The 57671-nt window shown below is 63.2% G+C and carries 45 protein-coding genes (1 of these 45 only partly in view); 15 read left to right on the top strand and 30 right to left on the bottom strand.

The window, feature by feature from the left end:
* On the bottom strand, positions 1 to 633 hold the 5' portion of the coding sequence (locus SBP01_RS00515) for a substrate-binding domain-containing protein (RefSeq protein WP_320537110.1). The gene continues 627 nt to the left of window position 1, outside the view; only the first 633 of its 1260 coding nucleotides appear in the window; its start codon is at positions 631 to 633; the stop codon falls past the left edge of the window.
* A gap of 120 nt (positions 634 to 753) precedes the next feature.
* Between SBP01_RS00515 and SBP01_RS00510 the strand changes: the two genes are divergently transcribed.
* The 4 genes from SBP01_RS00510 to SBP01_RS00495 all read left to right on the top strand — a co-directional run bounded on the left by SBP01_RS00510 (position 754) and on the right by SBP01_RS00495 (position 6024).
* Entirely contained in the window at positions 754 to 2262 is a 1509-nt protein-coding gene (locus SBP01_RS00510) for a sugar ABC transporter ATP-binding protein (RefSeq protein ID WP_320537109.1), read from the top strand.
* A complete protein-coding gene (locus SBP01_RS00505) occupies positions 2259 to 3218 on the top strand; it encodes an ABC transporter permease subunit (RefSeq protein WP_320537108.1) in 960 nt (319 codons plus the stop codon). Before SBP01_RS00510 ends, SBP01_RS00505 begins: the two co-directional genes overlap by 4 nt.
* The gene (locus tag SBP01_RS00500) at positions 3215 to 4237 is read left to right on the top strand and encodes an ABC transporter permease (RefSeq protein ID WP_320537107.1); all 1023 of its coding nucleotides are present in this window, start codon (positions 3215 to 3217) and stop codon (positions 4235 to 4237) included. Before SBP01_RS00505 ends, SBP01_RS00500 begins: the two co-directional genes overlap by 4 nt.
* A gap of 458 nt (positions 4238 to 4695) precedes the next feature.
* Complete coding sequence (locus SBP01_RS00495; protein WP_320537106.1) at positions 4696 to 6024, top strand: NADH:flavin oxidoreductase; 1329 nt, start codon at positions 4696 to 4698, stop codon at positions 6022 to 6024.
* A 207-nt stretch (positions 6025 to 6231) separates the two neighbouring features.
* Here SBP01_RS00495 and SBP01_RS00490 read toward each other — a convergent pair whose 3' ends face one another.
* The 3 genes from SBP01_RS00490 to SBP01_RS00480 all read right to left on the bottom strand — a co-directional run bounded on the left by SBP01_RS00490 (position 6232) and on the right by SBP01_RS00480 (position 8692).
* A complete protein-coding gene (locus SBP01_RS00490) occupies positions 6232 to 6657 on the bottom strand; it encodes a hotdog fold thioesterase (RefSeq protein ID WP_320537105.1) in 426 nt (141 codons plus the stop codon).
* Complete coding sequence (locus tag SBP01_RS00485; RefSeq protein WP_320537104.1) at positions 6654 to 7874, bottom strand: acetyl-CoA C-acyltransferase; 1221 nt, start codon at positions 7872 to 7874, stop codon at positions 6654 to 6656. The genes SBP01_RS00490 and SBP01_RS00485 overlap by 4 nt, the downstream gene beginning before the upstream one ends.
* A gap of 287 nt (positions 7875 to 8161) precedes the next feature.
* On the bottom strand, positions 8162 to 8692 hold the full coding sequence (locus tag SBP01_RS00480; RefSeq protein WP_320537103.1) for a TetR/AcrR family transcriptional regulator: 531 nt from the start codon (positions 8690 to 8692) through the stop codon (positions 8162 to 8164).
* 491 nt (positions 8693 to 9183) lie between these two features.
* Between SBP01_RS00480 and SBP01_RS00475 the strand changes: the two genes are divergently transcribed.
* On the top strand, positions 9184 to 10161 hold the full coding sequence (locus tag SBP01_RS00475) for a helix-turn-helix domain-containing protein (protein ID WP_320537102.1): 978 nt from the start codon (positions 9184 to 9186) through the stop codon (positions 10159 to 10161).
* A 58-nt stretch (positions 10162 to 10219) separates the two neighbouring features.
* Here SBP01_RS00475 and SBP01_RS00470 read toward each other — a convergent pair whose 3' ends face one another.
* Both SBP01_RS00470 and SBP01_RS00465 read right to left on the bottom strand, forming a co-directional pair.
* A complete protein-coding gene (locus SBP01_RS00470; RefSeq protein ID WP_320537101.1) occupies positions 10220 to 11407 on the bottom strand; it encodes an MBL fold metallo-hydrolase in 1188 nt (395 codons plus the stop codon).
* Between the two features lie 140 nt (positions 11408 to 11547).
* Positions 11548 to 13161: an FAD-binding oxidoreductase gene (locus SBP01_RS00465; protein ID WP_320537100.1), complete on the bottom strand. Its 1614-nt coding sequence runs from the start codon at positions 13159 to 13161 to the stop codon at positions 11548 to 11550.
* A gap of 196 nt (positions 13162 to 13357) precedes the next feature.
* Between SBP01_RS00465 and SBP01_RS00460 the strand changes: the two genes are divergently transcribed.
* Together SBP01_RS00460 and SBP01_RS00455 are read left to right on the top strand one after the other, a co-directional pair.
* Entirely contained in the window at positions 13358 to 14152 is a 795-nt protein-coding gene (locus SBP01_RS00460) for an SDR family NAD(P)-dependent oxidoreductase (protein WP_320537099.1), read from the top strand.
* 549 nt (positions 14153 to 14701) lie between these two features.
* Complete coding sequence (locus SBP01_RS00455; protein WP_320537098.1) at positions 14702 to 16873, top strand: glycogen debranching N-terminal domain-containing protein; 2172 nt, start codon at positions 14702 to 14704, stop codon at positions 16871 to 16873.
* A 57-nt stretch (positions 16874 to 16930) separates the two neighbouring features.
* Here SBP01_RS00455 and SBP01_RS00450 read toward each other — a convergent pair whose 3' ends face one another.
* Positions 16931 to 18529 (bottom strand): helix-turn-helix domain-containing protein, encoded by a 1599-nt coding sequence (locus SBP01_RS00450; RefSeq protein WP_320537097.1) that lies wholly within the window; start codon positions 18527 to 18529, stop codon positions 16931 to 16933.
* A 157-nt stretch (positions 18530 to 18686) separates the two neighbouring features.
* On the opposite strand from SBP01_RS00450, the gene SBP01_RS00445 reads away from it, so the two are divergent.
* The 3 genes from SBP01_RS00445 to SBP01_RS00435 all read left to right on the top strand — a co-directional run bounded on the left by SBP01_RS00445 (position 18687) and on the right by SBP01_RS00435 (position 24339).
* Positions 18687 to 20741 carry a hydantoinase/oxoprolinase family protein gene (locus tag SBP01_RS00445; RefSeq protein ID WP_320537096.1) on the top strand — a complete coding sequence of 685 codons (2055 nt, stop codon included), beginning with the start codon at positions 18687 to 18689 and terminating at the stop codon, positions 20739 to 20741.
* A 2-nt stretch (positions 20742 to 20743) separates the two neighbouring features.
* Entirely contained in the window at positions 20744 to 22750 is a 2007-nt protein-coding gene (locus tag SBP01_RS00440) for a hydantoinase B/oxoprolinase family protein (protein ID WP_320537095.1), read from the top strand.
* A gap of 317 nt (positions 22751 to 23067) precedes the next feature.
* Positions 23068 to 24339 (top strand): permease, encoded by a 1272-nt coding sequence (locus tag SBP01_RS00435; RefSeq protein ID WP_320537094.1) that lies wholly within the window; start codon positions 23068 to 23070, stop codon positions 24337 to 24339.
* Positions 24340 to 24472: 133 nt separating this feature from the next.
* Here the strand turns inward: SBP01_RS00435 and SBP01_RS00430 are convergent, their stop codons facing one another.
* From SBP01_RS00430 to SBP01_RS00395, 8 genes are all read right to left on the bottom strand, one after another.
* Complete coding sequence (locus tag SBP01_RS00430; protein WP_414004250.1) at positions 24473 to 25582, bottom strand: amidohydrolase; 1110 nt, start codon at positions 25580 to 25582, stop codon at positions 24473 to 24475.
* 2057 nt (positions 25583 to 27639) lie between these two features.
* Positions 27640 to 27858, bottom strand: coding sequence for a hypothetical protein (locus SBP01_RS00425; RefSeq protein WP_320537092.1), 219 nt, complete (start codon positions 27856 to 27858; stop codon positions 27640 to 27642).
* A complete protein-coding gene (locus SBP01_RS00420) occupies positions 27858 to 29066 on the bottom strand; it encodes an acetyl-CoA C-acyltransferase (protein WP_320537091.1) in 1209 nt (402 codons plus the stop codon). The genes SBP01_RS00425 and SBP01_RS00420 overlap by 1 nt, the downstream gene beginning before the upstream one ends.
* 85 nt (positions 29067 to 29151) lie before the next feature.
* Positions 29152 to 30150 (bottom strand): 3-hydroxyacyl-CoA dehydrogenase family protein, encoded by a 999-nt coding sequence (locus SBP01_RS00415; RefSeq protein ID WP_320537090.1) that lies wholly within the window; start codon positions 30148 to 30150, stop codon positions 29152 to 29154.
* Between the two features lie 123 nt (positions 30151 to 30273).
* Positions 30274 to 31785, bottom strand: a complete 1512-nt coding sequence (locus tag SBP01_RS00410) for an aldehyde dehydrogenase family protein (protein ID WP_320537089.1) — start codon at positions 31783 to 31785, stop codon at positions 30274 to 30276.
* On the bottom strand, positions 31782 to 32984 hold the full coding sequence (locus SBP01_RS00405; protein ID WP_320537088.1) for an acyl-CoA dehydrogenase family protein: 1203 nt from the start codon (positions 32982 to 32984) through the stop codon (positions 31782 to 31784). Before SBP01_RS00405 ends, SBP01_RS00410 begins: the two co-directional genes overlap by 4 nt.
* Complete coding sequence (locus SBP01_RS00400; RefSeq protein ID WP_320537087.1) at positions 32981 to 34228, bottom strand: CoA transferase; 1248 nt, start codon at positions 34226 to 34228, stop codon at positions 32981 to 32983. The genes SBP01_RS00405 and SBP01_RS00400 overlap by 4 nt, the downstream gene beginning before the upstream one ends.
* Before the next feature lie 31 nt (positions 34229 to 34259).
* Positions 34260 to 35618 (bottom strand): aminotransferase class III-fold pyridoxal phosphate-dependent enzyme, encoded by a 1359-nt coding sequence (locus SBP01_RS00395; protein ID WP_320537086.1) that lies wholly within the window; start codon positions 35616 to 35618, stop codon positions 34260 to 34262.
* Positions 35619 to 35744: 126 nt separating this feature from the next.
* On the opposite strand from SBP01_RS00395, the gene SBP01_RS00390 reads away from it, so the two are divergent.
* The 5 genes from SBP01_RS00390 (at position 35745) to SBP01_RS00370 (ending at position 42845) form a co-directional block, all read left to right on the top strand.
* On the top strand, positions 35745 to 37184 hold the full coding sequence (locus SBP01_RS00390; protein WP_320537085.1) for a PucR family transcriptional regulator: 1440 nt from the start codon (positions 35745 to 35747) through the stop codon (positions 37182 to 37184).
* A 373-nt stretch (positions 37185 to 37557) separates the two neighbouring features.
* Complete coding sequence (locus tag SBP01_RS00385; protein ID WP_320537084.1) at positions 37558 to 38709, top strand: alcohol dehydrogenase catalytic domain-containing protein; 1152 nt, start codon at positions 37558 to 37560, stop codon at positions 38707 to 38709.
* A 34-nt stretch (positions 38710 to 38743) separates the two neighbouring features.
* Positions 38744 to 40231, top strand: coding sequence for an NAD(P)/FAD-dependent oxidoreductase (locus tag SBP01_RS00380; RefSeq protein WP_320537083.1), 1488 nt, complete (start codon positions 38744 to 38746; stop codon positions 40229 to 40231).
* Entirely contained in the window at positions 40228 to 41181 is a 954-nt protein-coding gene (locus tag SBP01_RS00375) for an alpha/beta hydrolase (RefSeq protein ID WP_320537082.1), read from the top strand. The genes SBP01_RS00380 and SBP01_RS00375 overlap by 4 nt, the downstream gene beginning before the upstream one ends.
* A 152-nt stretch (positions 41182 to 41333) precedes the next feature.
* Complete coding sequence (locus SBP01_RS00370; RefSeq protein WP_320537081.1) at positions 41334 to 42845, top strand: NAD-dependent succinate-semialdehyde dehydrogenase; 1512 nt, start codon at positions 41334 to 41336, stop codon at positions 42843 to 42845.
* A gap of 178 nt (positions 42846 to 43023) precedes the next feature.
* Here the strand turns inward: SBP01_RS00370 and SBP01_RS00365 are convergent, their stop codons facing one another.
* The 15 genes from SBP01_RS00365 to SBP01_RS00295 all read right to left on the bottom strand — a co-directional run bounded on the left by SBP01_RS00365 (position 43024) and on the right by SBP01_RS00295 (position 57605).
* Positions 43024 to 43641 carry an SDR family oxidoreductase gene (locus SBP01_RS00365; protein ID WP_320537080.1) on the bottom strand — a complete coding sequence of 206 codons (618 nt, stop codon included), beginning with the start codon at positions 43639 to 43641 and terminating at the stop codon, positions 43024 to 43026.
* 91 nt (positions 43642 to 43732) lie between these two features.
* Complete coding sequence (locus tag SBP01_RS00360; protein WP_320537079.1) at positions 43733 to 44389, bottom strand: PaaI family thioesterase; 657 nt, start codon at positions 44387 to 44389, stop codon at positions 43733 to 43735.
* A complete protein-coding gene (locus tag SBP01_RS00355) occupies positions 44382 to 45557 on the bottom strand; it encodes a lipid-transfer protein (protein WP_320537078.1) in 1176 nt (391 codons plus the stop codon). The genes SBP01_RS00360 and SBP01_RS00355 overlap by 8 nt, the downstream gene beginning before the upstream one ends.
* Positions 45554 to 46003, bottom strand: a complete 450-nt coding sequence (locus SBP01_RS00350; protein ID WP_320537077.1) for a MaoC/PaaZ C-terminal domain-containing protein — start codon at positions 46001 to 46003, stop codon at positions 45554 to 45556. The genes SBP01_RS00355 and SBP01_RS00350 overlap by 4 nt, the downstream gene beginning before the upstream one ends.
* Positions 46000 to 46461, bottom strand: coding sequence for a Zn-ribbon domain-containing OB-fold protein (locus SBP01_RS00345; RefSeq protein ID WP_320537076.1), 462 nt, complete (start codon positions 46459 to 46461; stop codon positions 46000 to 46002). The genes SBP01_RS00350 and SBP01_RS00345 overlap by 4 nt, the downstream gene beginning before the upstream one ends.
* Positions 46461 to 46979, bottom strand: coding sequence for a MaoC family dehydratase N-terminal domain-containing protein (locus SBP01_RS00340; RefSeq protein WP_320537075.1), 519 nt, complete (start codon positions 46977 to 46979; stop codon positions 46461 to 46463). The genes SBP01_RS00345 and SBP01_RS00340 overlap by 1 nt, the downstream gene beginning before the upstream one ends.
* Positions 46976 to 48691, bottom strand: coding sequence for an AMP-binding protein (locus SBP01_RS00335; RefSeq protein ID WP_320537074.1), 1716 nt, complete (start codon positions 48689 to 48691; stop codon positions 46976 to 46978). The genes SBP01_RS00340 and SBP01_RS00335 overlap by 4 nt, the downstream gene beginning before the upstream one ends.
* A gap of 2 nt (positions 48692 to 48693) precedes the next feature.
* Positions 48694 to 50199, bottom strand: coding sequence for an MFS transporter (locus tag SBP01_RS00330; RefSeq protein WP_320537073.1), 1506 nt, complete (start codon positions 50197 to 50199; stop codon positions 48694 to 48696).
* On the bottom strand, positions 50196 to 51332 hold the full coding sequence (locus SBP01_RS00325) for an acyl-CoA dehydrogenase family protein (RefSeq protein ID WP_320537072.1): 1137 nt from the start codon (positions 51330 to 51332) through the stop codon (positions 50196 to 50198). The genes SBP01_RS00330 and SBP01_RS00325 overlap by 4 nt, the downstream gene beginning before the upstream one ends.
* Positions 51329 to 52510, bottom strand: a complete 1182-nt coding sequence (locus SBP01_RS00320) for an acyl-CoA dehydrogenase family protein (RefSeq protein WP_320537071.1) — start codon at positions 52508 to 52510, stop codon at positions 51329 to 51331. The genes SBP01_RS00325 and SBP01_RS00320 overlap by 4 nt, the downstream gene beginning before the upstream one ends.
* Before the next feature lie 174 nt (positions 52511 to 52684).
* Positions 52685 to 53626, bottom strand: coding sequence for a cytochrome b/b6 domain-containing protein (locus SBP01_RS00315; RefSeq protein ID WP_320537070.1), 942 nt, complete (start codon positions 53624 to 53626; stop codon positions 52685 to 52687).
* Positions 53627 to 53637: 11 nt separating this feature from the next.
* Positions 53638 to 54624: an electron transfer flavoprotein subunit alpha/FixB family protein gene (locus SBP01_RS00310; RefSeq protein ID WP_320537069.1), complete on the bottom strand. Its 987-nt coding sequence runs from the start codon at positions 54622 to 54624 to the stop codon at positions 53638 to 53640.
* A 14-nt stretch (positions 54625 to 54638) separates the two neighbouring features.
* Positions 54639 to 55409, bottom strand: a complete 771-nt coding sequence (locus tag SBP01_RS00305; protein WP_320537068.1) for an electron transfer flavoprotein subunit beta/FixA family protein — start codon at positions 55407 to 55409, stop codon at positions 54639 to 54641.
* Positions 55410 to 55433: 24 nt separating this feature from the next.
* Positions 55434 to 56327: a MaoC/PaaZ C-terminal domain-containing protein gene (locus SBP01_RS00300; protein WP_320537067.1), complete on the bottom strand. Its 894-nt coding sequence runs from the start codon at positions 56325 to 56327 to the stop codon at positions 55434 to 55436.
* Positions 56328 to 56819: 492 nt separating this feature from the next.
* Positions 56820 to 57605: an SDR family oxidoreductase gene (locus SBP01_RS00295; RefSeq protein ID WP_320537066.1), complete on the bottom strand. Its 786-nt coding sequence runs from the start codon at positions 57603 to 57605 to the stop codon at positions 56820 to 56822.
* Positions 57606 to 57671: the final 66 nt, after the last annotated feature.

The following is a 57671-nucleotide window of genomic DNA, read 5'->3' as shown; positions in this document are numbered from 1 at the left end:
CAAGGGGGTGTTCCGGGTGACACTCACGGCATACTCGGAATCGATGGGCACCTGGGCGGCTACCAGCGGGATGCCGGCGTCGTGAGCGGCTTTGGCTAGGTCCACGGACGGTTCCGGGGCGATGGCGGTGTAGATGATCACGTCAGGTTTGAGGGAGAGTGCCTCGTTGAACTGCTGGAGCTGCAGGGGAACGTTCGACGGGTCATCCGGGGCGAACTCGCCAACGATCCGGACGCCCTCGGCCTTCAGGCTCTTGCGGATGGACTCCGACATGGAGGCAATGAAGGGGCTGGCCGGGGGCATGCCCACGATCGCGGCCGTGAACCCGTCAGTCTTCTTGGACTTGAAGTCGCTCCAAGCCGATTTGCGGATTTCGTAGGGGTAGAGGTCGTAACCCGCCGAAACTTCCTTGGACAGCCCCGCCAGGAGACCGCTGGGATCCTTGGCCGTACCTGTGGGCACCGACCCGCAACTTCCTGCTGCAGCAGAGGTGCCTGGCACTGCAGAAGTTCGGGAGGAGGAATCCGAAGCAGCGGGTGTCGGGGCTGAACAGCCCGTGAGGACAAGGGCGCCAGCCCCCAGGATGGCGGCTCCCGAGGTGGCTAAACGGGGAAAGGTATAGGTGTTCTTCATGGTCTATCTCCTTTGATAGTGCACGATTCGTATCGTATGGAACACAGTAGTCACATGCTGTACGATTCGTCTAGTTTCGAATGAGATCCACGCCACATTTATTAGCCAAGGAGATCCGCCGTGAACAACCACCCATCCGGCCTGGTGCTCGCCGGGGTGAGCAAGCGCTTCGGTGCCACACACGCCATCATCGACGGGGACCTGCATCTGCGGCCGGGCGAGATCCACACGCTTCTGGGCGAGAACGGCTCGGGAAAGAGCACACTTGTCAAAATCATGGGAGGCATCCACCGGCCCGACGCCGGCACCGTCACACTGGACGGGGTCCCCATCGCCAGCCGATCGCCGCGGGCGGCCATGGATTTAGGGGTTGTCACGGTGTTCCAGGAGGTCCTCACCGCCGGAAGCCAATCGGTCCTCGAGAACGTTTGGCTCGGGTCCCACGGAACCTTCCGTCGCGCCCTGCCCCGCGCCGAACAGCGGTCTATCGCCCGCGATGTACTCACCCGGATCGCCGGCGAGATTCCGCTTGATCTTCCCGCCGGCCAACTCTCCCTCTCCGAGCGGCAGTCCCTGTGCATCGCCCGCGCGCTGGTGCGCAACCCCAAGGTGCTGATCCTCGACGAGTCAACGGCCTCCCTGGACGTCAGCTCCCGCGACCGGCTCTTCATTGAAATGCGCCGGCTCGCGGCCGAAGGGACCGCCATCCTGTTCATCTCGCACCGCATGGACGAGGTTGCGGAAATCTCGGACCGGGTCACCGTCCTGCGCTCGGGGCGCACCGTCTCCACTGTGGAGCGTTCCGGACTGTCCATCGACCGGCTGATAGCGGACATGACAGGAAACTCCGGCCACGATGCGACCCGACGGCAACCACACGAGCCCGGGAAGGGGGTCCTTCAGGGTTCGGCCATCGCGCTGGCCCCGGAATCCTCACCAATCGACTTCGAACTGCGCGCGGGGGAGATTGTGGGCCTGGCAGGACTCGAGGGCCACGGACAGGACCAGTTCATCAAGCGCCTGGCCGGCGTCACGGCAGGACCCGGCCGCGTCGAGCGGCTCCTGGCCGAGGGACCTGCGCGCCTCAGGGAGCGCAACGGCGATGCTCTGGGTGTCGCCTACCTGCCGCGCGAACGCCGCGGAGAGTCGCTCTTCGAATCCATGTCCATCTTGGAGAACTTCGCGCTGCCCACCCTGGGAATGCACCGTCGTGGCGGGCTGCTGAGTACCGGCAGCATCGCTAAGAGGTTCGAGGCCTTCGCCCACCTGCTCTCGCTGCGCTTCGGTACCGCGGACGATGCCATCTCCACTCTCTCCGGCGGCAACCAGCAAAAGGTGCTCCTGGCCCGCTGGCTTGCCACCGACCCCCAGATCCTGTTGCTCAACGACCCCACCCGAGGGGTGGACATTGGAACCAAGCGGGAGATCTACGCGATCCTGCATCGGCTCAGCTCCACCGGCATGAGCATCGTGGTCCTCTCCAGCGAGGTCGACGAACTCGTGGACCTCGCCGACCGGGTCCTGGTCTTCCGCGACCAAACAGTCTTTGCCGAAATCCCCCATCCGGGGCTATCCACCGAGTCGATCGTCGCCGCATACTTCGGTCAGAAATCAGAGGTGCACTCATGAACCGTGTCCTAACCCTCTTCCAGCGCTGGCCCTTCGCCTTTGCCTTGCTGCTCACCTTGGTGCTGCTGGTGCTGAACCTTGCCATTTCCCCGTCCTTCCTTTCCCCCGAGCGCCTGCCCGGCACCCTGGCCACGCTGGCGCCGTTCGTCCTTGTGGGGTTTGCCTCCACGCCCTCTCTCCTGGCTGGCGGCATCGACATCTCTGTCGGCCCCCTGGCAACGTTCATCAATTGCTTCTTCGTCGCCGTGCTGATTCCCGCAGGCCTGGGAAACTGGCAACTGGCCGCTCCCATCATCCTGGCCGTTGCCGCTGGGGTCGGCGCGTTGAACGGCATCCTGGTCGCCGTGGTGCGATTGCACCCGGTGGTCGCCACCACCGGGATGCTGTTCCTTCTCGTGGGCCTGTCGCTGACCATTTCCCAGAACCCGGTGGCGGCGCCGAACAACTGGACCGAGGTCTTTGCCGGGGGCATCGGTTTCGTCCCGGGGGCCCTCATCACGATCGGTGTCGCCGGGGTCATCTGGTTCGCCCTGCGCCGCACCGCCTTCGTCAGCAATCTCCTGGCCACAGGTGAAAGCGACGTCTCCGCCTACGGTTCAGGGGTGAACATCAAGGTGGTCCGCGTCCTGGCCTATACCCTCGGCGGCCTGTTCGCCGGGATCGCCGGCATTGCGTTGACGGCCATCGTGCAGTCATCGCAGTCCTCCCTGGCCACCACCTACGCCCTGCTGGGATTGGCGGCCGCGGTTCTAGGCGGAACCAGCCTGGCCGGTGGGCGCGGCGGCCTGCTGGGCGCCCTCTTCGGAGCACTGTCCATCTACTTGCTGCAGCAATTGCTCACCGCCTCGGGCGTGGCACCCAGCCTCATCCAATTTGCCTACGGGGCAGTACTCGTCGTGGGCGTCGTACTGGGCGCGACGCTGCTGGCCCCCAGCTTGAAAAGGAGCGCATCATGACCAGCGACACTCTCTCCCCCGCCCCGGCGCCCACGATCCGGGCCAGACGGCCGTGGACCCGGTTCAAGGCCTGGGTCTTCGAGGCACCGGTCCTGCAGGTCCTGGTTGTCCTCGTCCTGGCGGCTTGGCTGGTCATCAGCATCCCAGCCATTGCCAACCCCCGGTCCGTCACCTCCATCCTGGTCATCACCTCGCTGCTGGCTCTCGCGTCCATGGGGCAGACGCTCGTGGTGATTCTTGGCGGGCTGGACCTGGCCGCACCCGGCTACATCCTCTTCGGCGCCTTCATGGCGGCGAACGTCGCCGGCAAGCTCGCTGTCCCGGCGGTGGTCGCCGTGCTGATCACGGTCCTCGTATGTGGTGGCATCGGTGCCCTGATCGGCTGGATCTGCCACCGCTTCGCGGTCCAGCCCCTGGTCGTCACGCTGGGCACCGGAGCGGCACTGACCGGCGCGACGCTGTTCCTGGCCGACGGGGATTATTCCTCCGCGCCGCCGGCCGCTTTGCGTTCCCTGGCCAGCCTGCGTGGAACCACCTTCGGCATGCCGTTCCCGCCGATCATCCTGATCGTGCTGTTGTGTGGGGTGGGCCTGTGGATCTTCCTCAACCGCACCGCCGCCGGACGCCGCTTCCACGCAACGGGAGTCAACTTCCGGGCCGCACGGCTCACCAGGATCCGCACCTCCGTGGTGTGGACGCTGGTCTTCGCCGCGTCTGGTGCCCTCGCCGGGATCGCGGGCATCTTCATTGCCGCCTACGGCTCAGGGTGGTCGCAAACAATCGGTGAGCCGTACCTGTTCTCGGGCCTGGCCGCCGTTCTGGTCGGCGGCACCATCTTCGGCTCGATCCGCGGCAGCTACACCCGCACGCTGCTCGGCGCGCTCATCCTGACCCTTTTGTCCACAATCATCGTGAGCAACGGACTCTCTGAAGCGCAGAGCCGCATCATCTTCGGGATTATCATCCTTGCCGTCGTCTCGCTCTACGGCCGCGAACGCCACGTCCGCGACAGGTTCTGAGTTCTGGGTCCCGCTCGCAGGTAATGGACCGGATGCCCCGGCCCATGGGGGCATCCGGTCTGCGCTACCGCGGGCTACGCATGGGTAAGGCCGGTTGGCCAGGTGTTCACACGGCGATCGGCCATGTCCCCGACTTACACCGCTGCCCCGTGACGGGGAACCCACACCGAAGCTCATCAAGTCCTTTCCGACGGCGAGCGTCCCGAGCACGCCGCAGCGATTCCCTCTCTGCTGAACAACGAGCTCCAAATGGCGCTCATGACATCGGGCCCCATCGTGACGGCTGCCGTACAGCAACCTGTCAATCGATGGCTAAGGCGATACGACTGCGATCGCAACCTCGACTCTCGGGCCATCCATATGAATTGAGTCACCAATACGATACGATACGAAACGACTCGAATTACATTGTGGATGACTTGCTTCATCTTGTTTCCACCCAAATGCCAAGGAGAAAAATGTCCACCGAGACCGCCCCCGTCTCCGTCACCGAGGTCCTTTCCAGCTCCTGGAAGATCGATGGCCTGACGATCAAGAACCGCTTTGTGCTCAGCCCGATGGCCGTGCTGCAGCCCACCAAGGAAGGCAGCCCCAGCGAGCAGACAATTGCCTTTCTCACCACGCGGGCCAAGGGCGGGGCTGGGCTGCTGATCATCGGCGGCACCGTGGCCACCGAAAGCGGCTACGCGGAGGCACCTTTCCAGCCCCTGATGCGCTTCGACCACGATAGGTTCATTCCAGGCCTTCGAAAGATGGTGGATGCGGTACACGCATGCACCGTGCCGATCTTCGCGCAGATCTTCCCCGCCTTCGGTGCCATGGGCGTTCCAGGAAAGGGACGGAGCACCCGCGCCGCGAGCCCGAAGCCGGTGCGTATGGCGGCACCGCGACTTCCCCACGGAATGTACATTCCCGGGGGCCGCACCAACCCGACTCCGGAAGAAATCACCAAGGCGGAGATCCTTGAGGTCCAGCAGGAGACGGTCGCCGCAGTGGTGCGCGCCAAGGCGGCGGGCTTTGACGGCATCGAGATCGGTGCCCACATGCGCTACCTCTACTCCTCATTCCTCTCCCCGCGCACCAACTGGCGCACGGATGAGTACGGTGGCAGCCCGGAAAACCGAGCCCGCTTCCTGACCGACACCATCAGGGCCATCCGCGCCGAGGTCGGAATGGATTATCCCGTCGGCGTGCGCATGAGCGTGAACGAGCACCTGCCCGACGGCCAGGGCCCGGAAGGCTTTGCCGAGGTCATGGCCTTCGTCGCCAAGGAGGGGCTGGGATACATTGCCCTGACCGACGCCAACTACGAGTCGATGGATGACAACCTGCCCTCCTCCTCGGGTCAGATGCTGGCACACAGCGAGCCACAGATTTTCCGCAAGCACCTGCCGGATGTTCCGTTCCTGCTCAGCAACACCTATGATCCGCAGCAGGCGGCCCAGGCCATCACCGACGGCTACGCCGACGGCATCATGCTGGCTCGCCAGATGCTGGCGGATCCGGAGTTTCCCAACAAGGTGCTCAAGGGCAGGCAGGAGGAAGTCGTCTGGTGCGACCACGACAATTCGTGCCTGCGCCGGCTGATTCTCAACGTACCGGTACGCTGCCACCTGAACCCTGCCATGGGCCGTGAGGCCGCCTTGGCGGGCGTCGAGGAACCGCTGTCAGCAAAACTGAAGCGTCCGGTCGAAGCGATGCTCATCGCCGCGGCCGGCTCCCCCTCGCTGATGGGCATCGCCGACAAGCTGGCCAGTGCCAAGGCTGCGAAGGACGCCAAGAAGTAGCGCCGCGGCTACCGGGAAAGGGAACCTCCCCTTCCCTGAGCCAAAGCCTCCATCCATATCCACGCTGTGCCCGGGTTCCGCACGGAACCCGGGCACAGTTCCGTCCCCGACGGCTCCTCAGGCCAGAACCACGGGAATGTGGCAACCGGAAACAGGAATGGCGCCCGTGGACGCAAAGGTCCATGGGCGCCATGCCAGAGGCAAGAACTACATGGGTGGCTCGGACCCCGGACGCAAGGCGCGGCCAGTCCCGCGGTAGATGGCCACGGTCCGCTCCCCTGCGCGCACCATGACGTCAACGATCATGCGGCGGCCCTCATGGAAGGACACCTCGGCCGAAGCCACCAGCTCGTCGCCGATTTGCGCGGGAGAGACATAGGAGATGGCGGCCTCGGCGGTGGCGATTCCCGCACCGAAGGTGTTGGCCGCCATCGCGAACGCCGTATCGGCCAGGGCGAAGACGAGTCCGCCGTGCGCAATTCCGTGGCCGTTTGCCATCTCCGGGGCGATGGACATGACGGCCGTGGAGCGGCCCGCGCTGGCGCTCAGCACGCGGATGCCGAGGCCTTCCAGGGCCTTATCCGCGGCGAGCATCGACCGCGCCGGGTCAGCGATGAGCGTTTGCTGGTTCACGAGAGCCGCTCCACAACCATGGCCATGCCCTGGCCGCCGCCGACGCAGAGCGTGGCCAGACCCAGCGTCCCGTCGGTGGTCTGCAGCCCATTGACGAGCGTGCCGACGAGGCGGGCGCCGGTCGCTCCGAAGGGGTGACCCAGGGCGATCGCCCCGCCAAACGGGTTCACCCGCTCCGGATCGGCGCCCAGCCTTCGCACCACGGGAACCACTTGGGCCGCAAAGGCCTCATTGAGCTCAATGATGTCGATGTTCCCGATGGACAGCCCGAGGCGCTCGAGCAGCCGACGGCACGATTCCACCGGACCTAGCCCCATGATTTCCGGCGACAGGGCGCTGGCAGCGCTGCCCAGGATACGGGCCAGGGGCGTCAGCCCCAGTTCGCCGGCACGACGGGCACTCATGACGACCAGCGCGGAGGCGCCGTCGTTGAGCGGGCTGGCGTTACCGGCGGTGACGGTCCCGGATTCGTGAAACACGGATTTCAGGCCGGCCAGCGTCTCCAGCGTGGTGCCGGGCCGGGGGCCGTCATCAGTACCCACCACGGCTCCGCCATCCAGGGTCACGGGAACAATCTCGCGCGCGAAATAGCCCGATTCAATTGCCCTGAGCGCACGGAGCTGGGACTCCAGGGCCCATTCGTCCTGGTCCTGGCGCGTGGTTCCGGTTTGCCGTGCCACGAACTCGGCGGTCTTGCCCATGGAAATGTAGATATCGGGCAGCTGGCCCCGATCCCGCGGATCCTCCCATTGCCGGTTTGCTTCAAAAATGTCATCGGCTCGCCGTGCCGCTTCCGAAAAGCCAGGGTAGGCGGATTCGACCACTGGAGGTGTCGAGCTGGTGGATTCGACCCCGGCGACCAAGAAGGCGTCGCCGTCGCCGGCCTTGACGGCCTGGGCCGCCATGGCCGTGGCCTGAAGCGAGGAGGCGCAGAAGCGGTTTACGGTCACTGCCGGCACCGCGTCCATTCCGGCGAGCACCATCGCCCGGCGGCCGATATTGTCGCCCTGCGCGCCTTGCGGCATCGCGCACCCCAGGTAGGCGTCGGCAAATCCGATGGCGTCGATTGGCCCCAGCTCCGAAAGCGCTCCGCGGATGGCCGCCACGGCAAGATCCTCGGGACGCATGCCCGTCAGCGAGCCCTTGCGGGCCCGCCCGATGGGGGTTCGGCGATACGAGACTATGACCGCGTCATTCGGCGCGAGGGCAGTGGTCACGATGAGTCGTCCTTTCAGGGTGGGCCACCGGTTGCATTCACCCGTGGCGAGGGAAGGGGGCGCGGGAACAGACCTACCGGGCACCTCAGCGCCCGGGGTGAAACCAACGCTACCCACAATATATACGGACCGTATCGTATTGCACAAGGGTCCTCCGCACCTCCTACGACGGCCCAGGACGCCAAAAGGGCCGCCCGCGGCCGCCCTCTACGGGACGGATCGGCGGGCGACCCACGCGCTTCCAGATGCGCAGTCCGCCATCCCGGCAGTGCGTTCAAGCCGAACGGCTACTGGGTGACCAGGCCATCGAGAGCCGTTTGCAGGATCGATTCCGTCGACTGCCGGTCGAGCGGACCCGACTGGAAAAGCAGCCGAAAATACACGGGCGCGTACAGCAGTTCGGTGACGACCTGCGCGTCGAGATCCTTGCGCATGGCCCCCTCGGCAATGGCCCGCTCCACCAAGGAGATCACGGCAACTGACCGCGGAGTCCAGAAGAGCTTCTTGAACTCGACCATCGCCGCCTCGTCCTGCTGACACTCGCCGATCAGCTGGGCCACCAAACGACCCTCCTGGCTTGCATAGACTTCGGCCAGGGACGCCAAGTGCTCCCGAAGCGCGTCGATCGCCGGGATGTCCTCACGCACGGGGGTGCGGGCAACGTGGTTGTCCAGGAAGGTGTCGATAACCACCGCGACCTTGCTTGACCACCACCTGTAGATCGTGGTCTTGCTGACACCTGCCTCGCGGGCTATGCGTTCGATCGAGAGCTTCTGCACCGTAAATCCGCCGGCGCCGGAGTGATCGAGCAACTTCATAGTCGCTTCGAGAACCGCTCGTCGACTTTCTTCGCTTCTAATTGCCATAGGCCAACCATACGGCCAAAACCAATCCAATACGGAACGTTCACGATCGCACGCATTTTCGCGCCGCAGGACTCGGGACGAAACAAATGGACGAAGGGAACGGGCAAGGCGTGCGCAGGCGCCACCATTGAATATCGCTGTGATACAGCTTACACTCGGTACGAAACGAATCGAATCATATAAGGAGGTGCCGTGGGGGCATCTTTCCACACAAAAGACGTGGCACCCCAGCAGCCATGGCTGTCGGGGTTCATGGATCCGGAACCAAGTTCCCCATGCAAGCCGGGCCGTGGAACGCATCTGGCACCTGCGGCGATACACCTGCGCTGCCATTCGCTGGAAGGCTCCCTGCTCCCCCGCATCGGCACCACGTCGTCGCTTCGTAGCCCCATGCCCATGCTCGGGAAGCCGGCCCGTCATCGGGCTCCCACCGGAAAGCGCCCATGAGCTCCGTCCTCGACACCCGATCGGTACCGCCCGCCGAACGACGGGAATACTGGGCGACGGGAATCGCCGAACGGTTCTTTCCGATGTATGTCGAGTCGGTCTCCTCCCCATCCTTCGAGGCCCGCTTGGCCGGTGGCCAGATGGGACCCGTCGGCGTCCAGTCCATCCAAGGCCTGGCCCACCGGGTGGCGCGCACCCAACGACTGGTCTCGGCCTTCGATCCCGAATCCATCCTGCTGTACCTGATGACCAAGGGAATGATCAATATCGAGCAGGACGATCGGAAGTGCACGCTTCGACCAGGCGACATCGCCTGCCAGGACACGTCTAGGCCTTCCGTCTTCGAGGGCGCGGAACCATTCGAGGTGCTCATCTTCAGCATTCCCAAATGGTTCATAGGGACGCAGGCCGAGGAGATCTCGCAGCGTTCTGCATCACCCATGGACTCGGGACCGGGCCGGCTCGCCGGGCAGGCTATTCCCTTCCTGGCGCAACTCGCCCGAACAACCATCACCAGCGGCAACGGGCTGAGTGAGATCGACGGCGAGGCCGCCGCCAAGATGCTCCTTCCCCTGCTGCAGGGCATGTACGGCGCCCGGGAGATCCCAGCGCCGCGATCCCGCGCCGAAAGCCTGCTTCAGCAGATGCAGCGATACGTGATGGAGAATCTGCACAACCCGGTGCTGGGGCCCGAAGCCATCGCCCAGGCCCACTATGTGTCCACCCGCTACGTGCACAAGCTGTTTGCCTCCTCCGGCGGCGGGGTTTCGGCGTGGATCCGCCAACGCCGTTTCGAAGGGGCAGTGGAGGAGCTGCGACGCTCCCCCGAAACAACCATCGCTGCGGTCGCGGCGAGGTGGGGGTACCGCCACCCGGCGAGCTTCAGCCGGGCGTTTCGGGAAGTCCACGGCTGCGCTCCGCGGGAAGCCCGGCACCTGCCGGTCTTCGCGGGCCCCCTGGCCCGGGCTTCGTAACTCGGGCTCTGCAACGGGCAGGGCCGAGCCCGCAAGCGCGGACTCCGGCCGGCGACCCCTACTTGCCGATGTCGATGACGTCCAGGTCGCGCCCGACGACCAGCCGGCCCTTGAATCCCTCGGCACATGCGGCCCACACCGACTCGGGCTGGATCACCGGTACCAGGTGGGAAAGGACCAGGGTCTTGACGTTGGCCTGGGCCGCAATGGTCCCGACTTCCGACTTCAGCGTATGCGCCTGGATGAGGTGCTGGTACAAACCCTCTTGGGCTTCGCTGCGCGGTAGCGGGAACAGCTGCCCCGCCCAGTCCTCGTCGATCACCTCGTGCACCAGCACGTCCGCATTTTTTGCCAGGCGCACCAGGTTCGGGCACTTGGCCGTGTCGCCGGAGAACACCACTGATCCATCATCGGTGTCGAAGCGGTACGCCAGGGCGGGGAACACGGGTGCATGGTTCACCAGTGTGGCCGAAACCTTGACCCGTTCGTCCTCGTAGAAGGTGAACGGTTTCATTTCAGGTGCCGGATCGCCGTTGGGATCAGCCACGTACCTTTGAGGGACCGGGACGTCCTTGGCCTCCCACAACTGCGACGGCACCGGTTTGCGGTTGTCGAAGATCCTGTCGTTGAGATCTGTGGCGAACATCTGAACCATGAGCTCTCCCATCTCCCGGGTGCCGGGCGTCGGGTTCCCGGGGCTGACCGGGGAAGGTGCGGGGCCGGAGCCGAAGAGCGGGGGAAGCGCCCCGCGGTTTCCCGGTCCCCAGACCGGGATCTTGTTGACGCTTTGCAGTCCGTTGTAGATCCCGTTCACCAACACGTTGTTCAAGTCCACGACGTGGTCCGAGTGCAGGTGGGTCAGGAAAATCCCCGCCAAGACGTCCAGCGGCCCGTCCTGGGGAGCCTTGTTCTCCGGGCCGAGATTGGCCTTGCGCAGCTGTGTCAGCACGCCGTGCCCGGCGTCAATGAGGTAGTAGCGGTCACCGACGACCAGCGCGGAGGCGATGCCCGCACTGTCGTTTCCGGGAAAATGGGTGGGACCGCCCGCGGTGCCCAGCAGCACCAGCTTGGTCTTGGAGCCGCGGGCGGCAGGGGGCCCGAAATTGCGCCGGGGTTTGGTCGCGGCGCTGGCTTCGCCGGGGGCACCGGCACCCAGCGCAAGGCCCGCGGCACCGAGCCCGAGGCCGGCCATCAGGCGACGGCGGCCTATTCCGGAACGCATTTCTGCTGGCAGGTCAACACACATGGAAAGTCTCCTTGGTTGGTGGTAGAGGCATGCACAGCCTCCGCGGCAGCGGCACGGGCCCCTGGCCCGGACGGCCGGACCCATCCGAGAAGGCCAGCGCCCTGGGGGACGCGGGGGCCTTGCCGGATGCAGGGGTGCTGTTAGGCCTGGGGGAAGCCGGCCTCCCGCAGGCGGGTGCCCCAGATCCCCGACTTGCCCGGGGCGATGATCCCGTTCGGGTCGAGGGTGTCCTTGATGGTCTCGTTGAAGCGGCGCAGCGCGTGGTTGTTGAAGCCGAACTGCTCGGCCGCGAGGTCCATGAAGGACAGGTGCGCCCGGTATTCGCCGTAGCCGCGTTTGCCCGCCTCGGCGACCATCCGTTTGGCCAGGGCGTACGCCGTGGCGACCTGCTCCGGGTTCTTTGTGTTGAAGGCGATCACGTTGATGAAGGTGGTCGAGCGTGCATTGATTGGGAGCATGCCGCCGAGGAAGTCCAGGCCGACCTCGGCGCACATCTCCTTCATCAGCTTCTGCGCGGCGATCGCGTGCTGGGCGGTGAGCGGGATGACCGGCGAGAAGTCGACGTGGCCGCCTTCCTCGCCGCCGGACCAGCCGGCCATCTTGTAGAGGTCCTGGCTTGGCACCCCAATCTGCACGCGCTCGTGCGGGTTGGGCAGTGTCTCCCACGCTTCGGCCCCGTGCTTTTGGCCTACAAGGTCCACGCTGGGGATCTGCAGGAAGCGGGCCTCGAGCTTGGCGAAGTTGTGATCCACCACAGCCTCATCGCCGTAGAGGGCGAAGCGCATCATCCAGCGACCCAGGCCCATTTCATGCGCAATCTTGTCGATGATTTCCTCGGGCATGGGGCCCTCGCCGGTGTACCACTCTGCACGGGTGGTCAGCATCGAGGCCATGCACAAAGTGTTCGACAGCTGCGGGCGCATGTCGATGGTGCCGTCCAGCATGAGCTCTCGCAGCGCATCGACCACTGCGGGCATCTGGTCTTCGTCCCAGACGCGCAGCCACAGCGGCATGTACACCTCGGGCTTGGGCATCAGCCAGTAGCCCATTTTGGTGACGATGCCGTAGTTGGACTGCATGAACATCTCGGTGGAGGTGGGGCCGAGGCCGCGCTTGTACAGCGGCCAGGTGGGGTTGTTGTCCATTGCGCCCGAGCCGGTCCGCATGAGGTCACCGTTCGGGAGCACCACCTCGAATCCGCAGTGCGAGGCCTGGTCGATCGAGTACGGCATGTAGGTCAGCCCGTGTTCAAGCGTATTCGAGACCACGCCGCCCCAGCCGATGTCGACGATCGAGGCGACAAGGTTGTGCCCGCCGGTCTTGATGGCAGCGTGCAGGTCGTACCAGCTCACGCCCGGCTCCACAATCGCGTAACCGAGCTCCTCGTTGATCTCCAGGACGCGGTTCATATTCCGGAACGAGAGCATCACGGAGCCGCGCACCTGGGGCGCAGCTCCCCCGTAGCCGTTGTTCTTGCCGCGGCTGATAGGCCACAACGGAATGCGGTATTCGTTGGCGATCCGAACAACCGCCTGAACGTCTTCGGTACTCGTCGGGCTGACTACAGCGGACGGGAGATTCGACGCGGAGCCTTGAACCTGGAAGGGATCCTGGAAGTCCTGCAGGGATTCGTCGTCGCTCGCGACCTTGTCCTCGCCAATGGCAGCGGCGAACGCCACGAGGGCTTTTTCGAGGTCCAACTCAGTGACGCCGGGCGGAAGGGGGCGAAGCGTCGTCTCGGGGGTGATAGTCATCTTCAACATCTCCTTTGATGCGGGTGTGTCGTGTAACACGTTCTGTTCATCCTGCGCCTTCCGGTGCGGCAGCGGCGAGATTACCGCCCGATGGTGCAGTCCGTGCACAGAAGCGTGCACGAACTGCACCATCGGGCCCCCGCGCAGCCCCGCCCGCTTCCTGCCGTGATTGCATGGGCCCACTACATAATTCGAGATGAACGGAGAAGGAACCATGGCTGGTGGTCGGCTGGAAGGAAAAATCGTCCTGTTGACAGGCATCGGGGGCGGAATGGGCCGGGTGACTGCCATGCTGTTCGCACGCGAGGGCGCCACAGTTGTCGGTTGCGACCTCGATGTCGACGGGGCCGCGGAGACCGTCCGCCTGGTGGAGGCCGACGGAGGCGCGATCGATTCAAGCGCCCCGGTAGACCTGGGCAACCGGGATCACATCGATCGCTGGGTGGGAGACGCGGTAGAGCGCCACGGGCGCATCGATGTGCTCTACAACAACGCCAGCATGCCGAAATTCGCCCCGTTCGCGCAGATGAGCGGCGAGGATTACCGGTTTACCGTCCAGAACGAACTGGACCTGGTATGGCACGCGTGCCAAAGCGCCTGGCCGCACTTGGCCGCCTCTGGCGGTGCGATCGTGAACATTGGTTCGGGCGCCGGGATCCTGGGCGCCCGCGCCCTGCCGCAGGCCGCACATGCTGCCGCGAAAGGCGCCGTTATCGCACTGACGCGGCAGCTCGCCGCCGAGGGCGTCGACGTCGGCGTTCGGGTCAATTGTGTGAGCCCCGGGGTCATGGCAACCCCACCGGTACTCGCGATGTTCGCGGAATTCGGCGAGAACGCGCCAGTCGCTCCGATCATCGAACGCACGATTGATGGTAAGCCCGGAGACCCGCTGGCCGTCGCGTATGCAGGTCTGTACCTCGCGTCCGATGAGGCGAGCTGGGTCACGGGATCCCACGTGGTTGTAGACGGAGGAGCCAGCGCCATAATGTAGTTCGGGTAGGCCTTACTTCTGACAGCTTGGCGAAGAGCCAGGCACATCCGAACCCCGAGAGATTTTTCTCGGCATCGGAAGCAGGATCGTCGACCAAGACGCCGACGCTTCGCGCCCTGACCATGAGTCCCTTCTGGGGTTAGCACTCAGACTGAAGTACACCTCAAACTGACGTAACGGGGCCACCATGGAGGTCTGCACTGCTTCCCCGGCCATTTTTATATAGGTTGCACACAACACGCGATCAAAAGTCGACTTCCTTACGGCCAGCGGAGGACACATGCCTGATTCGTTGGATGATAGGGATTTGCGGCGTCAGCGAGAGCCGCTTCCTGCCTGCCGGGTAGAAGACTAAGCACCCGGTTGATGGTCACTTCAACTGCCGACCGGAGAAAGGGGTGGTGTCCGACGGGGCGGAGCTCACTCCACGGCCGGAACTGTGGCGTCGGGGAGAAAGCGAGAGTAGCGTCGGTTGCATCATTTGGCGGCGACCGGAGTGACTTGAGGGGCCAAGGCGCGCTGGTGCCAGTGTGTCTTGAAGGGGCGGGGATGGCGGGGTGGAATGCTGACACTGCGGCCGGGCCGTTAGGTTCCGGGGCGGTGACTTTGGTGGAAGGATCTTCTTTCTGTATTTCGTTGCCGAACGGGGACATCCGTCCGGAACATCCGCACGGTCTCTTCGTCTTGGATAGCAGGGTCCTGTCGGGCTGGTGCCTGACCATTAACGGCCAGCCGCTGGAGGCCCTCGCCGCGGAAACGAAGGAGCCCTATCGGGCGCTCTTTGCCGGCCGTGCCCCCCGCCTGGACGGGTACGCCGACAGCCCGCTGATCGTTGAGCGTCTGCGCGAAGTTGGTTCGGGCCTCCGTGAGCAGATCACGGTCCGCAATTACTCCTTGGAACCGGCCGAATGCGTGATCTCGGTGCGCATTGAGGCGGACTTCGCGGACCTTTTCGAGGTCAAAGAGGCACGGATACAACGACTTTGGGAGCAAACCCGCCAAGTAGCGGACGACGCACTAAGTATCCGGGCGCTCTGGCAGAAGGTACGGAAGGGCGTCGTGATCCAGGCCCCACGAGCCGAGATCACGTCCGAAGCGCTAACGTACCGTGCATCGGTCGCGCCGCACGGGCAGTGGAGCACCATCCTCACCGTCGTTCCCGGCACGGGCGAGGCCGGTGCCGCGGTGGCCTTCGTCCATGCGGATGGAGAAGGAGTGTCCCCGCAGGATCGGCGCCGGGAGGAGTGGGTGGCTAGAATCCCGCTGCTGCAGATGGGCAACCGATCGATCGAACGGACTTTGCGGCGCAGCTACGATGACCTGGGCGCCCTGCGGATTGAAGACCGGGAGCATCCGGACCGGGTGGTGGTGGCAGCCGGAGCGCCCTGGTTCATGACCCTTTTCGGCCGGGATTCGCTGTGGGCCTCGGAAATGGCTCTACCCGTGGATCCGTCCCTGGCGCTGGGCACGCTTCAGACCCTGGCGGACCGCCAGGGTGCCGTCGTGGATCCGATGACGGAGGAGGAGCCGGGCAAGATCCTGCATGAGGTACGGCTCGATGTCTCCAGCGGACTAGCGCTGGGCGGCAAGTCCGCCTACTACGGCAGCGTCGATGCCACGCCGCTATTCGTGATGGTGCTCGGATCGGTCAGCCGTTGGGGTTTTGCCGCGGAGACTATCGCTGCGCTGCTGCCGCACGCGGACCGTGCGCTGGCGTGGATCCGGGACTATGGCGACAAGGACGGCGACGGATTCGTCGAGTATGAGCGGCTCAACAGCCAAGGCCTGATCAACCAGGGTTGGAAGGACTCATGGGACGGGATTAATTTCGCCGACGGCAGGATGGCCGAGCCGCCAATCGCGCTCTGCGAGGTGCAGGCCTACGTGTATGTCGCGTATCAGTCGCGTGCCTCGATGGCGTACGACGCCGGCGACACGGCCCTGGGAGATGAGCTCGCCGGCCGGGCGGTGCAATTGAAGAAGCGGTTTAACGAGCAGTTCTGGATTCCCGAGCGCGGGTATTACGCCATCGCCCTGGACCGCGACAAGCAGCCGGTCGACGCGTGCGCGTCCAACATGGGCCACTGCCTCTGGCTGGGCCTCATCGATGAAGACAAGGCGCCCTTGGTAGTCGAACGGCTGATGTCCCCGGAAATGTTCAGCGGCTGGGGCGTGCGGACCCTGGCGACGGACATGGGCGCCTACAACCCGGCCAGCTACCACAACGGATCGGTCTGGCCGCATGACAATGCAATCATCGCCGCCGGGCTGCTGCGCTATGGGTTCGTGGAGCAGGCCCAGCGGATCGCCACGGCGCTGCTCGAGGCGGCCGAATACTCCGGCGGCCGCCTGCCCGAGCTCTTCTGCGGCTTCGGCCGGGACCAGTTCACGGCGCCCGTGCCCTATCCAACGGCGTGCTCACCGCAGGCCTGGGCGGCGACCACCCCGATCCTGCTGGTGACAAGCCTGATGCGCTACGACACCCACGTCTCCCGTGGCGGTTTTTGGATGGATCCGGTCCTCCCGGAATCCTACGGCGACCTCCACATCACCAACGCGCCCCTGGCCGGCGGCCGGATCACCATCGACATCGCCAATGCCGTCCCCACCGTCCAGGGGCTGCCCGAAGGGATGACATTCCACAGAGGGCACCGCCCTTGGTTTACAGAACTGGTAGAGCAGGCCGCCCGGCACCCGGAAAGCGATGTGCCGCCTCGCTGACTGGCTGGAGGCTCTGCTTAGTCCGCTTCCACGGCAGCCGCGCGCAGGTTGCGTGTTCTACGGATTGCCCGGCTCGTTCCAGGTCTGGCTCAAAGCAACTACGTCGTCGTGAAAGGCAAGGTAAAGGTTGGCAATTATCCGTGGACTCGATAGTGACCCGCCGACCAGAGTTTCAACTTTCTTCAACCGGTATCGGACGGTGTTCGGGTGAACGAACAACACACCAGCGACCTTCGCTACGTCCAGATCGTTCACCAGGTAGCAGATGACCGTCTGCTTCAGTTCGCTGTCGGCATGAAGTGCTTCAACAAATAGATTTAGCTTGTCCTTATCTTGTGGTGACTGCCGACGGGCCAGGAGCCATGTGGCTGGATCCACGTCGTCCAGCCGGACGATCCCCTTGTAGATCCCGGAGCCGGTCCTTGTCGCCGCTTGGATTTGTCTGCGGGCGATGCCTGCCGCTGCCTCTGCTTCCCGGAATGCCTCGGGGGTCCTGGCAAGGTCAGAATACGGCTCAGAAAGGCCGACGAATACTGAACTGTCCGTCAACTCCAGCCAGGCGTCCAAGGCTGATGAGTTCGAAACCACAGCATGAAAGCCCGGGGGGCTCTCGGGAGTTCGCCCATTCTCCGCGAGCAATAGTCCCAGACCACTGGCTTCGGCGCGTCGCAATAGTTGTTCCGAAAAGGAAGGGTCCATTGGCTCTTGGGCGAGATTCGCGGCGACCACGGCCCGGAGGGGCTCGTAGGGTGTAAAGCGGAACGCACGCATACGCTCCCAGTGCCTGAATTCGCGGGCCACGGGCACGCCGTCCTGCAGCAGGGTCAGCAATTGCGTGTTTTCGTGCCGTTGTCTCGAATCTGAGAACTGAGCGATTCCATTCACTGCCGCAAGGAGTCGCTGCGTCGTTTCCAGCAGTAGGTCTCCGAGATCCTTCAGTACGCGGTGATTCCTACTGGCCACTGCAATGACAAAGCCATCCCCTCGAAGTACCAGTGGCCGGGCCATGACTCCCCACTGTCCTATCACCAGAATCTCAGAACTGTTATTGCCTTTACGCAGCTCTTTCCAGATCAAGTGGGTCGGCCCGTCCCCGGAGGATTCGACGATTCGTCCGGAATCTTCGTATAGCACCGCTGTACCCCGGCATGCCATCGCGAGCCTGACAATGAGGGCGTGGACGGGGTTCTCAGCAGAGATGCTTTGCAGCAGATCATTGCTGAGCCAGAGCGCCCGCTTTTGAAGGTAGGCGTCAGGAGAGGCCTGGGACTGGTTAATAAAGTTCTCGATCCGGTGGAAGGGAACGTCGTGTGCCACCGTGTACAGAGGGAACCCGGCCTGTTTGCAAGCCGCGACCAGCATCGCAGGGACCTGGTCAAAGTAGACCCCAATCCCGAAAAACAGGGCCGCTACGCGGGCCTTCCGCAGATCTTCGACGAGTCTCACGGCCAGCAGTTCATCCCGTTCCGCGTTCACAAACCTCAGCCCGGTAGTGAGCAGCACAGTGTTCGGCTCCAACCAGCCCGCCGGATTATGGATGTCACTTGTGTGCGCTCCCGTGATGACAGCGTCCGGGCTACCCGGGACCAGAGGAGCCAAACCCAACGGAGCCTCTGACACCACGTCATGAAGTCTGACGACAGACTTATCGGGCATCCCGACTCCTAACTTCGACGTAACGGAGCGCCGGACTGAAGGGTGATTGTAATTTTCACAATGATTTCCGTCTCTTAATTTTAGTTTCGCCAGTGACAGAGATTCACGTCACAGCGGATGGTTGTTGCTACCCAATCAGCTTCCTGGAGGAACATAGATGTCTAATCTCAGAGTCGCCGTCGACGTCGGGGGAACATTTACCGACGTCTGCATTTTCGATGAAGAAACACAGCGCATGCGTGTCACCAAGGTCCCATCGACACCAGCTGACCCCATGCTGGCGATATTGAACGGAGTGGAACGCGCCGAGATTAATCTGGCTGACGTGTCGCTGTTCTCACACGGCACCACGGTAGCAACAAACGCCCTGATTACCCGCAACTTTCCCCCCGCAGCCATGGTCACGACCAAGGGATTCAGGGACGTCATCGAGATCCGGGACGGCACCAAAGACGACCTGTGGGACGCATACAACGATGTGACCGGCCCTTACATCCGCCGCCGCGACAGGTTCGAGGTGACCGAACGTATTGATTACGCCGGAAACATCGTTGCTCCCCTGGACGAAGAAGAAGCCCGCCGTCTCGCCGCGGTCCTGCGTAAGCGCGGTGTCACAACCATTGCCGTCTGCTTCATCAACTCCTACGCCAACGCCGAGCACGAAATCCGGATGCGGAAAATCCTGGAAGAGGAACTTCCGGAAGCCACGGTTTCCACCTCGGCCGAGATCCTGCCCGAAATCTTCGAGCACGACCGCTTCAACACCGCCGTTTCCAACGCCGTGCTGGGACCACTGGTGTCCGGCTACGTCAGCCGCCTCGCCGACGAGCTCAAAACCGGCGGTTACGACGGCGACCTGCTGCTCCTGCACTCCGGCGGCGGTTCGATGACCCCCCGCATGGTCAAGCGCTACCCCGTGCGCCTCGCAGCGTCCGGCATCGCCGCCGGCGCGATCGCAGCCAAGCACATTGCCCAGCAGTGTGGCTTCGACAACGCCGTGAGCCTGGACATGGGCGGCACGTCTACCGACATTGCTCTGGTCTCCGACGGTGAACTCCGCATCACCAAGGAATGGCAGGTTGAATACGGCCACCCCATCGTTTTCCCCAGCATCGAGGTTCTCACCATCGGCGCCGGCGGCGGCTCGATTGCGCACATTGACATTGCCGGTTCCCTGAGGAACGGCCCGCAGTCCGCGGGCGCCGATCCGGGGCCCGCCTGCTACAACATGGGCGGCGAAGAGCCGACCAACTGCGACGCCAACGTGGTCTTGAACAGGCTTGGATCCACCCTGGCCGGTGGAGCGAAGACGCTGGACCGCGGGCTCTCGCAGGCCGTGATCAAGCGTGCCATCGCTGAACCGCTGGACATGAGCGAAGCCGAGGCTGCCCACGCCATCCTCCAGGTCGCGAACGCCAACATGGCCGACGCCGTCCGCCTGATCTCCATCCGCCGCGGCTACGACCCCCGCGACTTCGCGCTGCTCGCCTTCGGTGGCGCCGGCGCCCTGCACGGCGTCGAGGTGGCCAGGGAACTGAACATTCCCACGGTCGTCGTTCCGCCCAACCCCGGTGTCACGTCCGCATTGGGCTGCCTCCTGGTGGACATCAGGCACGACCTGTCCGCAATGTATACGGCGGTTGCCGCCCACGCCGATCCTGAAGACCTCGAGAGCAAATACAAGGCCCTCGAAACGGAAGCCACCGCACGGCTCCGCCACGAAGGCGTATCCGCGGAAAACTCGATCCTGCAACGGATCATCTCCATGCGCTATCAGGGACAATGGCGATCGCTGGCCGTGAACATGGGAACCGGCGACGGTGCTCTCGAAGAAGCCATCCAGAGCTTCCACCAGCAGCACGAACGCGAATTTGCGTTCCGCCAGGATGACCAGCCCGTGGAAATCTACCAGCTGCAGCTCTCCGCAATCGGCAAGACGCCCAAGCCCTCCTTCGCGCCGGCGACCAAACGGGTCTCCGGGCCCGGCGAGCCCGATTCAGTACGGCCCGTGTACTTCGGTGAGGACGGCTGGGTCGATACGCCCGTCTACGACCGCACCAAACTCGGGGCAGGCACGACCTTCCAGGGTCCCGCCATCATCGACCAGCTCGACTCAACAACAGTCGTCCCGCCGCGCACCACCGCCGAAATCGACGAGTGGCTCAACATTCGGATTCACCTCACAGAGTTCAAAGACGAGCAGGAAGCCTAATCATGACCGACGTGATCACCATCCCAGATCTCCATGTCGCCCACACCGATGCGCGGCAGGCATCAGGCCTTGACCCCGTGACATTCGAGGTGCTGAAAAACGCCTTCGTCACCAGCGTTGACCTGATGAGCGAGCAGATCCTGAGGACCTGCTACTCCTTCGTCATCTACTCCCGTGACTTCTCCTCCGCCCTCTGTGACGCCAACGGAAACACCGTCATGCAGGGCAGCGGCGACATCGCCGTCCACGTCGGTACCCTGCACTTCCAGTGCAAAGCCGTCATTGAAGAATTCGGAAAAGACATACACCCCGGCGATGTGTTCGCCATCAACGACCCCTACCGCGGCGGTACGCACTTCAACGACGTCAGCTTCATCCGGCCGATCTTCTCGGACGGGGAGGTAATCGCCTTCGCCCAGAACAAGGGCCACTGGGCTGACATCGGCGGCAACGTTCCAGGTTCATTCGACGTCAATGCCAAGGAACATTTCGGCGAAGGCCTGCGCATCACCCCTGTCCGGATCTGGAGCAAGGGCGTCTTCCTGCACGACGTCGCCCAGCTCCTCGTATCCAACACCCGCGCGCCCCGACAGGCGATGGGTGACTTGCAGGCCCAATCCGAAGCGACCGCCGTGTGCGAGCGGGAAGTCCTCAGACTGGTGGACAAGTACTCCAAATCGACGGTTGTCGCCGCGATGCAGGAAACCCAGGATTACGTGGAACGGATCGTCCTGCGCCGACTGGAATCCCTGCCGCAAGGAGTGTGGGAGACCACCGACTACATCGACTTCGACCCGGGCAAGGGCGAGGGCCTGGTGCCCATCAAAATCAAACTAACGCTGGACGGCAAGGGCATCCACTACGACCTGACCGGTTCCGCTCCCGCCGTGGAAACCTTCCTTAACTCCGGTTACGGCACCACCCACTCGGCTATCTACGCCGGCACCAAGACGTTCTTCCCGGACGTTCCGCTGAACTCTGGCTTCTATGCCGCCGTCGATGCGGAAATCGGGCCAGAGGGCACCGTGGTCAATGCCGGTTGGCCCTATGCGGTCACCGGGTTCTGCTCCGGTCCCTACGAAAAGCTGATGAACGGGATCTTCGAGCTGTGGTCCCGGATCATGCCTGAACGCGCCATGGCCTGCGCCTTCAACCTCGAGTACCTCCTGGTCGGTGGCCGCGACGGCCGCACCGACGACAACCCCTACTTCATGTGGTACGACTGGATGGCCGGCGGCTGGGGAGGCCGAGCCTCCAAGGACGGCGCCAGCGCCACTGCCCCGGTTTTCGGACCCGGCCTGGCGGTCCAGCCCATCGAAGGTCAGGAGCGGCTGTCACCGGTCCTGACCACCGTGCACCAGATCGGCACCGACTCCGGCGGCCCCGGTCGATTCCGAGGCGGCCTCGGCATCGAAAAGGGCGGCACCCTCGTCGACGCGACGAAGACCGTGATGAGCTACTGCTGCGACCGTGCACGCTCCATCACGTGGGGCATCGAAGGCGGCCTGCCGTCGATCCCACACGGTGTCTGGATGAACAAGGGCACCGATCAGGAAGAGTTCCTCGGGTCCAACTTCTCAGCCGTTCCGCTGCACTCCGGAGATTCCTTTACCCGCCCGTCCGCTGGTGGTGGCGGCTACGGCGACCCCCTGGAACGCCCCTTCGACGAAGTCCTCGAAGACGTCATCGACCAGTACGTGTCGATCGAACGCGCAGCGAAGGACTACGGCGTCATCATCCGCGAGATCGATCGTGACATGGACCAGTTCGAGATCGATCAAGCAGCCAGCCTGGAGCTGCGCCAGCAGATCCGTGCCGACCGGCCAGGGTGGCTCACCGCCGATCCCGTCGCAGTGGCCGAGAAGTACCGCGCCGGAGAGGTGGACATGCTCGATGTGATCCGCCGCCACGGCGTCATCCTGGACTGGGGCACCGGAGAACTGTTCCCGGAGACCACCTCAGAGTTCCGCAAGAGCATGGAAAAGCGTTCGTCGTCCCACTGGCACTAAACACATTCTGACCAACACCGGGTCCGCCGGCGCTGATCGCGTCGGCGGACCCGTCATCTTCATTGCCCTGCAATCGCGACAGATCCGTGACCACGGTGAGGGAAGCAACTCAATCTGGCAGGGAACTAACGCCGGCTCGAACCGCGGAGGAGCCAGGATGGCTCCTCCCGAAACGATCTACGGCCAAGCATCCTCCCCCAGGCTTCTTCAAAGATTTGAAAGGTGCAAAATTGTCATACTCAAATTACGTTCTACCCGTCACGGAGCGTGCCGGAAGATGGTCGCTCACGATGGCCTGGTGGGCAGTATTCTCCGCTATGTTCTGGATCTACGTCGCGGTGGCTTCAGCAGGAGCAGTGGGCGTCGTAAACACACTGATCGGAATGGCGCTCACCGTTGTCACTTACGGTGCCATCAACCTGGTGCTCTCGCGCTATGCCGCGCGGACAGGGCTCACGGTCAGCCTCTTCTCCCGTACGCTCTTCGGCCTTGTCGGTTCGGCACTGGCATCGCTGATCTTCGCAGCAACCGCCATCTACTACGCAGTGTTCGAAGGGTCCATCATCGCCATCGCGTTCCACGAGTACTTTGGTGGAAGTATCGTCATCTGGTACGGCATCGTCGTGCTCTACGCCATACCACTAGCCCTGGGGGGCGTGCAGAACTGGCTGGACAAACTCAACGGTGTCCTACTCCCGCTCTACGTAGCTGGTCTGATTGCGGTGGTCGTCGCCGCTACTCTCATCCGGGGAGTACCCACAGACTGGATTGGCCAGGCCGCCGTCTCATCAGCACTGCCAGGCTGGCTCACTTCGTACCTTATCTACATGGGCGTCTACATCATGATGATGTACACCTTTGACTATGCCCGGCTGGGACGAAAGCAAGACGAAAAATTCCTGGGGACGGTGACATTTGGATGGGTCTTCTACGCATTCACATTCGGCCTGAACGGGCTCGTTGGCATCTACATCATGAGTGCATGGCGAATTGAAGCCTCGGAAACCGGCGTCGTCCAAGCGTTTATCTCATCGCTCGGACTGGCCGGCCTGCTCATCATTCTCATCTCACAGACCCGCATCAATACCGCCAACTACTTCCTGGCATCCGAAAACCTCTCGGCCTTTGCAAGCCGGGTATTTAGGCTCAACCTGCCCCGCTATGTATGGGTAATCGTCTGCGGCGCACTAGCCTTTCTACTCATGCTCACGGACGTTCTGAGCTACCTACTCAAAGCCCTGGCCTGGCAGGGCGTATTCGTAACAGCCTGGGTTGCCATCGCGCTGGTATTCATCGGACTGAACAGGAAAACACAAAATCTTGTCCCCGATATTCGCCCGGCCAATCTCAAAGCGGTCAGCCCCGGAGCAATAGCCTGGGTATTCGCTTCAGCAACCGGAATTGGACTCACTGAGCAAACAGCGTGGCCCGTAGTTTCCCAGCTCACGCCCCTGATCACCATGGCCCTGGCGGCAGGCGTCTATTACGGCGCCTATAAGCTCTCCCCGCCGCGTCTAATCAGTTCAGCATATACAAGCGACCGATCCGATGAAGAGTTGGATCCTGCCCTTTCGCATCCCGCCAGCTGAGGCCATATCGCTAGCACGTGCGGCCGAACTCCATCGGACAAAGTGGTCCGATGGAGTTCGCCCACGAACACATTTACTTTGTCTCTGCCTGCACTTCGTCCGGGTACTCATGGGGTACCTTCGCGGTGAGAGTTTAGCGGCGGTATGCCGCTTTGAGAAAGCGTTCTCTTTCGGCGGGGGTCGTTGCTGCGCCGGCGATTGTCCACGCCAGAGCGGTTGCTGCCTCGAACATCACGCTGTATGCCTCAGGGGAATCGGCAAATACTGCGAACTCGTGAGAGTGAATTGGCACATTTGCCCCGGGGATGCTCAGCCAGGGGTGCAGGGTGGGAATTACCTGGGAGACGTTGCCCATATCGGTTGACCCTCCACTCATCCCGGCGGACGTAGACGTGTCCTTACCGAACGTGTACATCGCGTCAGTCCAGTGTGCAGCCAGGGCATTGTCCTGGAGTAACGGCTCATATGCCGGTTCGGTGGCCTCAATAATTAGTGTTGTTCCGGTGGCCATGGCGGCACCTTCGAAACATCCGCGGACGCGTTCAAGCAGGGCATCATATTCACTCAATGTGAATGCCCGGCACTCAAACTCGACCACCGCCCGTTCCGGGATGATGTTCGTGGCATGACCCGCCTCAGCTACAAATAGAGCTATTCGGTGGTCTCCCGGTATCTGCTGACGCAATAACCCGACCGCGACTTGGCTTAGCACGGCAGCATCTGCAGCGTTTACGCCCAGATGGGGGGCTGCTGCCGCATGTGCGGCTCTTCCAATGAACGTCGCCCGGTACCTGCCCATCGCCTGGGCGCTGGTACCTGCCGGGTTATAGGTCACCCCATCCTGGACAGGATGAACCATCAGGGCGAGGCTGATCCCGTCAAATGCCCCACGTTCAAGAAGAAGCGCTTTGCCGCCACCGCTTTCCTCAGCGGGGGTGCCAATGGCCTTCAGTGTGATGCCGAGCTCATCCACATAGGGCCTGAGGGCAAGGGCAGCCCCGACTGACGCGCCAGCAATAAGGTTGTGCCCGCACGCATGTCCAATGTTTGGAAGCGCGTCGTATTCCACGCACAGCGCCACCTTCAGGGAACCGCTTCCGGCAGTAGCTGTAAAAGCTGTCGAAAGACCACCGGTGCCCCGCTCGACGATGAAGCCGCCTTCCGCCAACAGCGCCGCTGCCGCCTCCGACGAGCGGACCTCCTCGAATGCCACCTCAGCGTGGGAATAAATTTCGTGGGCCATGGCCTGAACCCGCGGCTTCCACTCCTTGACGCCCTCTGCGAGGGCAGTGCGCAGGCTTACCATAACGGTTGCCGTGCCTCCTGGTTCCATGAGTATCGCCCGCTGAGCAGGACCTAAACGAGTCGGGCCTGGTGCTCGAGAAGCCCAAACATCCGACGTTCAAGTGGCCTCGCTGAAGTGACGACCCTAGTCGTTCCTGAGCCCTGTGAGGGCAGTGCCACGGGGTCAGGCGGATAGTGCAGGAGCTGCTCACCGGAGGAAGCAGAGCATTGCACTACCAGGTTCAAGTGACCCGGCACGAACCCGGGCCTCCAAGATTTGCACGCAGTCACTCCTGGACTGGAGGGAACGTATCCGGGTCCATCTCAACCCTGCTTGAAGGACTCTATCAAGGACCCGGGAAAGCCAAGACGGCTGTTTTGGCGATCAGTACAGACAAAAGCAGAAGTTTTGACGAACTGTACGGTGACTCAAGTTAAGGCCTTCCCTACGATCATGGGACAGCCTGATTCTCCACCCCGCATTCACGCTCAGGCCTATTGTCAGGACCACGCCGAAAAAAGGGGCATCCGTGCTGCAGCTTCAGGTGAACCGCTCGAACGGTTCAACCATCAACGCAAGAACAGGGCACCACGCGCCTTGTAGTGGCTGGTGGGGCCCCGAGAGTGCTCCCCTGCCCATCCGTTACCTCCAGCAAGGAGAACTCATGCCACCGCTGCACGGCTCCCAGACTGTATGGACCCTCGTTCGCTCCGCGCCACCGCTAACAAAAGCGGACTCCCAAAGCACTCAGTCCTGATGTTCGAAGGCTCGCCGCCGCGCCTTCCATTCATAAATCTAGAGAAGAGAAAAGGTAATGAAAAGCAGGATCCTCGTTCAGAGCAAGAACACCTCCCGGCGCCTCCAGTCCCCTGAAGAGTCGCCTGGTCCTTCCCCGTCGGATGCCGGTGTCCAGCAGTCCGGGTGGGTAAGCTCAGCAAGTCAGCAGGAGCACTCCAACCGGTGGCCAGTCGACTCGACGCACAGAAGCTCACACAAAAGTCAGAACCGACAGTAAAACTGCCCCGGTCCTCCACGAGATGTGCGGGACCGCGCATGCAGAACCAGCGTTCAACACCTTGTTGTATCGCCGCTGGCTCGGTTTGATCTACGTAGTAGCGGCCGCTGAATCAGAGATACGGCGACGAGCATTAGGGGTGCTCCGGTGCGACGAGCTGCGTACCCAAGTGCCTTAGCGGCGGGAATGACACCGTGGTCAGGCCGTAGTGGGGCGTGATAAAAGGTTCCGATCGTTTACTGGGAAAGAATGATGACGCTCACCAGGCCTAGGCCTGTCCTTCCGGGCATCCGGCTACACCACGGAAGTCAGCAGAGGGCTGCGGCGACGATGACAAGTCCAAGGAACGTGCCGACAAGCCCGGGGGTTCCGCGTTATATGCCGCCCACTAAAGCTGCCGAGGTAAGCGTACCGCCGCAGCGGCGATGGCCAAGCGGGAATTTGAGGCTTTTGCTGAGTAAGCCAGCGGAGGCAGCCGCGCTTGCTCCCAGGACGTAGGATCCCGGCTGAAGGAACGCCTTGCTGGCAGCCCGGCAAGGGATAAGTGGCTGGGTCTGGCCTTGCTTGCCGGGCCCTTTCGCGTATCGAGCCGATAAAGCCCACGGAAGCACGAAGAGACGACTGACGCCACGACCATAGGTGTTATTCGAGACGCCTGTTCCCTCTGCGAGGATTCCAAAGAAGGGCCCGCAGGCTGTCCGTGAAAGTGAATCCCAATCCGGCCCCAGCGCTTCAGCGGCCACGAGCCCCAAGAAATGTGCAGGCATGCTCGCGACCGGAGCGATCATCGGACCGGGTGGTACCTGTTGGGTATCCACCAGCGCGCAAAAAAGGGCGTAGCCAGCCACCTCTGTCCGAGGAGCAGCAAGAGCCAACGATCCCAACTCCGGCGCAGGCTCAGCTGCGATACCAGGCATGCAGGTGCCAAGCCGTGGAGTGTGTGGAGGTGATGTTTCATGGAGCGCTGCTCCTGAGTCAGTCAAGGGTTGTCTTCTTTGGACTAGATCCAAAGCTCGTAGCCGAGATCTTTGTGGAAGTACTCCCGGCGGTCAGTGGCATCGGCTGACAACCATAGGCCTGAACCGTCCGGCATTTCTTCTTCGACGATGCCCCGGCGAACAACGCGCTCGTTGGAGCGGATCTCGACGATGTCGCCCACATGGTCATGCCATTCTCCTGTTCGGCGGAGATGTGTGGCGGTGTGCCACTGCTCGAACATCAGCGTTCCAGGAGCAGGGCGTCGCCCTGGCCCCCGCCTCCGCAAAGCGCAACGGCGGCCCGACCCGTTTCGCGGCGGATGAGTTCGTGCACGGCAGTAACCACCAGCCGGGCTCCCGAAGCACCGATTGGGTGTCCGATGGCGACGGCGCCGCCGTTAATGTTTATCCGGCCCTCAGACACACCGAGCAGGTCTCCGGAATGCAACGTAACTGAGGCGAAGGCTTCATTGATCTCGATCAGGTCGAGGTCATCGGCTGTCCAGCCTTCGCGCGAGAGGGCTACGCGGATCGCTTTGGCGGGCTTGTCCGGCAAGGACGTGTCGGGCCCGGCGATTTGTCCGTGTGACCGCAGGACTGCAAGGACATTCCACCCATGCGTATGGGCTGTCGCCCGGGTGGTAAGCACAACAGCGGCGGCGCCATCGGTCAAAGGTGAGGCGTTGCCTGCCGTCACCGTTCCGTCCGGGGAGAACGCGGGCCGTAGTCGGGCTAGCGACTCCTGTGAAGCGTCGGGGCGGATGCCTTCATCCTCGCTGATTTCGAGGACGCCCTTTCCTGTGCGCACCTTCACTGGGACAATTTCCTGGGCCCACACTCCAGCGTTCTGCGCCGCGGCAGCCCGCAGGTGCGAGGTGACGGCGGCGGCATCTTGGGATGCCCGCGAAATGCCCAGCGCCGTGTTGGCACGGTCAGTGGCCAGGCCCATGGCTTCGTGGTCGAAGGCATCCGTTAGTCCGTCCTGGGCGGCTGCGTCCATCAGAGTGAGCGCTCCGTACGCATTCCCGGTCCGGGTGCCCGCGAGAAGGCGGGGGGCCTGGCTCATCGATTCCTGGCCGCCGGCCACGACGACGGCTGCGTCGCCAAGTCGCAGCATGCGGGCGGCCTCGATTATTGCCGACAGTCCCGAGAGGCACACTTTGTTCACTGTCACGGCGGGTGCGCTCAGTGGAATTCCCGCGGCCACCGCGCTCTGCCTGGCCGGGTTTTGTCCAGTGCCTGACTGGAGAACTTGGCCCATGATGACGGCATCGACGGCATCTGCCGAGACGCCTGCACGTGCAAGGGCGTCGGCGATGGCCGCTCCACCCAGCTCGACGGCGGAAAGTGATGCCAGCTGGCCAAGCAGCCGTCCCTGCGCGGTGCGTGCTGCGCCGACGATAACGACATCCCCTGGATCGGGTAGTCGGAAATTTGATTCTGTTTGCACTGTAAGTGCTCCCAAGTCTGGTTGGTGGAGACGGCCCGAGACTACGTCCACTGGCCATCTTCTATTTTTTGAATGGTTGTGCAGGTCACGTCTCTAGGAGGCGTGTCAGACCACCTGTCGGGAAGTTGGCGCCGAGCGTCATGCAACGGTTGATGTCATCCCAGGTTGCGACGACGCCTTCGTCGAGCAGGAGCTGGGCTTCCTGGGCCAGGGCGCGGCGGACCCGCAGCCGTACCCGGTCGGGGTCCACCCCGTGCGGCTCCGCAGACAGGATCAGTGCCTCATGCGGAACCTTGCCGTTTTCGTCGAAGAAACCCGGCAGCCCGGCTTTTACGACTGCCGTGAGAGACGCTGACCGGCCGAAGCGGTCTGGGTATGCACGGTGCAGTGTGTCACCGATGTGCTGTTGCACTGTGGGGCCTATGTAGCCGATCAGCTGAAGGGGCGTCATGGGCAGACCCCACGGTACGAGGGAACGATCGACGGCGACAGGGTCCCCGCCCCTGTCGATTTCAGCCAGTATTTCGCTGAACAGACGCGTGAGGAGCCGGTTCACGACGAAGCCGGGCGTGTCAGCGACGGCTATGGCCGTCTTGCCGAGAGCACCGGCGAGGCTCCATGCGGTGGCGAGAGCGGTTTCGGATGAGAGGGGGGTCCGGACCAACTCGACGAGAGGGAGGACGGCCACTGGATTGAAGAAGTGGAACCCAAGCACCCTGCCTGGATGCTTGAGACCTCGTGCCATGTCAGTGACGGAGAGCGAGGAAGTGTTGGTGAGCAGGAGGGCGTCCGGCTCGATGTGCTCCTCGAGCTGTCGGAAGACGCTCCGTTTAGTCCTTTGGTCCTCGAAGACCGCCTCGATCGCGGCGTCACACCCGCTGAACTTAGACGGATCGGTGGTGCCTCGAATTAGCCCGGCGATTTCGGCTGCCTCGCCGGGTCGGAGCTTGCCTCTGGCCTCCTGCCGGTCAAGGTGTCCGCGCATTCGGTGGAGGGCTGCGGACACCCGGTCGGTGGAAAGATCGCTGATGAGGACTGGGATGCGGAGTTTGTCAGCAGCCAGCAGGACGAGCTGGCGGGCCATGAGACCCGCGCCAACGACGCCGAAGGTTTGGATGTTTTTCGGCTGCCCCTCGTTTGCGGCTAATACCGCTGCGGGGCCAGCCGTTTTTGAAAGAGTGTGAGACATCTGATCCTGCTTCCGTTCCTACCCGCGGAGGTAGACCGTTGTCGTGTGTGTATAGAACTCCTTGGCCGCGCCGCCCTGCTCCTTGGGACCGAAGCTGCTCTTCTTTGATCCGCCAAAGGGCACATGAGGATCGGAACCCGCAGATTCCGAGTTGAGGTGAAGAATGCCCACATCGAGGGCCTCGACAGCTTCCAATGCTGTCGCGAGGTCACGGGTGAACAACGCCGCGGAGAGGCCGAACTCGGACTCCTCGGCCATCCCAAATGCTTCCTCGGTGGTCGCCGCCCGGCGGACCGCCAGTACGGGGCCAAAGAGTTCTTCTCGCCAGACGGGGTTAGTCGATCCGGCCTGGCCAGCGGGGAGCGCGAGCACGGTCGGGGCCATAAAGGCGCCGTGAGTACCGGCATAGGGATTCTCGGCGGATGTTCCGGCGATGGCTACGGCGCCGTCCGTTACGGCTACGTTGATCCTGCTCGTGATTGACCTGCGCGCCGCCTCGTTGATCACCGGTCCCATCTGTATTTCTGGGTCCACCGGGTCCCCGGTATGCCATCCGCCGAGCCGGACTGTGAGACGCTCGAGGAATTCGTCGGCGATGGTGTCCGCGAGGATGAGCCGTGAGGTTGCGGTGCATTTCTGGCCTGTGGAGCGGAACGCGCCGAGCAGCACCTGCTCGGAGGCTAGGTCCAGATCAGCATCGGCCAGAACCAGCGCTGCGTTCTTGCCTCCCATTTCGCCTTGCAGGGGGATTCCCCTGACTGCGGCCTGGGCGGCAAGTGCGCGTCCGACCCCTGAAGAGCCGGTGAAGGACATGGCGTCCACGCCGGGGTTCTGAACAAGGGCAGTGCCGAGAGATCCGGGACCAATAACAAGGTTGAGTAACCCTGCCGGCAGGCCGGCGTTGAGGAGTGCTTCGGCAAAACGCATGGCGAGCAACGGGACGGTGGAAGCGGGCTTCCAGATGACCGCGTTTCCGTGCACCAGGGCTGGAGCGATCTTCCATGCCGGGATGGCGATGGGAAAATTGAACGGGGTGACGATGCCCACTACGCCCAGCGGTTTACGGGTGACCAGGATGCGTTCACCGCGGCGGGGCGAAGAAAAGTGCTCTCCCGCCACGCGGTCACCCTCGGCAGAGAAGTAGCTCAGGATTTGCGCTGCACGCAGCACCTCTGCCCTGCCCTCAGCGAGGGTCTTGCCTTCTTCGCGGGAAAGTTCGAGGCCAAGCGCATCGGCTTCCGACTCGAGGGCTGCCGCGGCGCGGGACAGGACGGCGCCCCGTTCGTGCATCGGGGTCCGGCTCCAGGCCCGCTGGGAGCCGCGCGCTGCCAGGACGGCCCTGTCGACATCGGCAAGGACGGCGGTGCCGCCTTCGGCGACGATCTGCGCAGGACGGCTGGGATTGACAGAGGTAAGGTGGCCGCCGTTGCCTGAGACCCAGTCTCCGTCTATGAGGAGACCGAGCTGCACCGTCCCCGCGGCACCTGGGGCGGTGCCTGATGTGGCCGGCGCCTCAACGGCGGCACTCACCGAAAGGCTCCTATACCCGTTAGCTTCTGGCCCAGGATGAGGGTGTGGACCTCGTCGGTGCCCTCGTAGGTACGCACCGACTCGAGGTTGTTCGCGTGGCGAAGGGGCGAGTGTTCGAGCGTTATCCCGTTGCCGCCAAGGATTGTGCGCGCTTCGCGACAGATTTCGATGGCTTCGCGGCAGTTGTTCAACTTGCCCACGCTAATCTGATGGTTCTGCAGTTTACCGGCATCCTTGAGCCGTCCCAGGTGCAGGGCCAGAAGAAAGCCCTTGTTGATCTCCAACGCCATGTTCACGAGCTTTTGCTGAGTCAACTGATAGCCGGCCAACGGCCGGTCGAACTGCAGCCGATTTTTGGAGTAGTCCAGAGCGGCTTCGAAGGCGTCACGCGCGGCTCCCATGGTTCCCCAGGCAATGCCATACCGCGCCTCGTTGAGGCAGGTGAACGGCCCGCGAAGGCCCGTGACGTTTGGCAGGACCGCGTCGGCAGGAAGCCGCACATCGTCCAGAGTGATTTCACACTGAACAGAGGCACGCATTGACAGCTTGGGCTCGATCGGTGTGGCGGTGAAGCCGGGCGTTTTGGTTGGTACGACGAAGCCGCGGATGCCGTTGTCCGTCTGGGCCCAGATCACTGCCACCTGTGCCACGTTGGCGAGCCCGATCCAACGTTTAGCGCCGGTCAGTATCCAGTCCCTTCCGTCGCGGCGGGCATAGGTCGACATGGCGGAAGGGTCCGAACCGGCGGTGGGTTCGGTGAGACCGAAACATCCGATGGCCGTGCCGGCTGCCATCTGTGGAAGCCACTCCTGCTTCTGCTCCTCTGAGCCGTGCTTAGAGATGGCAGACATGGTCAGGGACCCTTGGACGGAGACAAAGGTACGGATGCCTGAATCGCCGGCCTCGAGTTCAGCAGCGGCGAGCCCGTAGTCCACCGCCGTTCCCCCAGCGCAGCCGTAACCTTTCAAATGCATGCCCAGCAGGCCAAGTTCGGCTAGGTCGGGGACGATTTCCAGGGGGAACCGCGCTTCTTCGTACCACTTGGCGATGTTCGGTTTGATCTCGTCCCGAACGTAGGTCCGGACCCGGCCGCGCAGTGCGGTTTCCTCAGCCGTGAGGAGAGAGTCGAAGGAGATCAGGTCCGAGGGGTCGGGTGCAGCAGCAGCCTCGATGTCGGCCGAACTAGGAGCAAGAGTCATGATGCGGTCCCTCCTGGGCGTAAGTGATCTTGGGAATGGGCGGAGCTGTCAGGGGTGTAGGTAAATGTCTTGCTGTGCGGGTGATGCCGCAGCCAGTCCAGCACCTCCCCGGTATGCTCACCGAGGGCCGGTGGTGCTTGGGTGCGCGGTGGCAGCGCCGGCGTCCATGTGATCGGGTGGCGGATTTGGCGGCCGGTAACGTTACCGTCCTTGTCATGGACCTGGATGGTCGGTTCCAAACCCAGTGACTGGGCGTATGCGATGCCTTCACCGATGCCGGCGACACGGCCTGCCGGGACTCCCACGGAAACAAGCTGCTCCTGCCATTCCGTCGCTCCGGCGCCCGCGAGGCCGGTTTCCAACAGTTGGACCAGTTCCCGCCGATTCCTTACCCGCGCTGAATTGGTTATAAACCGCGGATCAGCCGCCAGCTCCGGATTACCGATAGCGCGGCAGAGCTTGGCGAACTGCGAGTCATTACCCACAGCAACGGCCAGCGGGTCATCCCCGGTGGCAAGAAGCTGGTACGGGACGATGGAAGGGTGGTCGTTGCCCAGTCGCGTAGGAGTAACACCGGCACCGAGGTAGGCCTGGCCTTGGTTGGCAAGGGCGCCCTGCAGGCTTGAGAGAAGATTGACCTCGATCCGTCTTCCCCGACCTGTGGAATTGCGTTCTGCAAGGGCGGCGAGGATGCCGATCGTGGCATCTTTCGCTGTCAGGACATCGACCAGTGCCACACCCACTTTGTATGCGTCGCCCTCCGGGTCCCCGGTAATACTCATCAGTCCCCCGACGGCCTGGACGATGAAGTCGTACCCAGGCAAATCACGCCCGCCGTCGGAGCCGAAACCAGAAATCGATGCGTACACCAGGCCCGGGTTCTCCTCAGCCAAGGATTCATAGCCCAGCCCCAGTTTGGCGAGGCCGCCGGGTTTGAAGTTCTCCACCAATACGTCAGCGCGGCGTGCCAGTTCCCGGGCAAGCTCCAGGTCCCCGGCGTCCGTCAGGTCAAGAGTGACGGATTCCTTGTTCCGATTAACGCTTTCGAAGTAGGTCCCACCCGTCTTGGAGGAAGGCGGGGCCCATTCCCTCGTGTCATCTCCGGTTCCGGGACGCTCCACCTTGATGACCCGGGCACCGAGATCAGCCAGGGTCATGGTCGCGAGCGGACCGGCAAGCACGCGGGAGAAGTCGGCGACGACAATCCCCTCAAGCGGCGCGCCGGATCCCGGTCCCGACCTCATAACTCACCCCGCCCGGTCCACCCCCGGAAACTCATGACAGTGCCGCCCGAATGGATGCCTCCAGTACTGCCAAGCCCTCGTCAAGGACATTTGCTTCGATAACGAGCGGAGGCAGCAGCCGGATGATATTTCCGTTGGTTCCGCAGGTAAGAGTTAGGACACCATGGGCATTGGCTGCCTTCGCTGCTGTGGTGGCGAGGTCTTTGCGGGGTCCGGAGGCGTCGCTGAACTCGATCGCCATCATCGCACCCCTGCCGCGAACGTCCGCGACACCGTCCAACTTGACGAGCGGCTCCAGACGACGCCGCACCGCAGTTTCGATGGCAACGGCGTTCTGCAAGAGCGCGCCGTCTTCAAGGAGCTCGAACACGGCCAGAGCGGCTTCACAGGCCACAGGGTTGCCAGCGTACGTGCCGCCAAGGCCACCGGTGTGGACAGCGTTCATGAGCTCAGCGCGGCCGGTAGCGGCCGACAGCGGCAGGCCGCCGCCAAGTGCCTTAGCGGTCAGTGTGATGTCGCCGGCAATACCATCGTGCTCAGATGCGAACAGGGTGCCGGTCCGGCCCATGCCTGCCTGGATCTCGTCGATGACCAGAACGATGCCGTGGCGCGTAGCGATCTCGCGAAGACCTTGGAGGAACCCGGGGGCCTGAACAATAAAGCCCCCCTCGCCCTGGATCGGTTCGATGACCATGGCTGCGAAGGTGTCCGCACCGTTTTCGGCAAGAAGCGCTTCGATCTGTTCAAGCGCCTTACCGGGCCCGTCAGGAGAGGTGTGCGCCGGGGCGGTCGGTCCGCGGAAGACTGAGCCCGGCAGGGGTCCGAAGTTGAGTCGGTACGGGTTCTCTTTAGCCGTCATCGCCATCGTGAGCTGGGTCCGCCCGTGGTAGGCCTCGTCGAAGACGAGAACGTTGGGCCGTCGTGTGGCGGCGCGGGCCACTTTGATGGCGTTTTCAACCGCCTCCGCTCCGGTAGTGAACAGAGCGGTACGCTTTTCGAAGTCGCCGGGGGTGTGTTCGTTGAGCCACCGGCATACTTCGACGAAGGACGCGTATTCGGTCACCATGAAGCAGGTGTGGGTGAACCGCTCCAGCTGGGCGGCGGCACGCTTGGCCACCTGCGGGTTCGCGGCACCAACACTCGTCACGGCAATACCTGAGGCGAAGTCGATGAGATGGTTTCCGTCAACGTCCACGAGCAGCGCACCCTGCGCGTGGTCGATGTAAACGGGCATGACAATACCGAATGCGTCGGTGACGTGCTGGCGGCGTTCGGTCTCCAACTCGCGGGAACGCGGTCCCGGAAGTTCGGTGAGCAGGCGGCGGGCGGTGGCTTTAACGCTGGCCGGATCGTTGGCCTGGTTTGCGGCGAGTTCTGATGTGACAGTCATAGGTCCTCCTCGTGTGGTGAAGTCCACCATAGGGACAGTCCGATGACGCTGTCGTTGGACAATACATCCAAATATATTGTCGATTCGGTCTAAGCGTACAAATGCCTTTCATCTATGCTTTTACCCATGATCACCCTCGCAAGGCTTGTCGAGGCGGCAAAGCGCGACCTCTCGCCCTACTGGCCCATACCGCTACCGCGCGTTGAACTCACGGGCGTGCACGTCTCCGAGCTGGAGGATCCGACGATGTTCCTCTACGGCGGCGAACTGCTCCTCACCGTCGGGTTGCAGCTCACCGGCCTGGACGGAGAAGCACGTCAGGAGGCCGCCACAAACTATGTGCAGCGGCTGGTAAAGGGTCATGTTGCTGCCCTGGGTCTTGGCCTGGGCTCAGGCCATGCCATGGTGCCGGACGAGTTGCGGGCCGCCTGCATTGAAGCCGGCCTTCCCCTTTTGACCATTCCCAGGGAGTCTCCCTTCCTGGCCGTATCACGCGCTTACTGGGAACTCGTCAGGCAAGGCGGCGAAGCCGAACTCACTGCTCTATTGGGGCTTCAGGTGGCGTTGACGAGAGCGGCCGCGCAGGATGACGCGGAACCGGAGATCGTCCGCGAATTGTCACGCGCCCTGGGAACCTGGGTGGCCTACCTGCCCGAAGGGGACGGGACTCCATCGTCCGCCGCCAGTGGTGCAGAACTACCGCCCGGCCTGCTGGTCGAACTCACACGGGAATCGGCCATCCTACGGAACGCCCGCCGAGGCGCCACCGGCAATATTCAACTGGCATCCGGTGTTGCTTCGCTCTACCCGGTATCTGACGGTCCGGCCGCTTCCGGGTATCTGGCCTTGGGTCGAAGCGGGCAGCTGGCTGCCGCCGAGCGGCACTTGTTCCTTACCGCATCCACGCTCCTGGCCGCCAGGGCAGCCGGACAACGCCGCGCCGCAGCCGAGCGCCGCCGGGCTGAGGGCATGCTCGCGGCGCTGGTCCTGGAAGGACATGACGACGCAGCGCGACTTCTGGCAAAGCAAATGGACTCCGATCCGCTACCGGAAACAGCTTTCGTCGCGGTCCTGCCCGATACCGAGCAACTTTCTGCCCAGCCCGCTCTGACCGGGCTGGTACTCGAACGTTCCGGTGTCACCTTTGTGCTGCAGTCAGCATCGAGCCCGTATCCACGGCTGCCGAAAGGTGTCCGCGGTGCATGGGGCGGCCCGATGCCTCTCCGGCGCCTGCACGAAATTGGAGCACAGGTGGCTGAGGCCGCTGCCGCCGCACCCGCAGGACAGCTGATCCGCGTCGGGCACGGCCTCGACCTACCGGCAGATGAATGGGTGGATGAACTAACCTCCCATGCAGGCCAGCTCCTTGAAACGGTCCGCGCTTACCTGGCCCACCGCGGCCAATGGGAGGCCGCCGGCCGCGAACTCGGTGTGCACCGGAACTCAGTTCGTTATCGAATCGCCCAGGCTAAAGAACTGTTGGGGATTGACCTGGATGACCCCGACGTAGCCGCCCAACTCTGGCTCGCCCTCCGAGGCCGCTCTCAGGCATTGCCTAAAGATTAGCCGGCATGTATTGAGGTGAGGCTGAAGCGCCTCGCGGCAGACCCGTGCACACATGACGCCAATCCATTTTTCGCATGGGCGATTTGCGTCAGCACCGGTACAAACCCCACCGACAAGCATTCCTTTGACGTTTCATACAAAGGAAATTGCAAATACGGACTTTCTGCACCGTGACGTGAATGACCGGCCTGCCTACTCTCAATGGACAGTCCGTCGTCGGAGGAACCATCCCCGAGGGGATGAGCACCCCCGCTGCAGGAGGAACGATGAGAACAACGCGAGCCGCCACGCCAGATGGTGACCGGCGCCGCATGCTCCCTCCCTCGAAGGCCTTCCCTCTGCACAGCTCCACCGCACCACTGAGAGGACAATCGTGACCATCCAAGATACGAACTCCCTAGCAAAGACAACCACCACCAGGACCATACGAGGGGCGGTACTTGAGACCATCGGGGCAGAGCGGCCCTACGCTGATACCCATCCCATCCAGGTGGAAAACCTTGAACTTGAAGGACCCGGCACGGGCGAGATCCTGGTCCGCATCGAGGCCGCCGGTGTGTGCCACTCCGACCTTTCCGTAGTCAACGGCAACCGGCCGCGGCCGGTCCCGATGCTGCTCGGCCACGAGGCAGCCGGCATCGTGGAAGAACTCGGCGAGGGTGTCAACGACATCTCCCTGGGCCAGCGCGTCGTCATGACCTTCCTCCCCCGCTGCGGTGAATGTGCAGGATGCAACTCCAAGGGTAAAACGCCGTGCTCACAGGGCAGCGCTTCCAATACGGAAGGCACCCTGCTGGGCGGCTACCGCAGACTCTCCCGCGGGAGTCAGCCCGTCCAACATCACCTCGGAGTCTCCGCCTTCGCCACCTATGCCGTGGTCTCCCGCCGTTCCGTGGTGCCCGTGGGCGCTGACGTTCCGGCGCACATAGCCGCTTTGCTCGGGTGCGCACTGCTCACCGGAGGAGGAGCCATCCTCAACGTCGCCAAGCCTGCGCCCTCCGCACGGGTAGCCATCGTCGGTCTCGGCGGAGTAGGCATGGCTGCGCTCATTACGGCCATTGCCACCGGAGTCGAACACGTCGTCGGAATCGATACTTTGCCGGCCAAGCTGGAAGCCGCGCGAAACCTCGGTGCCACCGACGCCTTTACTTCTGCTGAGGCCCTGGAGCGCGGCGAAAAGTTCGACGCCGTCATCGAAGCGGCAGGACATCCGCGCGCTCTGGAAGCAGCGGTCGCACTGACAAAGCCGGGCGGCATTACCGTCACCGTCGGACTGCCCGCACCGGGCCAGACAATCAACATCGACCCCCTGACCCTTACTGCGGAGGCGCGCTCGATCGTGGGCAGCTACCTCGGCTCGGCGGTCCCGGAACATGACATCCCGATCTACGAACAACTCTGGCGATCCGGCCAGCTGGCCGTTGAAGGCCTGGTCTCAGACACCATCCCGCTGGAAGAAATCAACCGCGCCATGGACACCCTCGACGGCGGCCACGCACTGCGCCAAATCATCACCTTTTCCTGACCACTCACATTTTCAGCTCCGAAGAGAGAACATCATGACCTCCACAAATGACCACATTTATAGCGCGATCATCATCGGCGCCGGCTTCGGCGGCCTCGGCCAGGGAGCCCAGTTCGTCCAGGAAGGCATTGACGACTTCCTGATCCTCGAGCGCGGCAACGATGTTGGAGGGGTATGGCGTGAGAACACCTATCCCGGCGCCGCATGCGACACCCAGGCGCTTGTGTACTGCTACAGCTACTTCCTTAACCTCAAGGTTTCCCGCATGTTCGCCGGCCAGGAAGAACTCCAGGGCTACCTGCGTTCCATGGTTGAGGAATTCGGCCTCGGTAAGCACATCCGCTTCGGCCAGAACATCACCGCGACTGAATGGGACCAGGACCGCCGCCTCTGGACCGTGCACACCGCCGACGGCTCGCAGTTCCTGACCCGTTCCGTGGTGGCTGCCTGGGGCCAGCTGAACGAACCGAACATCCCTAACTTCCCCGGCACCGAAACATTCGAAGGCGCGGCGTTCCACTCCGCCAAGTGGCGGCACGACCTTGACCTGACCGGCAAGCGCGTCGCATCCATCGGGTCCGCCGCAACTGCTGTTCAGTACGTGCCCGAGGTCGCCAAGATCGCATCGAACCTGACCGTATTCCAGCGGTCAGCCAATTACATCCTCCCCCGCGACCAGTACATCTTCACGGAAGAAGAGAGCGCCCGCTTCCAGGACAACCCGGACACCTACCGTCAGCTGCGTCAGGAAATCCACGAATTCCGCGAAGCCGGATTCGAACGGACCCGCCGCCACACCGCAGCGTCCGAAGAAGGAGTCGAACTGGCCCGGCAGCACCTCGAAACCCAGGTGTCCGACCCTGAACTGCGGGCCAAGCTCACTCCCGACTACGACTTCGGTTGCAAGCGGATCCTGCGCAGCGATGATTTCTACCCCGCCCTGACCCGCGAGAACGTAGAACTCGTGACAGAGGCAATCACGGAACTCACACCCCGCGGCCTCCGCACCGCTGACGGCGTCGAGCACGAGTTTGATGTCATCATCTACGCCACCGGGTTTAAGAGCCACGCCTTCATGGGATCCATGCGTGTCACCGGGCGCGACGGAGTCGGCCTCGACGAGCGATGGGGCAACGCCCCCGAAGCCTACCTGGGCATCACCGTCGACAACTTCCCCAACCTGTTCCTGGTCTACGGGCCGAACACCAACCTCAACCACAACTCGGTCGTATCCATGCTGGAGGCCCAGCACCGCTACATCGCCCAGGCCGTGCAGTACATCGCAGCTGATGAATCAAGGTTCCTGGAAGTCGACCGTTCGGTCGTTGTGAAGTTCAACGCACACGTTCAGGAAGAACTCCAGAAGTCCGCGTTCTCCTCTGAGTGCTCCTCCTGGTACAAGAACGAGGACGGCCGCGTCATCAACAACTGGTCCGGAACCGTCGAAGAATACCGGTCCCACACTCACGATCTCCAGCTCGAGGATTACCTGCAGCTGGCCGAATCCGGACCCGGAAAGTGACCCAAAACGACCCGTTCAGCGGCAGGCCCGTAGCGCCGGGGGCTGCAGAGGTGCTGCAGAACTTCCGCGCCTCCGGTGGACGCCCGTTTCACTCCTACTCCGTAAAGCATGTTCGCGAGCTCTACGAGAACGGTTGCGCGGCCAACGGCCTTAGCGCTGATCCGCTGGCGTCGGTCACGGACTTCAGCCTGGCTGGTTTCACGGTGCGGGTCTATGACCCCCGCACGACCGGAGGGCCCACCCCCGCCGTGCTGTTTTTCCACGGCGGGGGGTGGGTCATGGGCAGCCTCTCAACTCATGACGGATTGTGCCGGCGTCTAGCGTCCCTCACGAACCTGCCGGTCGTTGCTGTGGACTACCGGCTTGCCCCGGAACACCCTTACCCGGCTGCGATTAACGACAGCCGCACGGCGATGCACTGGTTGCTCGATGCAGGCAACGAGCACGGCCTGGACGTAACCCAGGTCGTGCTGGTCGGTGACAGCGCGGGAGGACAAATGGCCGCAGTCCTGGCCAATGAGAACGCCACGACCACAGATCCCCTGCCTGTAGTGGCCCAGGTCCTCATGTACCCCATGGTGGATCTGACCATGTCCTCGCCCTCCTACAAAAGAGTCACCGAGGGCTTTCCGCTGGTTGCTGACACCATTGGCTGGTTCGCTGACCACTACCTGCCAAAGGACGTAGACCGCGCAGCACCGGAGATCAGTCCTTCCCTAGCGCAACTCCCCGCAGGGCTGCCACCCGCTTACGTGATCACTGTGGACAACGACCCGCTGGTGGACGAGGGGGCAAACTACGCCGCCGCCCTGGCCCGGGCAGGCACGGAGGTCCAGTACCAGCACCTGCCCGGGTACGCCCACGGATTATTCACCTCCGCGGGACGTATTCCCCGTGGAGAACAAACAATCGACCAGATCGCTGCCTTTATCAGGGACCGCACGACATGACTGGAATGGAGTACGTCCCGCCACCACAAGACCGAAGTGGCCAGTCGCGCCTCCGGCGCTTGAGCCCGTCGAGCTAATCACCCACGGGACGGTGATAGCCCTCCACCCTCATGGCGGGCTATCACCGCCACCTACCTTTTTTAGGAATCTTCATGACTACTGCCCTCGTTGAACCGGCTGCTGTCTCACGCCAGCGTGAGGCTGACCTCCTTGCCTCTATCCCTACAGGTTTGTTGATCGGCGGGCAGTGGGTGGACGCGTCCGACGGCGGCACGTTCGATGTGCATGATCCCGCCACCGGGGAGGTGCTCGCCACCCTCGCCTCGGCAACCAGCCAGGATGCGGTGGCCGCGCTGGACGCCGCGGATGCCGTTCAGGCGTCCTGGGCGCGGACGGCGCCGCGGGTGCGGGCGGAGATCCTGCGGCGGGCCTTTGACCTGGTGACCGAACGCGCCGGGGATTTCGCGCTGCTGATGACCCTGGAGATGGGCAAACCCCTGGCCGAAGCGCGCGGTGAGGTGACCTACGGTGCCGAGTTCCTGCGCTGGTTCTCCGAAGAGACGGTCCGGGATTACGGCCGCTACCTCACCACCCCCGAGGGCAAGAACAAGATCATTGTCCAGCACAAGCCCGTGGGCCCGTGCCTGCTGATCACGCCGTGGAACTTCCCGCTGGCCATGGCCACCCGCAAGGTGGCCCCCGCAGTGGCTGCCGGCTGCACCATGGTCCTGAAGCCCGCGAAGCTCACCCCGCTGACCGCCCAACTGTTCGCGCAGACCATGCTCGATGCCGGCCTTCCCGCCGGCGTGCTCAACGTGGTCGCCTCCTCGTCAGCGTCCGGGATTTCGGGGCCGTTGCTGGCCGATTCGCGGCTGCGGAAGGTCTCCTTCACCGGCTCCACCCCGGTCGGCAAACGCCTCATGGCCGACGCCGCACAGAACGTCCTCCGGACCTCCATGGAACTCGGCGGCAACGCCCCCTTCATCGTCTTCGAGGACGCAGACGTTGATGCCGCGGTGGACGGGGCGATGGCGGCGAAGATGCGGAACATGGGCGAGGCCTGCACCGCCGCCAACCGGTTCCTGGTCCAGGAATCCGTGGCCCAGGAGTTCACGGCCAAGTTCGCCGCCGCGATGGGAGCCTTGGCCACCGGCCGCGGCACCGACCCCGCAACCCAGGTGGGACCGCTGATCGACGCCGGCGCCCGCGACGACGTGCACGCGCTGGTGACCGCCGCCGTCGACGCCGGCGCCACCGCCCTCACCGGGGGCTCCCCCGTGGACGGGCCCGGGTACTTCTACCCGCCCACCGTCCTGGCCAACGTGCCCAATGACGCCGCGATCCTCCGTCAGGAAATCTTCGGCCCCGTCGCCCCCATCACCACCTTCACCACCGAGGCGGACGCCATCCGGCTCGCCAACGCCAGCGAATACGGCCTCGCGTCCTACCTCTACAGCCGGGACTTCAACCGTCTCCTGCGCGTGGCCGAACAGATCGAATTCGGCATGGTGGGCTTCAACGCCGGCGTCATCTCCAACGCCGCGGCACCCTTCGGCGGCGTCAAACAATCAGGGCTTGGCCGCGAAGGCGGCTCCGAAGGCATCGCCGAATACACCACCACCCAATACATCGGCATCGCCGACCCCTACGCCGCAGGTAGCTGACAGGGCACCTATCGCCAGCCTGGACGCAGACTCTGCGGCCGCGCCCTACGTGGACCTATACCACCGAGCTGCACCTCATCCACGAGCGATCTCCTTGGTCGTCGAACTCAAAGGACTCTTGATGAAAAGCATTCTTTATCAGCAAGCTCAGGGTACGGAACGTGAAACAACGACGCGTTCACCGAGGGGCTCGCGCGCCCCGGCAGGCGCAACCGGCATTCCGGCCCGAGGAGTCGCCAGACCGGTACCCGGCCCTGCAAGCACTATCCCCCGGAATTGGGCTGAATCCTCCAGCCCAAGGGTGGCTGCAGCTATGTTCACTACCGTTTGCAGGTGCGGCAACAGTGTGCTCCGTGCTAATAATGCGTCGCTTTATTCGATCCATACGTTTGATGATGCTGCCGCGGGTCTTCTTCAATTCCGGGTAGGCCGCACGCATCAGATGGAACGTTGCCATGGTGCCCGTGTTGAACGACAGGTCCCAAATCTCCGGGGTGGTGTCCATAATGGAGGCCTGGCGAGAGGCGTGGGCGTTGTTGACCAGGATATCGAGACCGCCGAAGTGTTCCACCGTCTGGGCAACAATGGTATCGGCATTTTCAGCCTTGGAAATATCCAAGTGGATAAAGATGGCCTCACCCTTGCCTTCGAGTTCTGCCAGTAATTGATTGCCTTGTTCCTGGTCAATGTCCACAATGGCTACTTTGGCACCTTCGGTGAGGAAACGCCGGACAATGCCCTGCCCGATTCCACCTGCCCCTCCGGTGACGATCGCGGTCCTACTTTTGAGTTTCATTTCATTCCTTCCGGATACAGGCCCGGAAAGTGACCCGGGCGTGTTCTTACGTGGGTTTGGATTTCAGCGATATCACGTACGTACTACCGGCTTATGGGATGACGCGTGGTGGCAGCCACAACCCCCGCGCGCGTGCCACCACGGATCCCCCGGCTTGGATTTCCCCGATTACCCAGATCTTCCGGCCATCGATCTCATCTACCCTGGCCGTGATCTCCAGTTCTTCGAAGAGTGGCACCGCGTGGTCGTAGTCGACGGTAAGCGATCGGGTATAGATCCACTGGTCTACGGTTCCCGCTGCGTACCCCATGAGGTGGTCCAATAGCGTTGCGACCCAGCCGCCATGCACTCGCCCGGGCGGGCCCTGATAGGCCAGGCCGAGCTTGGTCGTGGTGCGCGCGGTATGATCCTCCCGGACCGTCAACAACACCGGAGGCGCCATGGGGTTCAGCTTCCCGGACACCGGTGAGCGGTCCAGGTAGCCCTCTGTGCGCGACCCGTTGCGACCTGCATACTGGGTCCCGGCCAACTGCTGGATAGGCTGGAGATGCTCCTCAAGCAGGTCGAGGACCGATTCCAAGCGCCGGTTCAGCTCCGCTGCCACGGGGGTGTCTTCCGGAAGCCTGACCATCGCGTCCAGCAAAGACCGGACGCGTCCGGCCGCCGTGAGCAAAGCTGGGGCATTTGTGTTGGACGCGGAATCCGGGTGGCTCGCTTCCGTCTGGGGCCACGCTGCCGGCTTAGTCATTTCCCAGTATCAATGCGCTGGTGGGAACGCCGGTGCCGGCGGAGACCAGCACGTTCCGGGCGTTGGGCACCTGGTTGGCGGCGGTGCCACGGATCTGCCGCACACCCTCGGCGATGCCGTTCATGCCGTGTATATAGGCCTCGCCCAGCTGGCCGCCGTGCGGGTTGATCGGCAGGCGTCCACCCATCTCGATGGCACCGTTCTTGATGAAGTCCTTCGCCTCACCACGGCCGCAAAAACCGAATTCCTCCAGCTGCGCCAGTACAAACGGGGTGAAGTGGTCATAAAGCACCGCGGTATCGATGTCCTCCGGGGTCAGCCCCGTGTCGTTCCACAGCTGACGGGCCACATTGCCCATTTCCGGCAACGCCCGGTCGCCATCCTTGCGGTAGTAGCTGACCATGGTGTGTTGGTCATAGGCGGAGCCCTGGGCGGCGGCCCTGATGGTCACCGCCTTGCCCGGCAGGTCCCTGGCACGTTCGGGGGTGGTGATGACGAATGCCTGGCCGCCATCGGATTCCTGGCAGCAATCCAGCAGATGCAGCGGATCGGCGATCCAGCGCGAGGCCTGGTGGTCCTCCAGGGTGATCGGCTTGCCATAGAACCATGCCTTCGGGTTAGTGGCCGCGTGCTTGCGATCGGCCACGGCCACGCGGCCGAAGTCCTCGCTGGTGGCGCCGGTCAGGTGCATATAGCGTTGGGCGAACATACCCACCCAGGAGGCCGGGGTCATCAGGCCGAAGGGCAGGGTCCACGCGTACGCGGCTGCCCGGGCATCCGGGGCCATTCCTTCGGTGCTCATGGCCGCGCCGAAACGGGCGCCGGAGCGCTCGTTGAAGGCGCGGTAGCAGACCACGGTTTTGGCTACGCCGGTGGCCACGGCCATGGCCGCGTGCAGGATGGTGCCTGCCGCGGCACCGCCACCGTAGTCGACGTGGCTAAAGAAGTTCAGTTCCTTGCAGCCGAGACCGCGGGCCACCTCGATGGCCGGATTGGTGTCCATGGAGTAGGTCACCATGCCGTCCACGTCGTGCGGGTTCACCCCGGCGTCGCGGCAGGCAGCCAGCGCGGCCTCCTGGGCCAACTGGAGCTCGGAGCGTCCGGAGTTCTTGGAGAACTCGGTCGCGCCGATGCCTACGATGACTGCCTTGTTCAGCAGATTGCTCATGCCGTTTCCTCTCGGGATGGGATGCTCAGATCAATGGTGCCCGTGACGTGCGGGCCCAGGGAGTTGGTGCCGATGACTTTGAGCGTGACGTCGTCGCCGTCGACCGATTCGACAGATCCGGTGAAGACCATTTCGTCACCCGGGAAGTTGGTGGCACCGAGACGAATGTTGATCCGGTGCACCCGGGAGGTGGGTCCGGCCCATTCGCCCACGTAGCGGTTGACCAGGGCGTTTGTGGTCAGGATGTTCATGAAGACGTTCTGGGTTCCCGCCGCCACGGCCACGTCCTTGTCGTGATGGACCTTCTGGAAGTCACGGGTGGCAATCGCACCGGTGACGATCAGCGTTGCGGTGATCGGAATCCTCAGTTCGGGCAGTTGCTCGCCCACGGTTACCGGGTGCGGACGGACCGGGGCCAGGGTCTGCGTTGTTTCTTCGGTGCTCATGATTTCTCTCCTGCCGGGCGTGCCACGGGCAGCACCAGGGTTTCATCCATGCGTTCGATGGTGATGGCTACCGGCATGCCGATCTGTACGTCCTCACGCTGTATGCCTTCCAGGTTCATGACCACGCGCGGACCCTCAGCCAGTTCAATGACAGCCACAATGTAGCCGGGCTCGAACGGTGGAACGATCGGGTGGTACATCACCACATAGCTGTGCAAGGTGCCGCTTAGGCTCATGGCCTTCGGTGCCCAGTGGACCGAGTGACATTCGGGGCACATCGGCACGGGTGGATGGCGCAGTTCCTCGCACTCGCCGCACTGCTGGATGCTCAACTCGCCGCGCTCGGTGAGGGATTCAAAGAAAAAGGAGTTGTCCAGATTGATCGCCGGGCGCGGACGCAGCGCCTGAGTCCGTTGCGTCTGCGTCTCGGTCAGGTTTTCGGCCAGGGTCTCGGTCATCAGGAGCTCCTCTTTGCTGGGTTGTACCACAGGGTGCGGAAGCGCATGGTACCCACACGTTCGCCCCTCTGGTCGGTGTAGCTTGTCAGGGTGGTGATGAAGTAGCCCTCGCCCAGGCCCGTCTGCTTGGGTCCGACAAAGGTTTCCACCTTCTCGGTCGCGGTGAGCACGTCGCCCGGGGAAAGATAGCGGTCGTACTCCTGGTCACAGTTCACCGCCACAACGTTCGGATAGCCGCACTCGGCAAGGATCGCGTAGGCGCGATCCACGTCACTTTCGACTTCCGGGTCCGAAGGGTTGATCATGTTCCACACCTGCAGGGCCGACGGCGGGGACACGACATCCGGGTGGCCCGCCGCCCGGGCGGCCGCGGGGTCCAGATAGATCGGGTTTCTCTCTTCCATGGCGTCGCACAAGTGGTGGATCATGGGCCGGTTGACCGCATCGCGGGCCACCGACACCCTTTCACGCCCGGCGGCGATAATCTCGCCGATCTTCACGGTGGGATCGTTGCTCATACTGTCTCCTTGATGGGGGTAGCGGCTGGCCGCAGGGGCAGAAGATGGGCGCGGCCGTTAACTTCAAACAGCTCCTCCAGCCGGCGGACGGCTTGTTCATCCAGCCGCTCAAAGGCGATCGCCCGTCCCGGGCGGTGGTACACAGTCTCGTTGACGAGCCACGCATCCCTGCGCAGCCTTGGTTTGTTGATCTTTTGCGTGGCGGTCACCGGAACATCGGTGACGATGTTGAGGAATCGGGGAGCCCACTTGGTGCCCAAATCCGGCTGTGCCTCAAGGAAAGCCGCGAAGGTGGCCGGGTCAAAGTCCTCAGGGTCCTCCACCTGCAGCGTGGCCATGACCTGGTCGCCGGTTCGGGCATCGGGAACCGGGTAGACCGCTGCGAGGGTGACACCCGGGTAGCGGGCCAGGACGCGCTCCACCGGGGCTGCAGAGAAGTTCTCGCTGTCCACCCGCAACCGGTCGGAGGTGCGCCCGGCAAAGTAGAAGAAACCTGCCTCATCGCGGTAGGCCAAATCCCCGGTCAAAAACGCGCTGCCCCGGATGCGCTCGGCCGTGGCCTCCGGGTTCTTATAGTAGCCCTCGAACAGGGGCGCCCCGGCGAGGTTCACCAGTTCACCGATCGCTTCCTCGGCATTGAGGATGCGTCCTGAATCACTCAGGACGGCGGGCGGGCATTCGGCCATGGTCTCAGGGTTGACCACCGCAGCAGCCATGCCCTCCGGCGGCAGGCCGAGGGAACCATGCGGTGTTTCCGGGGTGCGATGGAGGTTCAGCCCGCCCTCGCTGGCGCCGTAGCTCTCGGTGGGCCAGATGCCGAAGCGGCGGTGGAACTCGCTGATGTCGAAATCGGAGGCCTCGGTGCCAAAGCACGCCGTCAGACAGGTCCGGGCTTCCTGGGGGTTCTCAGGCTGGGCCAGGATGTAGGACAGCGAACGGCCCACATAGTTGAAATAGGTGACCTTGTAGCGCATCAAATCCGGGACGAAGCCCGAGGCTGAGAATTTGCGGGCCAGCGCGAAGGTGCCGCCGGTGTACAGCGGGTTGGCCCAGCAGGCGAAGATGCCGTTTCCGTGGAACAGCGGCATTGAGTTGTAGCTGACGTCGTTGCTGCCCAAGCCCATGTGCCGGTATTCCGCGGTGCGGCACAGCCGGCCGGTGGTGCAGATGACAGCCTTCGGGTCCCCCGTGGAGCCTGAAGTGAAGAGCAACAGCAAGATGGTGGCAGGATCTGCAGCGGCGTCGATGTCCGGGCGGCCTGCGGAGCGAAATCTTTCCACGTCCGCGTCGAACTGCCGGGTTCCTACCCGCAGGGTCTTGCTTTCCGGGACCCCGGATTTCACCCCATTGAAATAGGATTCCAGTTCACCCTTGGTGATGAGGATCTCGCAGTCGGTGTATTTGATATCCCGGGCCAGTTCTTCGCCCCGGCGGGTCAGGTTGATGCCAACCACGGTGGCGCCGGCGTAGGCGGCGCCACCGATGGCAAAAATGTACTCCGGGTCGTTTTCCAGCATGACGCCCACGTGGAAGGCCTTGCCTTCTTCGTGCAGCGAGAGCATCATGTGCGCCCGAATCTTGCATTCCGCAATGACTTCGGCCCAGGTCCAGATGCGGCCCTCGAAGAGTAGTCCCGGACGGCCGTCGCTGGCTCGCAGGTCAAGGAGATCCCTGGTGGTTTGAGGCTTTATCGTTCCACTGTCGGTATTCATAGTTAGTCCTTAGGTGTGTGTTGCATTGCCGGGTTTCGGCTTCCCGTGCGCTGAGGGTTCCTAGCGGGGGGAATGAAGAAGACCACGGCAATGGTCAGGAGGCAGATGGCGATGAGTACGCCCGCTACGAGGAAGAGTCCTGAGAGCGAAACAAACGTGCTCTTGCCCGCAACAACAGGCGAGAAGGCGAGCATCAGGCCAACGATGGAGGCTGCAACGGCCTGGAAGGTCGTACGGGTCACCGCATTGACGGCCGTGGCGGTGCTGGTCTGTTCCGGAAGAACGCACTCCACGATCACGGTGGGCATTCCGGAATACAGGAATCCGGTGCCAAAGACCGTGACCACGAGGCCGGTTATGACCGCCGCAGGCTGGCCGGGAGCCAGGCAGATGATGAGCAGGCCGATAATGGTCAGCAGCGACCCGGTCATCAACCCCATGCGAGCACCGAAGCGGGCCGAAACCTTGCCGATCACCGGCGAAATGGCGAACGCCGCAGCGGCGGTGATGAATCCCAGGACACCTGTCATGGTGGCGCTCAGGCCCAGGCCCACCGGTAACGCCATTTGGGTGCCATCGGCCAATGCGATGCTGCCCGGAGAACGGTAGATCGTCACGGTCAGGATGCCCATGGTTCCGATCGGACCCACGGCGATCAGCGCGGTGGCCAGCATGCCCAAGGCAAACTTGCGCTGGCCAAACATCCTCACGTTGATCATTGGCTCTTGTGTGCGCAGCTCCCACTTGATCCACAGCGCCAGGACGATCAGTCCACCGAGCACAAAGGCGAGCACCGGAAAGTCCGTCCACCCCCTGCTCTTGCTCAGCGTCAAACCGTAGAGGGTCGAAGCGACGGCCGCACCAAAGAGGAAGCCGCCCAAGTAGTCAATCCGGCCGGCCCCCGCCAGGGATTCTCGAGGTTCTTTGACGATGCCGAAGTGCACAAGGGCCGCAGCGAGGGTCGCCGCAATGGCCGCGGTCCAGAAGATGTAGTGCCAGGTGGCGTAGTCCAGGAACAAACCTCCGGCGAGCACGCCCGTGGCGCCGGCGATGAGAGCCGAGGTGCTCACCACAGCGATGCCCAGGCTGGTCTTTGCGGCCGGGAAGGTGGCACGGACCATGCCGATGGCCAGCGGAAGCACGGCGCCGGAGACACCCTGCAAAGCGCGTCCCGCAACGAGCACGCCGAAGGTTGGGGCCACGGCGCTGATAACGGAACCCACTGCTGAAATCAGCAAGATGGCAACCAAGATTCTGCGCCGGCCAAACTGGTCGCCCAGTCGGCCCACGAATCCGGTGGCGACGGCTGCTACCAGCGAATAGGAGGTGACTACCCATACCAGCTGGGACAAGTCCGTGGTGAAGAAGTCCCCCGGCGCATAGAGCAACTGGACGGCCATCGAGGTCTCGAATGCGGCGATCACCTCCGCGAAAACCAGGATCGTCAGGATCGAACCGACGCTGCGGCCAACCACCGACTCGGACTCAACGACAGAGCCGACGCTCATGGCTGGTCCAGCGGGAGAATCACGCGGGCAAGTTCCTCTGCCACTTGACCGGCAGAACCCCAAAGCACGTCAAGTTCGCGAACCCAGACAAAGAAGCGGTGGATATGATTGTCCAGGTCGGCGCCCATGCCACCGTGCAGGTGCTGGGTTGCGTGGACAGCACGGAAACCACCCTCACGGGCGCACCAGGAGGCTGCGAACGCGGCCAATTCGCCGTCGCCGTCATTGTCCAGCTGCCATGCGGCGTCGATGGTGGTCAGCCAGGCGACCTCGGAATCGATGTAGGCGTCGGCGGCGCGCATTGCCACACCTTGGTTGGTGGAGATTGGGCGGCCGAACTGCTCGCGCTCCGAGGCGTAGGCCGCGGTGCGGCGTACTGCCTCCTCGCAGGCACCGGCAATGATTGCAGCCGCGGCAGTGAGCAACCGGGGGCGTATCCATGCCGAAACCTCGCCGGCGGGGCGATCTGCCCCCACCAGGTCTTCATGCGACACCAGCACATTGTCAAAGACCAACGCGGCGTGCTGCTGCTTGGAGATTCCCTCAAATTGATCCACATCGATTCCGGCGCGCTCCACCTCGATCAGGGCCATTTGTTCGCCGGCTTCGGTGTGGAACTGAACCAAGAGGTGAGTTGAGCTGGGAACGACATAGCCGAATTCAATACGACCGTTCAGTGCCCAACCTTCTGCCAACGGCCGGCCGGTGATACGGTGACGAACCTCGGGCAGCAAAGCGCCCACGCGTGCGGTTCCGTCGCTGATGCTCTCAAGGGCGTCGCGTCCACCACCGAATTCGGCCAGCGCGAGTGCGGCGACAGCAGTGGTGATGAAAGGGACACGGCCCAGATGGCGTCCCTGGGCACGGGCGATCAGGGCCACGCCTACCATGCCCAGTCCCGGGGAGTCTTCGTCGACGGAAAGCAGGGCTTCGATCAGGCCTGCCTCTGCGAGCTGTTCCCAGAGCGTGCGGTCAAAGGTTTCGCCGGCTCGCTCAGAGGCGACATGAAGGGTGTCGCTGCTCAGATGCGAGAAAATCTGGGCCGCGAGGTCGGCAACCGACTGCTCGTCCTCCCCCAAGGTGAATTCCATGTTGGGGGCCTGTAGCGTGCTGTGAATGCTTGCGGGGCTCATCGCGCCTTCCTTGCCATTCCGAGGGTGGTCCAGGCAACAATCTCGCGCTGGATCTCGGCGACGCCGCCGCCGAAGGTGTTAATTTGGGCACTCAGGTTCATGAGGGCCAGGCGCCCGGTATCGAAGCGCCAGGGTGCGCTGGTGACGCGCGAGGCTCCGGAACCCACGACTTCCAGCAAGGAACGGTACACATCGACAACCGTTTCGGTGGCGAAGACCTTGGCGGCAGAGGCGGAGCCCGGATCGAGTTCGCCACGAGCGGTGGTTTCCACGAGCTTCCAATTCATCAGGCGCATGGCACGTAGGCGGGCGGTGGAGGTTGCCAGCAGATGACGCACCCACGGTTCGCCGCCCAGCGGCTTACCCTCGGCTGTTTGCTGATCGACCACCCATTCGCGAACGTCGTCCAGAAGACCCTCGCAGATGCCGCTGAATGCAGCCAACCCCACGCGTTCGTGATTGAGCTGAGTGGTGATCATCTGCCAGCCTTCGTTCTCCTTGCCGACCACGTTGGCGACAGGAACACGGACTTTGTCGTAGTAGGTGGCCGTGGTGCTGACCCCGCCCAAGGCATGGATGGGCGTGGCAGCGAATCCCGGTGCCGTGGTGGGGACCAGGATCAGTGAGATGCCCTTGTGCTTGGGGGCATCCTGGTCTGTGCGTGCGGCAAGCCAGATCCAGTCGGCGCCGTCGGCGCCTGAGGTGAAGACCTTGCTGCCAGTGATGACATACTCATCGCCGTCGCGCACCGCGCGGGTGGTCAGGGAAGCGAGATCGGTGCCTGCTTCGGGTTCGGTGTAGCCGATGGCAAAGATGCATTCACCCGCGAGGATCTTGGGAAGGAAGTAATCCTTCTGTTCCTGGGTCCCCTGGCTCATGAGCGTCGGACCAACGGTGGTCATGGTGATCATGGGGATTGGAGCATCGGCGCGGTAGGCCTCGTCGTAGAACACAAACTGCGCGTCCGGGCCCAGGCCCTGGCCGCCGTATTCGGTGGGCCAGCCGATGCCGAGCCACCCGTCGCGGCCCATCTGAGCCTGGATTGCCGCGTGTATCGGGCCGCCCGCTTCGCCCTCTTCGCGCAGTCCTGCGCGTACTTCATCGGTCAGGAGGTTCACGAAGTAGGAACGGAGCTCCTCGCGCAGATTCGTAATCTCCGGGGAAGAACGTAGATGCATGAGCTTGCCTTTCATCGTTGACTAGGCGTTGGCCGTCGGAGACGCCAATTGGGGGCCGTAAGATTTACCGGCCGGGTTGAGGCCTGCTGGTACCAAATCATGGGGTTAACAGGTATGGACCAATGGACTGCAGCTGTCCGCTCGTGTCAGAGGGATCATCAGCGGACGGTGAGACTACTTCGTAACCTTGCCCGTCAGCATGGCGAGCGGGCGCAGGAAGACCGGCCGGGCCAGCAGCCAGGCGCCGACCATCACTGCGACCGATAATAGGAAGATCCAGAAGCCGAGCCATCCGGCATCGTCGCGTGTAGCGAACATGTGGTTGAGGTTCCTTATGGCGCCAGTGGACAGCACCAGCGTCACGTGCATCACGACGAACGCGGTAAAGAAGAGCATGACGGGGAAGTGGATCTTACGGGCCAGGTCAATTGGGTAGGCATTGTCCAGCAAGGTGTTGCCCTTGGGCCAGGCCGGGCTCATGCGCACGCCTGTCACGGCGGCCAGCGGGGCGGCGATGAAGACGATGGCGAAGTAGGCCAGCACCTGCAAGGCGTTGTAGTTGACCCAGCCGTTTTCAGCCGGCCAGTTGAGCGACGCATACTGGAGAGCCGTGCTTAGCGCATTGGGGAAAATGTCCCAACTGGTTGGCACGATGCGCATCCACCCGCCGGTGACGAACAGCAGCACCACGAACACCAGGCCATTGAGCAGCCAAAGCACGTCGAGGCTCAGGTGGAACCAGAGCTCCAAGCTGATCTTGCCGGGCTTGTTCCTGGTTTTGAACAGGCCCGTGTTCTTCCGCGTCCAGTACGCCTTGGGGCGGGCAGTGGTGCGGACCTGCCAGCCCGTGCGGATGATCAGCACAATGAAGAAGGCGTTGAGGAAGTGTTGCCAACCCAGCCAGGCCGGCAGCCCGATCGGCGCATTCGCCGGCAGAGCGCTGTGCCCCGGATACATCAGAAGAAAGTCCTGGACCGCGTCCAGTCCACGGACAGCCTTGGCCACCAGGACCACCACGGCCATGGCAGCCACGGCAATCAGCACCGGTTTGATCAGGGACGTCCGCGTCTTAGTCTCCGCGTTGGGTGGCGATCCTGGTGTGGTCAGCAATGGCATGTCATCTCCCCTTAGACGCCAGCGCCGACGTTGCTGCGTTCCTGGATAGCCGCCTTGAGCTGGGGCAGAATCGTGAACAAATCTCCCACAATGCCGAAGTCGGCAATGTCGAAAATCGGTGCGTCCTCATCCTTATTGATCGCTACGATGCGCTTGGCGGTCTGCATTCCGGCGCGATGCTGGATTGCGCCCGAGATCCCTACGGCGATGTACAGTTCCGGTGCCACGCTGACACCGGTCTGGCCGACTTGATGACTTTGCGGGACATACCCGGAATCTACGGCAGCGCGCGAGGCCCCCAGCCCTGCCCCCAGGACGTCAGCCAGTTCTTCGATCAGCAGGAAGTTCTCCTTTGAGCCCAGGCCACGCCCTCCTGAGACCACGATCTTTGCTGTGCGAAGCTCGGGGCGGCCAGGGGCGGAGACGCGCACATGGGTCGCTTCGATGGCAGCCGCAGCACCGGTCGCAACCTCGAGCCGGCTAACGCTGCTTTGCGGCTCCGCCACGGGGGCCGGTGCTTCTGTACCGGTGGAGGACACAGTGATCAGCGCAATTCCCGTTCCGATGGTGGACTCGGTGTGATAATTTCCGCCAAAGGCCGAGTGGGTGGCAATGATTTTGCCGTCCTGATTTCGCACCTCAAGGGCCTCGAGCATGACAGGGTTTGAGGTGCGGGCGGATAGACGGCCAATGGTCTCGCGGGCATCTGCACTGTTGGAGGCGATGACAGCACTCGGTGCGAAGCTGGTGATGGCCTCGGCGAGTGCTGCAACGGAGGCGGCTGCTACGTGGCTGGTGACCGTTTCGGTTTCGACGATGAAAACGTTCGCAGCACCGAGCGCGCCGAGCTCGGCTACAAGCGCGGCGCTGCTGCCGGGATTGGCGGCTACCACCGCGACTGGTTCACCCAGAGCAGATGCCAGTCGCAGCAAATGGGCATTGCCCGGACGCAGGGTGCCGTTCTCTCTCAATTCAATGGCTACCAGAATGTTGGTCATGACGTGCATTCCTTTCAGATCAGGTTTTCGGCACTGAGGTATGCGGCAAGTTGCTGGGCTGCGTTTCCGTCATCCAGGACCTTTGTTCCCGCGGTACGCGCAGGGCGCTTGGCTGCACGGAGCACCAGATTTCCGTCGGCGTGGTTAAGCATGGGGAGGCCGACAACTTCCGCGCCGTGGACCGCCAGCGGTTTGCGCTTGGCGGTCATGATTCCCTTGAACTTAGGGAACCGCGCCTCACCGGATTGTTCCGTAACGGAGATGACGGCGGGCAGCGCGGCAACGAGGTTCTGGGTGCCGTCAACGCCTTGGCGCTCCCCTCGGATCGTTGAACCCTGCACATCCAGCGAGTTCAGGGGTCCCAGTAAGGGGCGCTGGAGCAGCTCAGCCACCATCGCGGGAACAACGCCGCCGCGTCCGTCGGTGGATTCGTTGCCGGCGATGACCAGGTCAAAACCTTCGTCCTTCAGGGCGCCGGACAACGCTCGCGCGGTAGTCAGTGCATCGGCTCCGGCCAGGAGTTCGTCCATCAGGTGAATCGCCGAATCTGCGCCCATGGACAGGGCTTTGCGCAGGGCCTCCGCGGCGGACGCCGCGCCCATGGTGACAGCGACAATTTCCACGCTCTTGTCGGCATCCTTGAGCCGTAGTGCGGCTTCGAGCGCGCGTTCTGTAATTTCATCAGCAACCTGCGCACCTGCCGTCCGGTCCACGGCACCGGCTGCTGTGAGGTGTCGTTCGTCTTCGGTATCCGGGACTTGTTTAATGAGAACTGCAATTTTCATGGTTGTCTCTTCCTTGCCTTGGCCCTATGCCCTTGCGGTTTTCGGTTCTTGGGAGCCGCGACTTGGTGCCGCGGTCCGGTGTGTGTAAGTGCCGCGGTCGAGCACCACGGTATCCCCCACAAGCACCTGGAAAATCGCACCTGTTTCCGTCCGCCAGATGCTGGTGGTTAGTTCATCGCCCGGAACCACCGGTGCGGCAAAACGGACGCTCATCGAACCGAAGGCATCGGGATCCGAAGCAGCGACGCCTTCCAATAGGGCGCGTCCGGCAAACCCCATAGTGCACAGCCCGTGCAGGATCGGTTTCTCGAATCCGACCAGTCCTGCCAGTTTCGGATCCGAATGCAGCGGGTTCCGATCCCCGTTCAGCCGATAAATCAACGCCTGGTCCAGCGATGTTTTCTGTGTGAAGCTCAGGTCGGCGGCACGACCCGGCAGAGCCCAGTGATCCGGTGGAACGGAATCCGAACCGAAGCCGCCCTCGCCGCGGACAATCATGGACGTGACGCTGGTGGCCACCGGTTCGCGTGTCCGGGAGTCCAGCAATTCCGTGGTCTGCTCAATGATGGCGTTCGCGCCCTTGTCGTAGACGGCGCTCATGCAGGCTCTCGGGATCACCGATCCCGAGCTCGGCAGTGCGCGGTGCAGCGTGATGGCCTGGCCGCCATGCAGGACCTGCGAAAGCTTGAAGTCTCCCATCTCATCCATGGATCCGCCGGTGCCACCAAGCACCACGGCGAATGTCGGCAGCACGCGCTGCTCGATGCCGCGCGAATTTTCGGTCGTGAAGGCGAGGTTGTGAGTTTGATCTTGGGCGCCGGCGCCGACGCTGAGTGCGTAGAGCAGGGCGTCCTTGGAGTCCCAAGAGTAGGGAGCCCCCTCGCTCAGCTTCCCGATGTTGTGTACATGGATCGCCATGGCGTTCCCCCTAACCACGGGTTATGGCCCGTGTGGTTTTGGCTCACCCTTAGTGGTGGTGTGGATCACTAAAAGAATATAACGAGATTCTAGTTCTTGTCTACGGTGCGGCTCCGTTGAAAGCGCTCGCGGCCTACCCATGGGAGGTGACTTCCAGGGCCGGCCCGATAAAGTGGCACGCTCCGTAACCCGGATGTTCCAAACCTCGAACATCCGGGTTACGGAGCCGCGAGACGAAAAGCTGTACTGATCGCGCAGGTCGGCCGGGCTGGTCCGGGCTTCCGGGCGAGGCGCCTCCGTCGGGCGGCGACCGCCCGGCGGAAGTCCTCAGGGGGACCCTCACAGATCCGCTCGGATACCCCGAGCCCGGAAGTCATCGCTGTGCGGAACCGGGAGACCTCCCGAAGCCTTGGCGTGGCCGCCAAAGAGGTCCTCCCCGCTTGGAGTGTTGTGCCACCAGCGTCCTGCTGTACCGGAAGTGCCGGATGTCGGCTAGTTCCAGATGTCGTCGCCGCGGAGAGCCGCGTCAGCCCCGCCGTCGATGTAGATGGTCTGTCCGGTGACGTGTGTGTTCTCTTCGCTCGTCAGCCAGACCAGAAGCCGTGCGATGACGACAGGATCGGAATGTCCGTTGAGGGGCATCGGCACGGCAGCATCGACCATCGTGCGGCCTTCCTCTGAAACGAGCAGGTCCCGGGTCATCGGTGTGAGAACAGTGCCTGGAGCGACGGCATTGACGGGAATACCGGTTCCGGCGTAACGGGGAGCGATGCTCTCGCGGCGGACCCAGCGGGAGAGCGCGCGCTTGCTCGACGTGTAGTTCAGGAAGCCGGCCTCGGATCCCTCCGCTTCGAGCGCCGTGCCGATCTTCAGTGCAAGGTCCTCGTCCCCGGCCAGGAGAGCGTCGACGAGTTCCGCTGAATTCTCCTGCAGGGACGCCATCGAGCTCACTACGGCCATGCGCGGCGAGTCACTCTGCGCAAGCGCCCCGGCAAGACCGTCGAGCAGGGCCGTCACGCCAAAGAAGTTGACGGCGACGGTAAGGGCCTTCGGCGCAGCGATGCCAGCGGCCGCGATAATCCCGTCGATTTTAGAATCGGAAGCGGTCAGCACGTCAGCGACGGCGCGCTCCCTTCCGGGCGTTGTCGAGAGGTCGGCTTCGACGTCGGCATTGCGGAGGTCGACTCCGATGACGCGGTGTCCCCGCTCGCGGAGGAGCTCGGAGGTGGCCTTACCGATCCCTGAGGCAGAGCCGGTGACGACGTAGGTGCGGGTCATGTGGTGACCTTGCTTTCTTTCGGGCCACAAGGGCCTGTTTGTGATTGGTTGACATCGAAGGTGGCG

Origin of the sequence: Pseudarthrobacter sp. IC2-21 (genome assembly GCF_034048115.1) — a bacterium.
Taxonomy (GTDB): Bacteria; Actinomycetota; Actinomycetes; order Actinomycetales; family Micrococcaceae; genus Arthrobacter; species Arthrobacter naphthalenicus.
This window is presented reverse-complemented; position numbering and strand designations above follow the sequence as displayed.

Coding starts and splice junctions, on each gene's coding strand:
- SBP01_RS00335 (WP_320537074.1), bottom strand. CDS start 48,691: ATGAATACCGACAGTGGAACGATAAAGCCTCAAACCACCAGGGATCTC.
- SBP01_RS00380 (WP_320537083.1), top strand. CDS start 38,744: ATGACCTCCACAAATGACCACATTTATAGCGCGATCATCATCGGCGCC.
- SBP01_RS00460 (WP_320537099.1), top strand. CDS start 13,358: ATGAACGGAGAAGGAACCATGGCTGGTGGTCGGCTGGAAGGAAAAATC.
- SBP01_RS00475 (WP_320537102.1), top strand. CDS start 9,184: ATGAGCTCCGTCCTCGACACCCGATCGGTACCGCCCGCCGAACGACGG.
- SBP01_RS00465 (WP_320537100.1), bottom strand. CDS start 13,161: ATGACTATCACCCCCGAGACGACGCTTCGCCCCCTTCCGCCCGGCGTC.
- SBP01_RS00500 (WP_320537107.1), top strand. CDS start 3,215: ATGACCAGCGACACTCTCTCCCCCGCCCCGGCGCCCACGATCCGGGCC.
- SBP01_RS00350 (WP_320537077.1), bottom strand. CDS start 46,003: ATGAGCACCGAAGAAACAACGCAGACCCTGGCCCCGGTCCGTCCGCAC.
- SBP01_RS00340 (WP_320537075.1), bottom strand. CDS start 46,979: ATGAGCAACGATCCCACCGTGAAGATCGGCGAGATTATCGCCGCCGGG.
- SBP01_RS00445 (WP_320537096.1), top strand. CDS start 18,687: ATGTCTAATCTCAGAGTCGCCGTCGACGTCGGGGGAACATTTACCGAC.
- SBP01_RS00495 (WP_320537106.1), top strand. CDS start 4,696: ATGTCCACCGAGACCGCCCCCGTCTCCGTCACCGAGGTCCTTTCCAGC.
- SBP01_RS00440 (WP_320537095.1), top strand. CDS start 20,744: ATGACCGACGTGATCACCATCCCAGATCTCCATGTCGCCCACACCGAT.
- SBP01_RS00405 (WP_320537088.1), bottom strand. CDS start 32,984: ATGACTCTTGCTCCTAGTTCGGCCGACATCGAGGCTGCTGCTGCACCC.
- SBP01_RS00480 (WP_320537103.1), bottom strand. CDS start 8,692: ATGAAGTTGCTCGATCACTCCGGCGCCGGCGGATTTACGGTGCAGAAG.
- SBP01_RS00390 (WP_320537085.1), top strand. CDS start 35,745: ATGATCACCCTCGCAAGGCTTGTCGAGGCGGCAAAGCGCGACCTCTCG.
- SBP01_RS00360 (WP_320537079.1), bottom strand. CDS start 44,389: ATGACTAAGCCGGCAGCGTGGCCCCAGACGGAAGCGAGCCACCCGGAT.
- SBP01_RS00355 (WP_320537078.1), bottom strand. CDS start 45,557: ATGAGCAATCTGCTGAACAAGGCAGTCATCGTAGGCATCGGCGCGACC.
- SBP01_RS00435 (WP_320537094.1), top strand. CDS start 23,068: ATGTTCTGGATCTACGTCGCGGTGGCTTCAGCAGGAGCAGTGGGCGTC.
- SBP01_RS00300 (WP_320537067.1), bottom strand. CDS start 56,327: ATGGCGATCCATGTACACAACATCGGGAAGCTGAGCGAGGGGGCTCCC.
- SBP01_RS00295 (WP_320537066.1), bottom strand. CDS start 57,605: ATGACCCGCACCTACGTCGTCACCGGCTCTGCCTCAGGGATCGGTAAG.
- SBP01_RS00325 (WP_320537072.1), bottom strand. CDS start 51,332: ATGAGCCCCGCAAGCATTCACAGCACGCTACAGGCCCCCAACATGGAA.
- SBP01_RS00505 (WP_320537108.1), top strand. CDS start 2,259: ATGAACCGTGTCCTAACCCTCTTCCAGCGCTGGCCCTTCGCCTTTGCC.
- SBP01_RS00315 (WP_320537070.1), bottom strand. CDS start 53,626: ATGCCATTGCTGACCACACCAGGATCGCCACCCAACGCGGAGACTAAG.
- SBP01_RS00370 (WP_320537081.1), top strand. CDS start 41,334: ATGACTACTGCCCTCGTTGAACCGGCTGCTGTCTCACGCCAGCGTGAG.
- SBP01_RS00450 (WP_320537097.1), bottom strand. CDS start 18,529: ATGCCCGATAAGTCTGTCGTCAGACTTCATGACGTGGTGTCAGAGGCT.
- SBP01_RS00365 (WP_320537080.1), bottom strand. CDS start 43,641: ATGAAACTCAAAAGTAGGACCGCGATCGTCACCGGAGGGGCAGGTGGA.
- SBP01_RS00400 (WP_320537087.1), bottom strand. CDS start 34,228: ATGAGGTCGGGACCGGGATCCGGCGCGCCGCTTGAGGGGATTGTCGTC.
- SBP01_RS00330 (WP_320537073.1), bottom strand. CDS start 50,199: ATGAGCGTCGGCTCTGTCGTTGAGTCCGAGTCGGTGGTTGGCCGCAGC.
- SBP01_RS00425 (WP_320537092.1), bottom strand. CDS start 27,858: ATGTTCGAGCAGTGGCACACCGCCACACATCTCCGCCGAACAGGAGAA.
- SBP01_RS00455 (WP_320537098.1), top strand. CDS start 14,702: ATGGCGGGGTGGAATGCTGACACTGCGGCCGGGCCGTTAGGTTCCGGG.
- SBP01_RS00305 (WP_320537068.1), bottom strand. CDS start 55,409: ATGAAAATTGCAGTTCTCATTAAACAAGTCCCGGATACCGAAGACGAA.
- SBP01_RS00415 (WP_320537090.1), bottom strand. CDS start 30,150: ATGGCCCGCCAGCTCGTCCTGCTGGCTGCTGACAAACTCCGCATCCCA.
- SBP01_RS00345 (WP_320537076.1), bottom strand. CDS start 46,461: ATGACCGAGACCCTGGCCGAAAACCTGACCGAGACGCAGACGCAACGG.
- SBP01_RS00320 (WP_320537071.1), bottom strand. CDS start 52,510: ATGCATCTACGTTCTTCCCCGGAGATTACGAATCTGCGCGAGGAGCTC.
- SBP01_RS00395 (WP_320537086.1), bottom strand. CDS start 35,618: ATGACTGTCACATCAGAACTCGCCGCAAACCAGGCCAACGATCCGGCC.
- SBP01_RS00430 (WP_414004250.1), bottom strand. CDS start 25,582: ATGGCCCACGAAATTTATTCCCACGCTGAGGTGGCATTCGAGGAGGTC.
- SBP01_RS00310 (WP_320537069.1), bottom strand. CDS start 54,624: ATGACCAACATTCTGGTAGCCATTGAATTGAGAGAGAACGGCACCCTG.
- SBP01_RS00470 (WP_320537101.1), bottom strand. CDS start 11,407: ATGTGTGTTGACCTGCCAGCAGAAATGCGTTCCGGAATAGGCCGCCGT.